The sequence below is a fragment of the Acinetobacter sp. RIT698 genome (assembly GCF_009668065.1).
Lineage (GTDB): Bacteria > Pseudomonadota > Gammaproteobacteria > Pseudomonadales > Moraxellaceae > Acinetobacter > Acinetobacter guillouiae.
The window spans coordinates 57,672-115,342 of the sequence record NZ_WJYH01000007.1 but is presented as its reverse complement, the minus strand read 5'-3'; the positions used below and the strand labels follow the sequence as shown (position 1 = coordinate 115,342).

Here is a 57,671-nt window from a genome sequence, read left to right as displayed (position 1 = left end):
GATCAGCAGGAATATCACCATATTCGAACTGCATACCTTGAGAAGCTTCATCCCAAATGATTGCTTTCATTTCGATCAGGTCAACAACACCTTGGAAATTTTCTTCAGCACCAATTGGAATCACTACAGGTACAGGATGAGCACCTAAACGAGTACGCATTTGTTCAACAACACGGAAGAAGTTTGCACCAGTACGGTCCATCTTGTTCACGAATGCTAAACGAGGCACTTTATATTTATTTGCTTGACGCCATACAGTTTCTGACTGAGGTTGAACACCACCTACAGCACAGTAAACCATGCACGCACCGTCAAGAACACGCATAGAACGTTCAACTTCGATTGTGAAGTCTACGTGTCCCGGTGTATCAATTACGTTGATACGGTGTTCAGGGAACTGCTTGCCCATACCAGACCAGAAACAAGTCGTAGCAGCTGAAGTGATTGTAATACCACGTTCTTGCTCTTGTTCCATCCAGTCCATTGTTGCTGCACCGTCATGTACTTCACCAATTTTGTGAGATACACCTGTGTAGAACAAAATACGTTCAGTAGTTGTAGTTTTACCGGCATCAATGTGCGCAGAAATACCAATGTTACGATAACGAGAAATTGGGGTTTGACGAGCCATGATTTCTTGCATTCCTAAATTTTGTTGTTTAAAACAGGACGCATCAATGAAGCATTGATGCGTACGGATACTCGATACGTAATGGGCAACTTAAATACCCGCAAATCCCCCACTTTGGTAGAGGGCGATGTTAAATCGTGCTGCAGTACGCATGAGTATTCTCCTGATTAGGGACTGTTTTAGCCGCTTAGAAGCGGTAGTGAGAGAAGGCTTTGTTAGCTTCAGCCATACGGTGCACATCTTCACGTTTTTTGATCGCTGCGCCTTTACCTTCAGCTGCATCAAGCAACTCACCAGCAAGACGTAACGCCATAGTTTTTTCAGAACGCTTAGCAGCAGCATCTACCAACCAACGCATAGCTAGGGCAGTACGACGGGATGGGCGTACTTCCATAGGTACCTGATAAGTAGCACCACCAACACGGCGTGCTTTTACTTCGACCATAGGACGAACTTTTTCAAGAGTAGTCTCGAAAAATTCAACTGGGTCTACTTTATTTTTTTCTTGAACGCGGTCTAAAGCACCGTAAACGATACTTTCAGCAATAGACTTTTTACCATCTTGCATTACGTGGTTCATGAATTTAGCGATTGTTTGGCTACTGAACTTAGGATCCGGAAGGATTTCACGAGCAGCGACTACGCGACGTCTTGGCATTTTAATCTACCTATAAATATGACACTTCAGGTTTATCCAGCATCAGCACAAAGTGTCGTGTGCTATTCGCTGGCCTTACTACACGTCGCTTGAATTTCACAAAATTAATGCAGAAATCAGACAAGCGAGACGATAAAGGATTGCGGCTCTATATTCTTAAGAAGCTAATCTTTAAAAGATTATTTCTTAGGACGTTTAGTACCGTATTTTGAACGAGACTGGTTACGATCTTTAACACCAGCACAGTCCAAAGAACCACGAACGGTATGGTAACGTACACCTGGTAAGTCTTTAACACGACCACCACGGATAAGAACAACACTGTGCTCTTGTAGGTTATGGCCTTCACCACCGATATAGCTAGAAACTTCAAAACCTGAAGTTAAGCGAACACGGCAAACTTTACGCATTGCTGAGTTAGGTTTTTTAGGTGTAGTTGTATAAACACGTGTACAAACACCACGACGTTGTGGACAAGCCTTCAACGCAGGAACTTTTGATTTTTCAATCAAAGTTGTGCGACCCTTACGGATCAACTGATTTGTTGTTGCCATATGGCAATTCTCCCGTTAATAAAAAGCCTCAAAAAATTACCACTTTTTGAGGGCATGCAATTGTAAGCCAAGAAGTAAAAATGGTCAACATTCAACATGGTGTCAAATATTGACCATTTCAAGCTTTGGCTAAATGAATGATTCAACTTACTCAGGCTTACTTTCTGATTTTGTTTCAGTAGCTTCTTGCGTTTTTTCAGACGCTTTTACCGTATTTTCTGTAGCCGCTTTGGCTTTTACCGGGGTACGCTTTTTTGTTACAGTTTTTGCAGTTGTCGATGTTTTCGCCACATCAGTTGCTTTCGCTGTAGTGGTCTCCACTGCTGCGACTTTCTTTTGCGCGGTACGTCGTGGTTTTACGGGTGTCGCTTTGTCTTGCTGTTGAGTCGCATGTTTATCTTCAATGTGAGTTTCAGCCAGTTTTTGAATCCCCTGCTCAACTTTTTGCTCAGCAGTGGATTCTTCAACAGCTTCACTGGTTTTTTCCTTCACTTCAACATGAGTAATTGCTTCATTTTCAACCTGAGGCTCGACTTTCTCTGCAAGCTTTTCTGCTTTGCTGTCTTCTAAAAGCAAGGGATGCGCGTTTGAGATCAATTGACTAAATTTTTCATAAGCATCTAATACATCAATTTTTTCATCAGAATGCTGTAGCAGATATTGCCTTGCGCCAGAAAATACGATTTGAGCTTTATCGGTTGCATCATCGACCAGTTTCCAGTTATATGCAGCACTGATACCCATCGTGGCTAAGGGGGTGAGTCGTGTCAACAGACTAAAATGTGGAAGATTATTCATCCATGGCAGCTTAAATGTACCATCCTCATTTGCCACCCATTTTTTTAACAGCTCTATATCATTGCTCGAACCTAAAAGCTGTTGCAATTGGCTCACATTGTGGGTTTGCAACACCCCTGCAAAAGTTCGTATTGCCGCCATTAATGCGTGTTTTTCAGCAACAGTGCCTAGATCAATTTGTTTAAAAATGTATTCAACAACAGCGTGATCTTTCGCATTCAACTCAAAACCATGCGCTCGCCCAGTGTGATAAACACTTCGAAGTGCCAAAGCCAGTGAACTAGGTACATCAAGAATTGCGCCTAAGCCGCCGAACGCGCCTGTAACCGTACCTTGAATTGCAGCAATAATTTTATTCTGATTCGCCAGCGCAGTACTGATCCGTTGTGAACGTTCAGGATCCTTGGCCAATTCTGCCAAGCTTTTTGCACCCACTTCTTTTAGAACAGCATCTACAGAAGTCAGCTCTGAAACAAATTCATTGAGTTTATCAAAAATAAAATCAGACAATTTATCGTTTAAATCTGGTGAAATAAACGAAGCGACATTATTGATTTTTTTATAATGTTTCCCCAAAAGCTGCCCGGTTACATTGGGTAAATGTTCCCGTAGCATTTGTTGAGGATTTTCATATTGTTTACCTTCAAAAGCACTTTTTTCTTGAGCAGTACCTTGTACAACGGATTCATCTTTAGGACTGTGGCTCAATTTACTCACCGTACCAGGAGCAACATGATTGATCACACTTAAGCCTGTTTCGCTTAGCTTTTTGGCCACGCCAAAAGCATTTGAAATAAATCCGCCTGATTGTTTTTTATTAGAATTTGCCATGTGCACCCTCGTAACTGTGGTTTTTCAAACACTAAAGCTTGTATTAAATAGTTTCTCAACGCTTACATTAATGTACTGATTCACGAATCAATACAATCACTATTTCACAAAATTTCAATACAGATCATCATACTATACAATTATAAACAATCTACCCCTAGTTCACTTGCAATTACAGCACTCAATTTACTTAAAAATACTTTTTATAACAAATAGATGTCACAATTTGTCGCAGACAACTTATGTACCAGTGGTCATCTCAGCCTTTGCCAGTTATGATAGATTCATTGGATAAAATATATATAGAATCATTATGAAGCAAAATTTTCAAAATCAAATTAAGCACAGTTCAGAACAAAAATATCAAGCGGAACTAGAACGCTTGAAAGAACAAGATCAACATAGAAAGCCAGCAGGTTGGCAACTTTCTGCCTACGCTGTTCGCTCATTTATCTTGGGTGATGCCAAGCTGGATATTCAAAAAAAGTTTTATGGTGATGATGCTTTAGTTGACCGCGCCTTGGTTACGTTGATGGGCAATCAGGGTTTGATGCTGGTGGGTGAACCAGGTACAGCAAAATCGATGCTTTCAGAGCTATTTAGTGCTGCCATTTCAGCCAATTCTCAGCTCACAATTCAAGGGACAGCAGGGACAACCGAAGACCATATTAAATATTCTTGGAACTACGCACTCCTTTTATCGGAAGGACCAACAGATAAATCACTGATTCCCTCCCCGCTCTTCTATGCCATGAAAAACGGACAAATTGCCCGCTTTGAAGAAATCACCCGTTGTCCACCTGAAATTCAGGATGTGTTGGTGTCTTTACTGTCTGAGAAGCAAATGATGATCCCTGAAATGGGACAAGATTTTAGTTTGCAAGCTACACAAGGATTTAACATCATCGCAACAGCAAACTTGCGTGATCGTGGCGTACATGAAATGTCAGCAGCATTAAAGCGCCGCTTTAACTTTGAAACAGTAAAACCAATTCGTGATCAAAAATTTGAAATCGAACTGGTGGGATTACAACTTAAGAACCAGCTTGCTGATTTATACAGTGAAATCCAAGTTCGCCCAGAAGTTATCGAACTCTTGGTGACCATTTTCAATGAGCTCAGAACAGGACAAAGTCTGCAAGGCGCAACACTTAAAACGCCTGATGCTGTTATGTCTACTGCTGAAGCGGTCAATATTGCCCATGCGGCAGGTCTACAAGCCATTTATCTCAGTGATGGAAAATTAAAAGCAGAACACCTCGCACAACAATTGATTGGAGTTGTGTTTAAAGATAATCCAGATGACGCTAAACGCCTACGTTACTATCTGGATACTGTGGTGAAAGAGCGTGCACGTAAAGATGCCGACTGGAAAAGTTTCTATGACGCCAGCCGAGAGTTTTAATCATGCAGCTGTTGGATCGAAATATAGAGAGAGGTGAAATGCCTGAACGCTTAAAACAGGCATTTCAACTGAAACAGCAAATGGCAGAGCAAAACGTTTTTTTTGCGCCAATCCGCCATCATAGCCCTGCTTGTGCATACGTGTTAAAACAATATATCGATGAACTGAAGCCCACACACATTTTAATCGAAGCACCAACAGGTTTTGAATTCTTAATTGAAAGCTTACAGAACCAAGCCACTCAACCTCCTGTGGCTATATTTGCACAAGCACAACGCTCTTCAAATAAAACCTCACCCAAAAAAGGCGCTGCAAATAAAGAGAGTGCTGGCGAAGAACATGAAAGTGATGACGAGGTTCAACCAGAAATCTTTTCTGCCTACTTCCCTTTTTGTGAATACTCACCTGAATGGGTCGCCATCCAACAGGCAAAACTCATTCAAGCAGACGTTAAATTTATTGACTTGGATTGGGCAAAACAAAGTGCCTTAAAAACACAACAGTCCGATTTGGACTGGCAACAAAAAAGTTTGCTGTCTGAACGTTATTTTGCGCATAGCCAATATATCCAAAAACTTGCTGAAACCATGCATTGCCGAAATCACGATGAACTTTGGGATCATTTATTCGAGCTGCAAAATGTTGAACAACTGCAACATGCTCAAACTTTTTTTGATGATGTTTTTGCTTGGTGTTCATTGGCACGTCTGGATTATGAGCGTGAGGTACTCTTACAAGATGCTTCATTACATCGTGAAGATGTGATGTGGAATTGCATCCAAGACAGTATTGATCCCAAGCATAAAATTTTGGTGATCACGGGTGGCTTTCATAGTCTTGCCTTAATTGAAAATCTAGCAGCCCCACAGCAAGCAGAACGTTTTATTGTCCAAGATCAAAAGCAAAACTGGCAAGAGCAAGCTTGGCTGATTCGCTATAGTTTCGATCGTTTAGATGCTTTAAATGGCTATGCTTCAGGTATGCCCTCACCTGCATATTATCAACAACATTGGCAAAATTTAAAATCTGCAAACAATCCAACGGTTGAACAAACGCAACTGCAATTTTTTCAATATTTAAATGAGTTATGCCATTTTTTAAACCAAGAAAATGCACTGGATGTAACGCCTTATATCGCGCTAAAAAATACCGCTGAACTTGCTTGGCAATTGGCTTGCCTTCGAGGGCATTATCAACCGAGCCGTTATGATTTACTCGATGCCTTACAATCAGCCTTAATCAAAGGGGAAATGGATGATGGACAACAGCATTTATTTACCCTGATTTTTCAGTTTTTAAGTGGGCAACAGCTTGGTAAGGTTGCTCAAAATCAGCACAGCCCTGCCTTATTACAAAATACCTATCAACAGATTAAAACCTATCGTTTTAATTTAAATGACACCATTTTACGCAATCGAAAACTCGATATTTATCGTAAACCTTTACATCAGAACATTAGTCAATATTTGCATTTATTGGAATTTGTCGGCTGTAATTTTGCTCAACGTATTTCGGGTCCAGATTTTGTTCAAGGTGCCAGTCTGGATTTGCTGTTTGAGGAATGGCGTTATGCATGGACACCCAGTGTTGAAGCACGTTTGATTGAACTGGCAGAAATGGGCAATCAACTCGAACAAATTGCACTGCTTAAAATTATTAAACTACAGCAAGAAAATGAAGCAAAAGGTGTGGGACAATCTGCCTTTGAAACTGCCAAATTGCTGGCTTTGGCGTGTCGCTTAGGATTAAAGCAACATTTAGAATTGCTCCGTCAACAACTCGATACTTTTTTAGAAAGCGATCAAAACCTTGCCTCGGTGATTGGTGCAGCACAGCAATTGTATTATTTGTGGCATGGTCACAAGCTGTTAAATTTACCCGAAAATATCGTGATACAAAGTTTAAGTTTTGCCGTCTATCAGGCCTGTTTTTTACTTGATCAAATTTACGATACCCACGAAGAAAAAGTTGAACAAAATCTTAGCAACTTAAAAACCTTGCATGAACTGATTTTAAATATCAAGCAACGAAATCTTTCACTACAGCATGCAGTCGTAAATGCACAAGATGTAGATTTACTGGAACTGATGTATAGCCAAATTGATCTGGCAAAAATTGATGAGTTTCATCTTAGTTCACTCAAAGGTGCGCTACATACTTTACAGTTTTTAGATCATGAAATTGAGCAAAATCAGCTTCAACAACAATTACAACTGGCTTTTGCAGTGGGAAGTGATCCTGAAGATGCTGTGCAATACCTACATGGCATGTTTTTTATTGCGCCTGAAATCTTTGTGCAATCCAAGGTTGCAATTGATGCACTTCACCAATTGGTCAGTCATTGGACTGAAGATACCTTTATTCGGATTTTACCTGATTTACGCTATATCTTTAGTCAGCTTACCCCAAAGCAAAGCACTAAAGTATCTAAAATTATCGCAAAAACCACAGGACTTGGCGAGGATGTCATTCTCGATCAGGTACTCAGTCATATTGGGGAACAGGATGTATTCCAAGGCATACAACTTAACCAGCAACTGCAAAAAATATTTGAATATGATCACTTAGATCGCTGGGCAAGCAATCGCTCAAAACAACTCAATCCAGAACAACAAGGAGTGAATGAATGAGTCAATTACCTCCTGAACCAAATCTTGATGAAAACTCAGATACCCCCGCTTCTCTTGATGCAATGGATCAAGCACGCCGTTGGCGCTTGATGCTCGGTCGCTATGCCGACCAGAATTTATCAGCAGCGGCATTGTCAGGCGATCAACTGAAACTTGAGCGCAATCTTGATTATCTCTACCAAAATGAATATAAGCGTCGTGGCATCCAACAAGGGAAAAATCGCCATGGCGGTTTGGAAGCCTCGCAGCTTAACGCGATTAACTGGCTCAACCAAAGTCGAAAACTGTTCCCAAAATCGACCTTTGAACGTATGCAAAAACAAGCCATAGAACGCTATGAGTTAACTGAGTTATTTAAAAACCCAGAGCATGTAAGACAACTTGAACCCAACCCTGCAGTGGCTAAAGCTTTGCTGAGTATGCGTGGTCGTTTAAGCAATGAAATGAAAGATGCGATTCGAGAATTAATTCAAAAAGTCGTGGAAGAACTCTTACAAAAAATCCGCACACAATTTTTAAAAGCACTACAAGGTCGTCGTAATCGTTTTAAGCGTTCACATCTTAAACAGGCACAAAACTTTGATTGGAAACGGACCATTCAAGCCAATCTCAAAAATTATCAGCCTGATTTACAAAAACTGATTATCCAAACCCCTTATTTTAATGCCCGTGTACAGAAACATTTGCCGTGGGAAATTGTACTGTGTGTCGACCAAAGTGGCTCAATGATGGATTCGATCATGTATGCAGCAGTATGTGCCAGTATTTTGGCAGCTCTCCCTGCGGTCAATATTAGTCTGGTCCTGTTTGACACCCAAATTGTTGATTTAAGCCATTTAGCGCATGACCCAGTTGAAGTCTTACTGACCATTCAACTCGGTGGCGGAACCAATATTGGTCAAGCTTTACAATACTGTCAAAAGAAGATTAAACAACCCAACCGCAGTATTTTAGTCTTGATCAGTGACTTCGAAGAAGGTGCATCCGTTCAACAAATGCTCAACACCACCAGTCAACTCAACCAACAAGGCTGCAAACTGCTTGGGCTTGCGGCGCTGGATCAAGCAGCCAATCCTGTTTATGACATCAATATGGCACAAAAACTCCAAGAACGCGGTATGCAAATCGCAGCAATGACCCCTGAACATTTGGCGACATGGTTTGCAGAGGTGATGCAATGAGTTGGCATATTTATACCCAATACGATGAAGACAGCCTAACCATGCACAGTAATGCTGGTCTTCTACGTCGTGCCCGTAAAGCTTTAGATGCTGTTGAACTACTACAACAAGAGCACGATCAACTGGTATTTAAAGTCGAAGAATGTGAGGTTAAACTGCCCTTTGAAGGCATCACCAAAGCACTGTGTAATTGTTCAGCACAAGGCTGTTGTAAACACATTCTTAGTAGTATTTTATGGGTTCAGGAACATGAAACACTACTGGCTACCGCAAATAGCCCAAGTGAAAATAGCCCTAACAATAATCGAGAAGATACAGTACTGCTAGCTCAACAGGAAGCATCTCAACATACTGAGACATCTGAGCAAGCCACAACATCAGCCCTTGAAACTGTTTTAGAATTTGATCCAAGTAAAATCCAAAAACAAGCAGGCAAAGCCAATATTCGTTTGGCCTATGAATTTATACAAAATTGGTTGCTGCAACCTGAATCCTGTCAAATTGATATTCAAGAACATAAAATCACTTTTCAAACCGATTTAAGTCCCAATCCAGTTGTTCTCTACCCCGCAACAGGGTTTGAAGGCATGTTGTCAGAAATTACAGACAAACAAAAAGTTGCTGGGCATTTGGCATGTATTGCTTATTTAGTTCTGAAAAATGCCCCTGAAAAATGGCAATGGTCAATTGATACAACAGCGCAACATCATCATCCTACACAGCAAGTTTCACCTGATGATCAGGTATTGATCCAAGAACTTAAAATCATTTGTCAAAACTTTATTCAGCAAGGTTTGTCACATCTGGCCAAAGAAATGGTCATGTCACTGCATATTTTAAATATGCAAGCACGCGCACAAAACTTACCACGTTTAGGGAGCTTATTGCGTGCCTTACATGGCTCAATGAAGCAGTTTTTGGAAGCAGATGTACAGGTTGATGAGCAGCAGATTTTTAATCAATTGGCACATTTGTATGCCTATTTGGCTGCACTGTCAGAAATCGAGCATTTAAATCCAGATGTTAAAGCCGAAGCATTGCGACAACTTCGTGGTGCTGTACAACGCGACTATCAACAAGAAAGCATAGCACATCTGATCCCTCTTGGTTGTGAATGGTGGAATACAGAGAGTGGTGCACATGGTCTAACAGTGTGCTTCTGGGATGCAAAAGAGCAACAACTCAAAGAAGTGACTCAGGCACGTGCCAATCATTTAGATCGTACCTTTGATATGCACAGTGCAGCCAATACTGGAATTTGGGGAAGTTCTCTCAGCTTTTTACTCCAGCATCAACTTGAACTAACCCATGCAAAATCCAGTTCAGAGACACAACTCAGTGCCAGCACAGATACTCGTTTTTTACCAAAAGGCTTGTTGAATGCACTCAGCCAATCTGACTTAGAACAGATGAATATTGGCATTTCAACATGGCAATCTTTACAGGAAATGCTTGTTCCGCATTCAAGCCTAGAACAGCTTAAATCACGTTATGTACTGCTTCGCCATAAAAGTATCACAGCGCCTGAACTCAACGAACTAGAGCAATATTTTGAATACCGTATTACTGACGATGAAAATAGAGCACTCAAGCTGGTCATTCCGATAGAACCAGAATACCGTGCACGAATTAAACATCTCACCCAACTGATTCATAATGAAAAAATTATCGCAACGTTGGTGCGTATCGAAGCAACACAGCAACAGATTCAATTCATTCCATGTAGTGTGTTTTTAACAACGCCAAAAGGTTTAAAAATATTCAGTCTGGATTATGATTATCCTGTACAGAAGAAAAGTAGCTTGGTTGAGCTGATTACTGGTCGAATTGAAAAATTGCTCGAACAAAAAAAACAATGGAAACATCAGCAACATTTATCTGCATTAGACCTTTTGATCTTGGAATCACAAGCCTTGTTTGAATTCTATGCAAATACAGGACGTTCAAAATTGGATATGGATGATCTGGTTAAACTGGATGATTTTGCTGAAAAGTTTGCAGATTTGGGTTTAAGCTTTATTCAAAACTCACTCAAATCAGATTCCACACAACACAATTTAGCCAGTCAGCTTTTAAAATGGCGACATGTTTTATTACAACTACAACGCCTAAATCATAGAATCGCTTTAGAAGGACAAGTTACGTCGTGATAAATTAAGCTTGCTATTTAAATTGATGATATTTTTCTATAATTTTAGTGAACTACCAAGCACAGTATTAAAGCCTAAAGTATTAGCGCCTATAGAAAAGCAACAGCGAGTTGCTCAAAAGGAATACAGATGTTAAATAAACTTTTTTCAAAAATTGAGTCGATGTTTTTAAAGCCTGAGGATAAGGCAGTGAAAACGCAACAAGCAGACTCAACCGCTGATCATGACCACATTCAAAAACATAATGAAGATCTAAAAAATAAAGTTGAAAAGCTCTACCATATTTTCCGGCCTTTGGCCGTCATTGAAGACCAACTTGATCAAAATGTGGTTTTGTTTATTTTGGATGGAGAAAATCCAGAAATATTACTTAAATTACAGCAATACCCGAATGAAAAAGCACTGCTTTTACTGGAAAAGCCAGGTACCTATAGCTGGTATTGGCCTCAAAACAATCAATCACTGGATAAAAAAGAAAATAAGCTTGCTGAAGCTGCACTAAAACTACGCCGTCGTTATTATGGTGAGATCTTTGAAGAATTAGAATTTGAACAAATTATTCGTTTTGCCAAAGTGCTTGAAGCGGCAACACAACAGAAAAATTTTACCAATATTTATGAAAAAGTGCCCGCTTGGTTTATTTATCTCACGGTAGATACATTTATTACTGCTTTTGATAGTCATCATTTTAGCGAAGCAGATCCGAATAAATTGTTAAAGCAAAATTGGACTCAACAGAAACTATTTGATTTGCTTGAAAGTGATCAACAGGGTTTAGGCGATGAACTACTGCCTTATTTATTTGAACGCCAAAATATCGACAGTTATCATTCTAGTAAATTAGATAAAATATTATTACTCAAGGACACCCAAGATTTCATTTCAGCCCGATTAGATCAACTCAGAAAACTTATTCCAACACTGAGCATCATTGGACAAGAAAACTTTTTAGACTATATCGCCAAACAAACGACATTGATCAAACAAATCCCTGACTTGATTGTAAAACTTTCTGTAGGGAAATCTAAAACCATTCGTACTAAAGCCACCAGTTTATTGACGAATTTAAATCCAGAAGATAGCCAAAAATATTTAAATCAAAATCTATTGGAAGGTTCAAGTCAGGAACGTGGCTTTTCTGCAGATCTATTGGCACGTTTAGGTGCTGACAATCTAACTGTACTAGAACAAGCTTTTGCACAAGAAAAACAAAAATCTGTACAACAAATCTTACAAATGGCAATTCAGCGCTTAAGATCTGTTGATACTGCTCAATTACAGCAAGATTTTGAAGCACCAACATTTCAACCGTTTGTTGAACAAAAAATTCCAGCAAGTTTTACCGAGGTTATTTTAGAAAATTATCAAGAAATTTTGGCTAAAGCTGAACAGAATGCTGCCGATGAAATTGAAGAGAATAAAACAGCAAGTTATAAAAGAACTTGGGCTCAAGATCATTTAAAGCAGCTTAAAAAAATCAATCATCAAACTTTAACGTCGATTGTTGACCAGCTGAACGGTGATGCATCTTTTAAAAATGTACACCAAGTTGAAAATATTATTACCCATAAAAATAAATATAAAAAATATCCTGAGTTTTCCATTAATCATGCCATGAGAATCATTGCGATACGCAATCGGAATTGGATTTATTGGCCTAATTTATTTGAAATGCTTAAACCTGAAGAATATGCCAATTATGAACTTCGCCATATCGTTCAGGCCCTAGATGCGGCTAAATTTAACAATCCCAAACGTAGAGTCGCTCAAGGGATTCTAGCGGGATCATCCTATTATCAAAGTTTACAAGATCATATTTATGAAAAAGATAAAATTTGGCCATTTTTTGCGGAAAATCAAGAATATTTAACTGAAGCGTTGGGGCTTTCTCCATCTTTAGAAAAAAATGAATATCAAAGCTTTAACCCATCCGATGCCATCTTTGTACTTAAATGTTTCCCATCCTTACCAGTACAATTTATTCCGCGCTTACTCGAATTTGCATTGGGTGAAAATAAGCGTTTGCGTTATGAAGCGCAAGAAACCTTACAACACCTTCCAGACATTCATCAACGTGCCATTGAAGCTCTAGATTCGGGTAAACAAGACATTCGAATCACTGCAATTGAATGGCTAGCACGTCTACAAAATCAGGATGCAGTAAAACCGCTGAATGCTTTACTTAAAAAAGAGAAGAAAGAAATCGTTCGAGCTGCTCTTCTAACGACATTGGAAAAGCTTGGACAGGATATTAGTGCTTATCTCAAACCAGAAGTGCTGCTGAAAGAAGCAGAAGACGGTTTAAAAGGCAAACTTTCAAGCAGTTTTACATGGTTTGATTTTGACACATTACCAAAAGTGAAATGGCAGAATGGTAAAGAGGTTGACCCTAGAATTATTAAATGGTGGGTGATATTGGCTGAAAAACTGAAAGAGCCTAGAGCCAATGCCTTATTACAACGCTACAGTGGCTTACTCGATCAAAAAGATCAGGTACAACTTGCCAATCATTTATTACACAGTTTTATTCATCAAGATACCTTACAAACACCATTGGATGAAGCAACGCAATATGCAACCACAGAAGCGCCTGGCCGTCTGAGTTCTTATCGGGATTCATACAAACGTTATGGTGAAAAATACCCTGAATATTATGCCAAATATGGCACCATCACCTTAGAAGAAGTGATTGAAGAGATTAAACGCGAACGTTTAGGACTTTATCTGGGTTCCGCGATCAAAAGTAAAGGTATGCTTTCACTGACCGCCAATGCACAAGGAAGTTTTGCCGTCAAACAATTGCAGAACTATATGAAGCAACACTACCCTCGTCGCTCACAAATTGAAGCCATGATTAGTGCATTATCGATCAGTAATGACCCATTAATCATCCAACTGTTGCTTTCACTTTCACGTCGCTACCGGACTGCTTCGGTACAAACACTTGCAAACACATTGGTTGCTGAGATTGCTGAACGTAATCAATGGACAAGTGATGAGCTGGCTGACCGCACCATTCCAACAGCAGGTTTAGATGAAAATGCTGTGTTACAGCTACAATATGGCTCACGTAACTTTAGCGCCATTGTTGATGATAAAGACAAATTCATTCTTAAAAATGAAGAAGGTAAAGAAGTTAAAGCGCTACCAGCGGCCCGCCAAAATGATGATGAAAGCCTGATCAAAGAAGCCAAAGCACTGTTTAGTACCAGTAAAAAAGAGTTTAAACAAGTCGTTGATATGCAAACCGGTCGTTTGTATGAGGCGATGTGTAGCGAACGTCAGTGGAATGTTGCTGAGTGGCAAGAGTATATCTTTGCCCATCCGATTATGAGACGCTTAATCCAAAAGCTGATTTGGCTTGAGATCAAAACCAATGGTGAAAAAATCAGTTTTAGACCAAGTGATGATGGTGCATTACTGAATTTAGATGATGATGAAATCGAACTCAGCGCAGACAGTAAAATTCAAATTTCTCATGCGGTTTTGGTTGGTGAAAAGGAAGCAAAAGATTGGATTGCACACTTTAAAGACTATAAAGTGAAATTCTTATTTGAACAGATGACTCGTCACCTACCAAAGCTTGAAGATGATAATGTCACTGAAATTAAGGATCATAATGGCTGGCTTACAGACACCTTTACCCTACGTGGTGTTGTAACCAAATTAGGCTATCAACGCGCCAGCATTGAAGATGGTGGTTCATTTGACCGCTATACTAAGCCCTATAAACAGTTGGGTATTGATGTAGAAATTACATTTAGCGGAAGTTATGTACCTGAAGAAAATATTCCTGCTGTCCTTTATGAACTGACTTTTAGTAAAAAAGCCAGCCGCTCTTGGAACAACAATGAACTTCCACTTAAACAGATTCCACCAATTTTATTGGCTGAGAGCTATGCAGATTATTTAAAAGTTGCTGCATCGACATCAGGTTTTGATCCTGAATGGGAAAAGAAAACGCCTTGGTAATTCATAAAGACAAAGAAATTTTGTTTAGGCTTGCTACAGGCTATAACAGTTGTATTGCAACCGATATGATTGGTCTTGATGGTCATCATATCGGTTATATGGGTAATTCAACTCAGCAGGTAAAGAGAAGCCTTGTTCTACAATAGGGATAAAACACCATGCTTATTCCAGCAATTTAAAATTTATTTCAAAAATTAGTGCTTCAAACCATCTCTGGTAAGCCCTACTTATGGATGGTTTTGCCTAATTGATGTAAATATCCATCATGAATTCATATTATTATAAAAATAATAAATATATTTATTTTCAGCTATTTAATTAACTTTTAAGCATACAATATATTGTTTTAAATGATGCACAAGAATCAATATCTTTCGCCATTGAACTAAAAAAGTAAACGCGTTTAAATGTAAACATTCATTCTGTATTCTAAAATAAAGGACTTTGCATGAACCGTCGTGTTGTCATCACTGGTATGGGCATTAACTCATGTATCGGTAATACATTGGAAGCTGTTAAGCACTCTTTGGAAAATGGTATTTCAGGGACACGTCATAATTCAACTTACGAAGAACTTAATTTTAAAAGTCATGTCAGTGCCGCAGCAGAACAAGATTTTGATGGTATTGACCGTAAACTCAAGCGCTTCATGGGCGTATGTGCAATGTATGCCTACAATTCTGCGCTTGCAGCCGTTGAACATGCAGGCTTAACGCCAGAACAATTGGGCGGTAATCCTCGTTACGGTATTGCAGGGGGTTCAGGTGGTAACTCAACTGCGTCTGTTACAGAGATGGTTAAACTTTTAGAAGAAAAAGGTGCGCGTAAAATTGGCCCGTTCTTCGTACCACGTAATATGTCAAACACCATTACTGCCAATGTCGGTGTTGCATTTAAATTACAAGGTGTTGCTCATTCAATCACCAGTGCTTGTGCAACTTCAGCTGATGCAATTGGCTATGCTTACAACTTGATTCAATTGGGTAAACAAGATTTAATGTTGGCCGGTGGCGGTGAAGAAGATCACTGGTCACAAAGCTTATTGTTTGATGCAATGGGCGCACTATGTTCTAAATATAATGATGCTCCAGAAACAGCATCACGCCCATACTCAGCAGACCGTGACGGTTTTGTGATTGCGGGTGGTGGTGGTTTCGTTGTACTTGAATCACTTGAACATGCTCAAGCACGTGGTGCAAATATTCTTGCAGAAGTTGTTGCTTATGCTGCAAATTCGGATGGTGCGGATATGGTTGCACCATCAGGTGAAGGTGCGACCCGTTGTATTTTGATGGCTTTAGAAGAAGCCAAACAACATGGCGTAGATAAGGTTGACTATGTCAATACCCATGGTACTTCAACACCTGCTGGTGATGTGACTGAACTTCTTGCGATGGGTCGTGCATTTGGTGAAGGCAATGTTCCACCATTAAGCTCAACCAAGTCTATGACAGGTCACAGTCTGGGTGCTGCTGGTGTTCAAGAAGCCATTTATTCTGTATTGATGATGCAAAATGACTTTATCGCACCAAACATCAATGTCACTGAACTTGATGAAGGCACAAAAGGTTATGACATCGTACTTGAAAAACGCGATACAAAATTGAATACTGTGATGAGTAACAGTTTCGGTTTTGGCGGTGTCAATGCTTGTCTCATTTTTAAAAAATGGGAAGGCTAAACAAAGAATTGTTGATCATTCAAATTTAAAATAAGTTTGGATGATCAACATCTCGCACACTGCCCTTAAAAGGGTAAATTGATGGATGCTCCTTCAGAAGCTTTCCTTTGGGTAAAAGCTTTACATATCATTGCAGTCGTGTGTTGGTTTGCAGCACTGTTTTATCTCCCGCGTTTGTTTGTCTACCATGCCATGAGCGATGACAATCTAAGTCATCAGCGTTTCGAAATCATGGAGCGTAAGTTATATCGCGGCATTATGTGGCCTTCGATGATCGCAACATTGATCACCGCACATTTTCTCGTAGACTGGGGTGATGCAACACGTCATTACCATGAAGCTTTATGGTTTTATCTAAAAGTCGGTTTAGTTGGTCTTTTGGTGATTTACCACTTTGTTTGTGGCTATTACCGTAAAAAACTGATTGGCAATGCACATTATAAATCGCATAAGTTTTGGCGGTTTTTCAATGAGATGCCAACCCTGATTTTATTTGCAGTGGTGATTTTAGTGGTCGTTAAACCAACATTGTAAATTGTAGATAGAAACCTCCTAAATGGAGGTTTTTTTATACATCTCGATTGGGTAAAGGCGGATCATAAGCATCACCTAAATATTGAAAATCATCTTGTAACCAATACCAGTATTGCCCTTTATTCAAATATAACTGATGTAAAAGCGCAGTAAAGTTCTGGGCAATAATAGGTGAATCACCAATCGTTGCATGGGTTTCAAAAAAGCTATCATAACATTGACCTCGTCTAGCTTGCGCCATATCAATACTGATGTATTGACTCATTTCATCTACCTTTGCGATTAAAAACCAGTCATGACTGATATCATCATTTTCCAATTCCAAATCGATTGATTCGTCTGAGAATAAATAAGTATTAATCGGTATAAATTGATGACTCGCGACGATTTCAATTGAATAAGCTTCTTGTGGAAAAATTTTTATTCCATTGGTTTCACGATAAAAGATCTTCACATCATCAGGAATATTTTGTGGCAAATTTTGTGCTAACTGTGCAGGATACACCTCACAGCTTGGATCTTGTTTTATGGTTTCTATTAACTGCAATATTTCCATTTTTATCACCCATTTTTAAGTAAAACTTGGCGTATTTTTCTGTTCATCGGTGTTGAATAATACTTTTCAATGGCCCAACTCAATACAAAAACAGCAATAAAATAAATTGGCAGTAGCATTAATTTTTCACTTGCTAAGGTTTCTTTAGGAAAATAAAAAACTTTAAATAAACCCAAGATAATCAAATGAAACAAGTACATTTCATAACTACGTTGCCCAATCCACGCTATACCTTTTGACAATATAGAGCGAGATTCAGTATGTGGGTTCTGAGCAAAACAGAAGATCAACATTGCTGACAATAGAGCAAAAAGGCTGATTCCCCACGTACTAACCTCTTTGATTGGTGCATATAAATAAACAGTAACCATCAATACCACAATGATTGGAACCACGATTCTTGAAACCTGTATTTTTTGACTCATCCGCTGAGTCATTAAAGCAGTTAAGCAACCCATCGCAATTCCATCAAAACTTGAGAAGTAATGATAAAGATAAGCCCCGCTTTCCTCGGCAAAATGTAATGAACGGAAATAAGGTGCATAAACGATGATTGCCAATAAAAATATAATAAAGCCTTTACCACGGCCTAATACAACACACAAAATCGGAAATACTAAATAAAAGACTTCCTCAACAGATAAAGACCACAACACGCCAAGTGCATAATTCACCCAGCCATTTTCAATGATCAGGATATTCATCCAAAAGGTAAAAGCAGAAAATACAGTTAAGCCGTAAGAAACTTCAATATCGTTTGGCGCTTGATTGATAAAGGGTTTTAACCCCATTGCACCCAGTGCCGTCACCAGCACCACCAGTAGTACCAAACAAGGCATAATTCGGGCAATACGGCGGATATAGAAATCTTTGAGCTTAATCTGCGCGAGTGTGCCGCTTCTTTGTATAGTATGTTGGGTGATTAAAAAACCTGAAATCACAAAAAATAAGGTCACGCCATAATTACCATTGCGGGCAATTAAAGTACTTAAGCTTTCGCCAAAGATTTGTACACCTAGAAATGTGTCATGCAGTTTATAAGGAATATTAAAATGGTGGAGAAGTACCAATAAAATTGAAATTCCACGTAAGAGATCGATCTTGTTATTGCGCATATATGCTGTTGTTTAGCGTAAATGATGCTATTAAACGTGTTTTTTATTTTTATTTCAGTATTTTATTTTGAATAATTTGTTAAATTTTACATTGAATCTATGCAATCAATCACGGGGAAAACCAAAAAGTTAAGTATCTTATATTTAATCTAAGCGTTTAATTTTTAAATTTAATTTATATCAAAATCTTTCATATCATAGTTATTCAGGAGATGATCTAACACCATCTCCTGATCAATTGAATATTCAACATTAAAGCTGTTGATTACGCTTTTTCATACGCGGTTTATACATCATTTGATAGGTCACCGCTAAAATAATCACCCACAATGGGCTGATGATTAAAGCTTTTAAAGTATCAGGCTCTAGACTTAAAATCACCAAAGTAAAAGCAAGGAAGATCAAAACAAGATAAGACATCCATACACCACCCGGCATTTTAAAGTTTGATTTCTCATGCAATTCTGGGCGTAATTTACGGTAGCGTATATAACACACCATAATAATACTCCAGATACTAATGAATAAAATCACACATAAAGAACTGGCTAAGGTAAATGCTTCAACGGTATTTGGAACAAAATATTGTAGTGCTGCACCTGCCATAATAAAGCCACAAGAGAACAATAAACCTTTTGCAGGAACGGCGCGTTTAGACAGTTCAGCCAACTTAGTCGGTGCTTGCCCTTCTTTGGCCAATCCAAACAACATACGACTGGTCGAAAATACACCGCTGTTCATCGATGACATTACCGAGGATAAAACCACCAAGTTCATAATCACAGCCGCTGCACCAATACCAGCATGTAGAAACAATGTGACAAATGGACTTTGATCCGCAGGAATTTCATTCCAAGGGGTTACCGACATCACGATAAAGAGTGCCAATACATAAAACAAAATAATACGGGTCGGAATCGCATTGACCGCTTTTGGTAAGTTCTTTTCAGGATCTTTGGTTTCTGCCGCCATAGTACCGATCAGCTCGACACCGACAAAAGCAAACAAGGCAATTTGGAAACCTGCTAAAAAGCCACTTGCGCCTTTCGGGAACATGCCACCATGCGACCAGACATTGCTAAAGCTTGCAACTGAACCTGTTGGTGCTTTGAAATGGCTCAACACCATATAGCCACCAATAAGAATCAATCCGACAATGGCTAAAATTTTGATCAAAGCAAACCAAAACTCAATTTCACCAAACAACTTTACCGTGAGGAGATTAATCCCCAATACCAAGAGTACGCATCCGGCACTAATTAAGGCTTGTCCCATGGGGGTAAAAGCGGTTCCGTCTGGAAGCCAAAAATTGAGATAATTGATAATTGCAGCTAAATCCGCAATACCCACTAAGATCCAACCGAGCCAGTATGACCAGCCAATATAATAGCCAGCACCCGGACCAATTAAGTCATGTGCCATATCAATAAAGGATTTGTAGTGCAAATTTGAAAGTAAAATTTCACCCAATGCGCGCATCAGGAAAAAGAACATTGCACCAATGATCATATAAATGATCAGAATTGAAGGGCCTGCAAGGGAAATGGTTTTCCCAGAACCCATAAATAAGCCTGTACCAATTGCACCACCAATCGCAATTAATTGTAGGTGACGATTGGATAATTTCCGTTGTAGCTCATTTGGCGACGATGGTACGTCATCTGAATGGCTTGAAGTTGTCATAAAAATATCCTTTTTGACAATTTTTTGGAGGTAAAACCCGCTTGTGGCATAAGAACATTCCCGTTCTATTGTTCTACCTAACGCGAACTGGGCCACATGGTTTACATGTGTCCAGCTTTAATTCGGGGCAAATACTGCTTTAATTATTGACAATAATCAATTCTACTTTATGACAAGAGACTAATTTATGCCTGCGCCGCAATAACTGCGATCTCAATCAACCAATCTGGATTAACCAAATCCGCTTGAATTGTTGCGCGAGATGGTGCAACACAGCCTTCTAACCAATCAATCCAAATGGTGTTAAAAGTTGCAAAATCATCTAAATTTTTGATGTAGACATGAGCAGACAATAAACGTGATTTATCAGTATTTGCCTCAAGCAATAACTGATCAATCGTTGCCAAGATTTCTTGAGTTTGACCAATAATATCCTGTTGGGTGTTTTTAGGAACTTGGCCTGACAAATAAACCACTTTATTGAAAATGGTGACTGCACTCATCACTTGATTGCTGTTGAGTTTTTGAATGTCTGCGTGTTGAACGTTGTTTGACATGTTGATGTCCTTATTTTGAAATTTTAAAATTGACCCGTGCAGTTACACCACACATGAGCTCATAACCTACGGTTCCAGAACTTGCTGCAACTTCATCAATCGGCAGTACAGTTCCATTTGAAGACTGTCCCCAAAGTACCACTTCACTTCCAACACGAGCATCTGGGATATGGGTTAAATCAACCGCTAACATGTCCATGCTGACACGACCAATAGTTTGGGTTCGTACAGAATTAACCAATACGGGTGCATCCATAGAAATACGTTGGTAACCATCTGCATAACCACATGCCACAATACCGATTTTCATGGCTTGGGTTGCCGTGAATTTAGATCCATAACCCACTGTTTCACTCGGCTGTAAATCTTGAATTGCAATGATTTCACTGCGTAAACTCATGCTTGGTTTAAGATTCCAATCTTGAATTGAATGTGTTGGATAGTCTGGAGAACTGCCGTACAGCATAATCCCGCTACGAATATAATCTGAACGTAAATCTTGTGAATGTCGGAGAATGGCCGCACTATTTGAAACTGAGCGCTCACCGTCTAAATCTTGAATGGTTTGTTCAAAAATAGCCTGCTGGTATGCAATCCCAGATTGCCCCAAACGCTCACCATCAGCATCTGAAAAATGCATCATATGCGTGATAGATTTCACCACATCGAATTGCTTTAATCTCTGCCACATTGCCCGATACGCATCAGGTTTAAAACCTAGACGATTCATTCCTGTATTCATTTTTAAAAATACATCGAATTGCGTCTGTGCTGGATTGTCTTTGAGAGATTGGCTTTGAAATTGTTCTAGCCAATTCACTTGATCTTCATTATGCAAGCTAAAACTTAATTGATACTTTTCACAATCCAATAAATCATCTGCTGAAAAAATGCCTTCTAAGAGCAGAATTGGACCTGTCCATCCCGATGTTCTTAGGCGTTTTGCTTCATCGATATCCAACAAAGCAAAACCATCTGCAGATTTGAATGCATCATAGACACGTTCAATACCGTGTCCATAAGCATTGGCCTTGACCACGGTAAAAACTTTACTTTGTGGCATAAATTGACGGGCGACATTCAGGTTATGCAACAAAGCATCCTGATGAATGACGGCAGTAATTGGTCTAGGCATTTTATTCATCCCTGAATATGGATTGGCGTTGTAAATTATTTATCGCTAAACAATTTATTTATCACTGTTTTAACAAAGTGGCACTTAAGCAGCGTGTGGATAACGCTGAATAGATAAACCTTCGGTACTGATATCGGTTTGATGATTAAGCACCAAATCACTAATCAATTTTCCTGAACCACATGCCATCGTCCAGCCTAAAGTGCCATGTCCAGTATTGAGGAATAAGTTTTTAAAACGTGTTGCGCCAATAATTGGTGTGCTGTCTGGGGTCATTGGGCGAAGACCGGTCCAAAATGACGCTTGTGCCAAATCACCACCCGGGAATAAATCTTGGGTCACCATTTCCAATGTGCCACGGCGATCCGCATTTAAACCATGATTAAAACCGCTTAATTCTGCCATTCCACCAACACGAATACGTTGATCAAAACGAGTAATCGCGATTTTATAAGTTTCATCCAAAACTGTAGATTGTGGTGCAAATGTTGGATCAATAATTGGAATGGTTAAAGAATAACCCTTCACTGGGTAAACTGGTAAATTCAATTCCAGCGGCTTTAAGAAATCACGTGAATAGCTACCAAAAGCCAATACATAGCGATCAGCAGTTAACACCTCACCATTGACCACAACACCTTTGATTTCATCACCTTCAACCACCAATCTTTCAACATTTTGGTTGAATTTAAACTCGACACCTAAACCTTTGGCTAAATTGGCTAAAGCATTGGTAAATAAATAGCAGTCGCCCGTTTCATCATTTGGAAGATGTAAACCACCGACCAATTTATCTTTGGCATGTTCTAATGCTGGTTCTACTTTAGCAAGATCATCTTTAAGCAATAACTCATGTGGAACACCACATTCTTTAAGTACAGCAATATCACGCTGAACCATTTCTAATTGAGCTTCATTACGGAAAACTTGCAACGTGCCTTTTGAACGGTTTTCGTATTCAATGCCCGTATCTTTACGCAGTTCTCTTAAACAGTCACGGCTATATTCTGCAACACGGGTCATACGTTCTTTGTTGATCGCATAACTTTCTGAATTACAGTTTTTAAGCATTTGCGCCATCCATTGTAACTGCCACATACTGCCATCGATATTAATCGCAAGTGGTGCATGATGTTGAAACATCCACTTAACCGCTTTAAATGGAATACCAGGTGCAGCCCACGGTGTCGAATAACCTGGAGAAATTTGACCTGCATTACCAAAGCTGGTTTCTTCAGCTGGACCTGCTTGACGGTCTAAAACTGTAACTTGTGCTCCTTGCTGCGCGAGGTAATATGCACTTGCTACGCCAATCACACCACTACCTAATACTATTACACGCATTTCTTATCCTTTATGCATTTACTAGTTTATTTCACTAGTATATTTTTGGTTCAATAGTTTATTTCACTATTTTTAATGCTAAAATTTAGGTGTTTTAATTTATTGTCGTGAAAAATGATTAAAAAAAAGGGAATAATTGATGCGTAAATTAGACCGTATAGATCGAATGATTTTAGATATTCTTCAAAATGAGGGTCGAATTGCCATCAGCGAATTGGCTTCACGGGTCAGTTTATCGACCACACCTTGTTCTGAACGCGTCAAACGCTTGGAGCGAGATGGTATCATTATGGGCTATCATGCTCGTCTAAATCCGAAACATCTTGATCGCAACTTATTGGTTTTTCTAGAAATTAGCTTATCAGCAAAGTCTGGTGATGTGTTTGAACAAGTGGCTAAGGACTTAATGGAAATACCAGAAGTACAAGAGTGCCATCTTATTTCGGGAGATTTTGATTATTTAGTCAAAGCCCGACTAAAAGAAATGAGCGCTTATCGACGCTTACTTGGTGATTTACTTAAAAAACTTCCATCTTCAGCCTCTTCACATAGCTATATAGTGATGGAGGAAATTAAGGAATCATTGTATTTGGATGTGCGCTAATTCCATCATTTTACCTTTAGACGGAGTGACATGGGATGCATTGCAGATTTGAATATCTCTCCACATTAGATCCAAGTTTTACTGCAAGTGAATCGTAAATTGAGCGGTGATGGGTTTAAGCGTTTAACGATTCCACATCATGCAGTATCTCTACCCAATTGAGCGAATAACATTAAAAGACTACTGGGGATTTAGTCCCTGTTTAAATGTGTGATTGCTACGAACTAACTATGTGATTACGAGTAAAATCCCCAACACATCGATAAAATATTCTCGGTTGGGGATGATTAAGGTGAATTGGAATTATCTCAAAAGTCTGAACTAAAAGCAGATTTAGAGCAGGTTTAACAATTCAGAGAACTTCGCAATTCTTGCTTTCGGCGCTGCTTCGTCCAACTCTTGTTTTGAGCCATATCCATATTCGACCGCAATGGTTTCAATCGCATTTTTACGTGCACCAAAAATATCATGTTCCCGATCTCCCACCATCAAACACTCTTCAGGATTTAACTTTTCTTTTTCAAGGATATAAGTAATCAACTCGCCTTTATTGGTGCGCTCGCCATTTAACTCACTGCCATAGGGATAATTAAAATATTTTAATAAATCAAAATGATCTAAAATTTGACGTGCATAAACTTCAGGTTTTGCAGTGGCTAAAAACAGTCGATAACCCTTACTTTTTAAGGCTTCCAAGGTTTGTGCAACATCATCAAAAACATGGTTTTCAAATAGGCCAGTTACAGCAAAGCGTTCACGATAACCCAATAAAGCTTGTTCAGCTAAAATATCATTTGCTTCAACATTGAGTAGCTTTGCCAATGATGCCTTTAACGGTGGACCAATAATCCAGTCGATATTTTCACTGTCAGGAATCGGATGCCCAACCTTTGCAAGTCCATAACGTGCAGATGTCGTAATGCCTACTTTTGGGTCGGTTAATGTGCCGTCGAGATCAATTAAAATATTCTTTATCACCATCCAATCCTTTAAATCTGTGTTTGAAACAATTATCAAATTACTATCGAGTGTTCTCGTAAACTTGCCTATACTAACGTAAATTTGTGAATTAAGGACATCATCGTGCGCCCTACTGTACTTTGTTTTTCAGGTCTAGACCCTTCTGGTGGTGCTGGTATACAGGCTGATATTGAAGCGATTGGTCAAAGTGGCGCACATGCGGCAATTGCTTGTACAGCATTAACCATTCAAAACTCTCAACAAGTTTTTGGTTTTGAAGCCAGCTCCAAAGAACTACTGCTTGCTCAGGCCAATGCAGTTGTTGGTGATTTACCTATTAAAGCCATCAAATCGGGGATGTTAGGAACCACAGACAATATTGCTGCACTGGCTGAGTTTTTACGTGAACATCCAGATTATCTATATGTACTTGATCCTGTTTTAGTGGCAAATAGTGGTGGTTCACTGGGTAATCAAGAGACTTTGGTTAAAGCCTTTATCGAACTGATTCCTCTGGCAACAATCATTACCCCAAATACTGTGGAATTACGCGCCTTAACAGCAGAACAAGACATAGAAAAAGCCACAGCCAAACTGTTTGAAATGGGCGCACAAGCTGTTCTGGTAAAAGGTGGTCATGAAGATACCCCAGACTATATTCGCAACGCCTTGTATGTGAATGGTGAAATGATCGCTGAATCTAAATGTCCCCGTTTAGAAGGTGAATACCATGGTTCAGGTTGTTCATTGGCAAGCTTTATTGCAGGACGTTTAGCACTAGGAGATCCGCTTAAAATCGCGGTACAACATGCTGAAACATGGTTATTTGGTGTATTAAAAAATGCTGAAACACCGATTGAAGGTGGGCAAAAAATTCCAAAGCGCTTTTAAATGTTGAATATTACTCTGCACTTTTGAAAATAGCATCCAAGTTTCAATAAACAGCTGAAACTTGGAAATCCCCTAAAACAATGGGAATGACAATGAGAATAATAATGTACAAAACACTCACGACAACAATGCTATCAAGTTTACTTTTAACCCCATTCGCATTTGCCCAACCTCAACAACAAACTGTAAATCGCAATATTAACGATGTAGTGAATGGGCAAAAAACCCATTTTATTTTTAAAGATGGCGATGACGAATCAGGTCAACTCATCATTCAAACAGCGGCTAAACAGCAAGCATTTGATCTTGCAGAATTACCATTTGAACGAAAACGACAGATTCATTTTCAAGACTATAATTTTGATGGATATACCGATATTGCTGTGTCTACACCTGACATGGGAATGGGGGTTTATTCTATTTTTGATATTTTTCTCTATCGACCTAAAAGTAAAGATTATCAAGTGTTGGACCAAGAAAAAATTGATTTTAGCCATGCACAATGTTCTGGATTGACGGATCTCAAACTGATTACCCAGAAGAAACAAATGACCAGCTCATGTCGAGGTGGCGCAAGATGGTGGATCGACACTTACCAATTTAAAAATGGGCAATGGAAATGGTTAAAGTCTAAAGCTGCGGATGAGTGATTTTTCCCCTCATCCTCTGCTGATCTTAATGCCACAGTTACAGGATACGGATCCAATCATACAAAAAATATAATTTAATCAGTACGATGTTGATTATGAGTAATATGTTCATTTCTCAGTATATTTATCTTTAAGGCTTTGTATATGTTGGCGATTGGTTTTCCACGACTTTTCTAAAATTTCTTTCTCTAGACGATACTGAATACGTTTTAATTTCATTGGAGAAATGTTGATTTGCTTAAATTGTTTGACATAATCTGTCCAACCTGCACCACGAAAGACATTGTTTCGCATTTGGGTTTTAAATTCGCAATCAGGCATAAAAACTACGATTGAATGGATCTGAGTAGAATCAACAATATCTGTGAGCACACTTTCTAAAACTTTTTGGTGCTTATAATTTTGATGTAATGGATTTTGGAACTTATAGCTCTTTTTATAAATCTTTTGTGTCCAAATCTTTTGACGCTCGCCACCAAATATCCAACCTTTATAATTCTTTGTTTCAATGACAAAAATACCATAAGGACTTAATAAAATATGATCTATTTGGGTGGTCTGATTTTGCTCATCAGGCAGAGTACAATCATTTAATAAAATATAATTTTCTTTGTCTAAATAGAGTTTGACATGGGTGCTGACAGCAAATTCACCTATTTTCCCTTTTAAAAAGGGCTTAAAGAATTTAACCAACGTAATCGCAACGAAAAGTAAAACGATCCAACCTAGATTTGATAATAATGGTGCAAAAATTTGAGCAATCATTTTAAATTGTAATGTAATAATGAATAGCGTTGAGTCTATGGCACTTGTTCAATTTTTAAAAGAATATCCTTATTATCCAACCCACCCGCAAAACCAACCAATTTACCATCAGCCCCGACCACACGATGACATGGCGCAATAATAGAGATGGGATTTTTACCATTCGCTGCGCCTACCGCCCGAACCGCTTTGACATTTCCGATCTGTTCTGCGATCTCTTTATAGCTACGCGTTTCACCAAATGGAATCGTCAATAAAGCTTGCCAAACTTTCTGCTGAAACTCAGTCCCCGCAAAATCTAACGGTAAATCGAACTGGGTTCTTTTCCCTTGAAAATATTCAGTCAATTGTTTCGCCGTCTCCAACAAAACAGGATGTGTATTATTTTTAATTAATTCAGCCAAACGGACCCGTTTAGGATTTTCATTTTCCCAAAGCACTGCAACCAAGGCATGATCATGGGCGACTAATTTTAATATCCCGACTGGGGAACTCATTTCCATAAATGAAAGTTGCATATCCTTATTCCCTTTCCAACTCACCAACAGCTTAACTTAGCTTGAAGATAATTTCATCAAAATAAGACCTGAAATAATCAATACAGCAGCCAACATCCGCATCGCTGAAGCTGCTTCACCTAAAAAGAAAATTCCGACGGCAAAAGAACCAATCGCACCAATCCCCGTCCACACGGTATAAGCGGTACCAAGTGGTAATGTTTTCATTGCATAAGAAAGTAATGCAAAACTTGCAATCATAAAGATGATGGTCAAGATACTCGGTGTCAGCTTGGTAAACCCGTCAGACACCTTCATAAAATATGCCCAAACCACCTCAAACACGCCCGCAACTGCCAATAAAACCCATGCCATTACACATTCACCATTTTCTATTGGGTGTTTCCACTATTGATTACACCATGAACTACACGTAAAAAAAGTGCTATCTCCTACAGAAATAGCACTTAAACATTTCAATAAATTAAGTCGAAGAAAGTTTCATTAAAACTAAGCCAGAAACAATCAGTACAGCAGCGAACATACGCATTGCTGTTGCAGGTTCGCCCAAGATAAAAATACCAACCAAGAACGAGCCTATCGCTCCAATCCCTGTCCAAATGGTATAAGCAGTTCCCAATGGCAAAGTACGCATCGCATATGCCAATAGACCAAAGCTTAAAATCATGAAAAATAAGGTGACAATACTTGGTGTAAGCTTTGTAAAACCTTCGGACAATTTCATACTATATGCCCAAACGATTTCAAAGATACCTGCGAAAATAAGAAAAACCCAAGCCATGACCAGCTCCAAATTTAAATTAGAATCAGGCCGTCCTGACGATTTTTCTCAAATTGAGGGAGGTCGTTCCTCCTGAAGAAGCCTAATTATATCAACTCATGTTGAGGAATTTATTAAAATTTACAAAATTTGACCTTTTTTACATTTCGAATAATTTTTTTTCATGAGGCTTACTTTATGATCAAGCATGCTAAATATAAAAATCAGGGATCAAAACCATGAAACATGATTATTGGGGTGATATCCACCCGAGCTGGGCTGGGTTTAGTTCAGAAACATTTTTTTCACATTGTTTTTTTAATCAAAATGCTGATCGGGAGATTTTCTTAGGGGAAGAGTTTGATGAAGATGGCGATGAAATCGAAGAAGCGCCCAATCTTGATCAACTCAACGCTTTTGCAAAAACCTACCAATTATTTATCAACAGTATTGAACAACATGTTCAGACCATCCAGCAACATGCTTTTGAACGCTATCAAAAGCTTTATGCACATTATTATGAAAATCCAGAAAAATCAGGTGAGGCTGCATTGAATATTCAGGATGTGGAAGCTCACAATCCTTATATTCAGACCATGTTAAATTTGCGTGTGAGTGCACCCGATACCTTAACCCTCTCTATTCACTATGATTTAGACACAGAGCATGGAATGGAATTTAAATTTGTAAATAACCAGCTTGAACGTGTTGCTGGCATTGCAGAAACGTAAATGGTCACTCCCAAAGAAGTGACCTTTTACGTTATACGAAAAACAAAATGTTAGAATCTAAAACGTAGACCTGCACCATATAACCAACCCGATTCGGAGTCGGTTGCAGTTTGCCATGCTGTCTCTTTATTACCCTTAGAATATGCATAGGCCACACTCACATAAGGCATCACCTTTTTTGTGATTTCATAACGGGTTTCTAAACCTGTTTTAATGCTGTTTAGACCTGTTTTTTGGGCATAGCGTGAATCATCGCTAAATACCACATTTAAATCTAAATAAGGCTTTAAAATCAGCTTTTGAGTTAATAGTAAATCACGTTCAGTTTCTAGGCTAAATGCAACCCGACTGTCCTGTCCGAAATACAGATAAGCATCTGTTTCAAAAAAGTACTGCGCCAAGCCGTGTAAACCCAAAGCCGCATCTACACGTTCCTGATCAGTGCTTCGTTCAGGATTATCACTGTAACGCACACCCGCCTGTACATCCCAAAAATCAGCAATGTTACGGCTATAGAGGGCACTTAGATCATATTCTATTTTGTCTGATTCAGCCTTACTGGAGCCCCCTTTAATGAATAACTTATTTTCATCAGTACCTATGCGTAACTCTAAAGATGAATCTAAAGTACCTTTTCCATCTTCATCCAGCATCCAAGCATTATCAATAGTCACTCGCTGATAAACCTGCGCACCATGTTCTTTACGATGATCATGGGTACCATGCGAAGCTATGCTTTCCTCACCCGTAGTGGTTGTAGGCGCTTGATGATGTGTATGATCTACAGGATTGCTTTGCTCATCCAACTGATTCATTTTTGAATGATCCATGCTTGAATGATCAGTCACTACAGTTGATTCAGTCGCAATACTCGCATCACTTTGCATCTGATGCCCTTCATGGGCCAAAGCCAAACCACTCAGCATAAGTAATGAACTTGCCAGAACTGATTTAGAAAAAAGATTAATGATTTGCATGTTGGTCTCCTTTCACTTCAGCCTTTTGAGTGGTATTTGTTGTTTGAACTGGCTGGGTGGACACTTTGCCATCACTCACATTGGCAACAATCAATTTATTCATCATCCCTGCACTCATGTGGTAGAGCAAATGACAATGGATTGCCCATTCACCCAATTCATCAGCGGTTAATAATGCTGTGACTGTTTTTGCAGGTGGTATAACAATGGTGTGTTTATTGGGCATATCCACAGCAGGCTGACCATTTTCCAGTTGCATAAACATGCCATGTAAATGCATTGGATGCGCCATCATACTGTCATTGATAAATTTAATTCGAATACGTTCGCCGTATTTCACTTTGAGTGGTTCAGCATCACTGAATTTTTTACCATTAATCGTCCAAACATAACGTTCCATGGTTCCGCCTAAGCGAATCACGAGTTCACTGGTAGCATCACGAGTATCAGGTTGTGGGGTTAGTGATTTTAAATCACTGTATTGCAGTGCTTTATCTCCTTGCGGGGTCGAAGCATTTGCCCACCCATAAACCGCTTGGTCATTTTTTTGAACTGCAGATGAGCTGTTATGCTGTGAATGATCCATAGCTTGGGTATCATTCGTATTCATTTTGGAATGGTCCATAGCTTGCATATCATTGGCATTCATTTTTGAATGGTCCATACCCTGCATAGCATCAACATTCATTTTTGAATGGTCCATGCCCTGCATAGCATCAGCATTCATTTTGGAATGGTCCATACCCTGCATATCATTCGTATTCATTTTGGAATGGTCCATGCCTTGCATATCTTTCACATTCATTTTTGAATGATCCATGCCTGACATATCACCCATACTCATCTTGGAGTGATCCATTCCTCCGCCACCATGACCTCCCATATCTTCCATAGTTAGCACAGCACGTGGACGAGCAGCAGGCATATGAATAGCAGCACTTTTTGCTGTTAATTCATTGTGGAGTGTTCCAATCGCAAATCCTGAACGGTCAATAGACTCTGCCTCAATCTGATAATGATTGGTTTTAGGTTCAACAATCACATCATAGGTTTCAGCAGTACCTATACGAAATTCATCCACATCCACTGGCTTTACAGGTTGTCCGTCTGCACTGACTACTGTCATTTTTAGCTGAGGAATACGTACATCAAAAAACGACATTGCCGATGCATTCACAAAGCGTAGTCGAACTTTTTCATTTGGCTTAAACAGACCCGTCCAATTTTGTTCAGGGGTTTTTCCGTTTACAAGAAAGGTATAACCCGTCACATCAGACATATCCGTTTTTAACATACGCATCTGATTCCACATTTTGCGATCAGACCACGTTGCTTTTAGACCATCACGTTGTAACTGTTTCCAAACATCCCCTAAGGTTTCACGTCGATTTTGATAATATTCTGCGGAAATTTTTAGGTTTTTTTGGATCTGGTCACTGGTTTGCTCATGAAAATCCGACAACATCACCACATAATCACGATCTGTGCGTTCATGCACTGCCAGCGGTTTTTTATTCTTTGGATAAATCACTAAAGAACCATATAAGCCATCCTGTTCTTGGCCTTTCGAATGGGCATGATACCAATAGGTTCCACTCTGACGAACTTTGAACTTATAGACAAATTCTTCGTTGGGTTTGATCCCGTTATATCCATTAAAGCCAGGTACACCATCCATAATGCCTGGCAATAAGAGACCATGCCAATGGATCGATGAATCTTGGTTCTTTAAATTATTTTTAACTCGAATCACCGCTTCATCACCTTCTTCAAATTCTAAAAGTGGTGCGGGAAACTGGCCATTTACAGTAATTCGTTTTACCGGTTTACCTGTTACATTGACGATTCCTTCATCAATGCTGAGTTGATATTCTTTGATTGCGGCAATTCCCCAAGTTGAGGAGACCAAGCACAATGTCGCAATCAAGCTTTGAGCTAATCGCTTTTGAGATAACTGAATAAACATAACTTAACCTAAATTTTAACAAGCAATTTTGAATAAAAAAGTGTCTAAAATCAGATTAAGCTTTTGGAGGGCGTAGGATTTCTTGCCAATGCCCTGCGAGGTGCTGAGCTTGGTAATTGATTTGATAGGCTTGAGTATTGTGCAGGTGATCAGGTGCAATCAATTTTGGAATATCAGGATTGAACCAAACCACTGAAGATTGGCATGAGAATGCAGCACAATCTAGACATTTAGTCAGTTGCCTATCTTGAGATTGAACCTGTTGATTATGGCAATCTTTTAGATTTTGCGCCTGTTGCTCATGATTGAGATGCGAGTTTTGATCATTTTGTTTTTGTTGTATATCTGCACAGTGCTGTTTCATTTCTTGTACAACACTGTTTTTCATCATCGATTGATGTTCATCTAAAAGCGATGAATTCATCATTTGCTCATGTTGCATCACATTTACAGATGCAATAGACACACTGCTCCAGCCTATGGCAAAAACCATAAGACAAACAAACCAAAGCCGTTTGTGCAGTTGTCTAAACAAAACTAAAACCTATGTTTTAATCTAAGATGAAGCTAAAGCATAGCCAATAATGACGAGTTTGGCAAATATCACGCGGAAAGATTGCCAATATCACTGAATAATTTTCCATCAACTGCACTTTGAATAAAAAATGAATAATTAAATTGATGAGTAGCGGACTATTCTTATTAAAAAAGAGCTCGTTTGAGCTCTTTTTAAACAAAAATTGCATGTGTGATAAACGATTGATCACCCTTTGATTAATCTATACCCAGCTTATCCATATGCTTATCAACATGGTTATCCATATAGTTATCATCAAAGTTATCCACAATTCACACAATACATTTGTGGAAAAGTTTAAGCCGAAACTTGTCCAACTTTTGCTAATTCAGCGCGCATTTCGTTAATCACAGCTTGATAATCAGGTTTACTAAAAATCGCCGAACCAGCAACAAACATGTCTGCTCCCGCTTCAGCAATTTCACGGATATTTGCTGGCCCAACACCGCCATCAATTTCTAAACGAATGTCACAACCTGAAGCATCAATAATTTTACGTGCCTCACGTAATTTATCCAAAGTGGTAGGAATAAATTTTTGACCGCCAAAGCCAGGGTTTACACTCATCAAAAGCACTTGATCCACTTTATCTAAAACATAGTCGAGATAGTGCAAAGGTGTTGCTGGATTAAACACTAAACCTGCTTTAGCACCACCATCTTTAATCAATTGTAATGAACGGTCGATATGATGCGTTGCTTCAGGATGAAAAGTAATAATATCTGCGCCTGCTTCTAAGAAATCACCAATCATACGATCAACAGGGGAAACCATAAGATGCACATCAATTGGGGCTTTGATCCCATATTTCTTTAATGCCTTACATATACCCGCACCAAAAGTTAGGTTTGGAACATAGTGGTTATCCATGACATCAAAGTGGACAACATCTGCACCAGCTGCCAATACATGTTCCACATCTTCACCCAGACGGGCAAAATCAGCAGATAAAATTGAAGGTGCAATCAGATATGGCTTGGACATGAAACAACCTGGCAAAGATAAAAATTTTTCCTATTATAACAAACTTACCCTACTGGGTTGTTTTAAAAAGCAACAGTTTTACTCATCTTGGTTAATTTATCAGATCATAGCAATCAACCTAGTTTAATCAACGACTGCCTATTACTTGATGATATGGGTTTTAACGAGTGCTCTGGTCTTTGAGAAAAATACAAAAAAATAAAGGGCTTAATTAAGCCCTAGATCAAGTCACCGCCACCTTGCATAATCTATAGATAAGCATCGCTTATCTTTATTGTTTAAGGTTTAGCCTGTTGTTTTTTCTCAAAATCACGAACCATTTTAACGCGTTCTTCAGTTGCAGGATGTGAAGACAATGCATCAAAAATCTCTAAAGAGCTCTCTTTTTCACTAGACTCATTTTGAGGTTGTTTTTTATTTGGGTCCGCTTTTTTATCAGCTTCAGCCGTTTTGCCTGCCTGCTTTGGTTTTTCTTCCAGTGCAGTTTCATCACTTAAGCGTTGTAAGAAATTCGCAAAATGAGACACTTCAATGCCTTTACGATCCATCAATTTCAGCGCATACATATCCGCCTCAGCTTCAAATTTGCGTGAATAATTTGCACCGATCATCGCGGCAGGTAACGAGGTCAATAAGTCTGAACTGTCTCCCGTCATGGCAATATACAGTACACTCAACCCCAAACTGGTCAAGCCTTGCTGTAAGCTATGCCGTTCCACCAAATGCCCTTGCTCATGAGCCAAGACACCTAAAATCTCTTGATCACTATGCGCCATTTCAATCAGCTCATCGGTAACAATGATCGTATTGTTGGGTAAAGCCACTGCGTTGGCACCCAATCGCCCACCTTCACGAAAAACCAATTTTGCTGGCTTTCCTTCAGCGATGGTATTTAGATATTGCTTGGAAATTTGATCTTTTTGACCTTGTGCCAAATGACTGGGGTTAGTCCAATTATTCAACACATATTTTTCCGCTTCATCGCCTAATTTATTCAAACTATTTTCAGGCAGCTGAAAAGCAACATAATGTGATGCTGCTGGAACACCCCATTTCACTAAAGCAAAAACAAAAGCCACCACAAAGATGATACTGAATACAATTAAACTTGGAGAACGTTCTAATTTCCAGATCGAATGCTGAACATTTTTAGTCCCAAAATTAAACCATTCTGGTAAAGCCCCCTGAAACTCAATCCTAGCGTCATCTTTAAGCTCAATCGCAGGATTTAATTGCCCCAGTGCGCCAATTAATTCCATATCGCGATATGCATAACGGCGTTGATGTTCTAAACGTTCACCATACTGAATCAGTACCTCGGACTCAGATTGAGCGGAAAGTTGGGCATGGTGTGGTTTAGACACCACACCATCATAGAAAATGACTTCTATTGGTCGTGACATAAATTATTCAACTCATATCATTATAAAGAAACATCAATGTCGAAGATGTCACTAATTTCTTCAGCTAAAGCACTTTGCTCTTGCTGTGCAAGATTCATCATTTGATCTGGATCATCATGCAAAATTAAACTCATCGAATCAACTTGATATTTGTGAATACGAATTGCCGCCCAGGCAGACATTAAACCAATGCTTAGAATTTTAACCAGCCAATTTGATGCCACAATCCATGCATAACGCCATTGATTACAATCTGTTTTAAATTGGCTGCTTCCAACCGTTGTATTGTTCCATGTGGTAATAAAAATACGTGCCGCGATTAATGGATAAATAAACAAACCTGCCACAGCGTACATCGCAAAGACACCAAAGATAAAAAAGTTTGGCGTATACCCTGCAATAAAACCGATAATACCGAAATAGATAATGCCAAATGCCAGCATGATTCCAAAAGACATAAAAATTGGAATGTAAACTGCCGCCATATAAGCTGACCAATCAGCATTCAATTTAAAATCCAACTGCCCTGCATATAAATGATCGATGTAGTATTTTTTATACAACCAGATCGCAACAGGAGCAAATATCCCTAAACTAAAAATATAAATTAGAATACTGAGAAAAAAGACTTTATAGGATTCTTTTATGGTTCCCGCAAAATAAAACCGACTGTTGCCGAATTTACTGTTTCTTGCGGTAAAGCGCATTGTTGCCCGAATCAGCCATGGTACTGCTGCATACAGCACCACTAAACCAACCACCGTCGCAATCATGGAATATTGTGAGGAGATTGAAAAGGCAGCATAAATACCCAATGCAATCAAACGTCCAACTAAAATTTTCGTGGGGATACCAGTAAAGTCAAAACGTCTTTTAAAGAATTCAGTATTACCATAAAAATAACGTAAACGACGTACTTTCGCCCAAGGCGCGTACAAACTTAAGGTAATGATGGTCAATAAGATATTTACAATCCATATACCAAAATATTCCATTGCATCACCGTGAAATTTAAAACGGTGAATTCTAGGATATTGCTGATCTACGGGCTGCTGTATTTCTGGTGGTGTAGCGCCTTTTTCCAAATTCAAATGACTCGGAAATGGAGGCGGTATTTGTTCTTGCATATTCTTCTCTTTATTCAAATTATTTGATGACAATCTAAAATGATATGAAATAAAAAACCTCAAAAAGCAGTTTATATTTTTTCTGCGCTGAAAGAAATAGAGTAAAAGCAAACAACGATTTACTTTTACTCAAAATTCAGTTTTTGTTAGACGATTCAATTATTTTTGTAGTTGCAAAGCATGAAATTGTAAATGGTCATCAATAAAACTTTGAATGAAATAATAACCGTGATCATAACCTTCATGAAATCTTAAGGTGAGTTTTTGCCCAACTTTATGACAAGCTTGTTGATATTTCTCGGGATTCAATTGACTATAAAACTGATCTTTTATACCTTGATCGATAAGCACTTCGTCAAATAACTGACCTTTAGAAAGTAGTAATTGAGTCGCATCATGCTTTGTCCACTCAGACTGATCAGCGCCTAAATAATGAGAAAAAGCCTTTTCACCCCAAGGACATTCTATCGGAGCACAAATCGGTGCAAATGCAGATACTGATTTAAAATAATTTGGATATTTCCAAGCCAGTGTTAATGCGCCATGCCCGCCCATACTATGACCAAAGATTCCCACAGCTTCAGATTGAATCGGTAAACTTTTTATTAGCAATGGATAAAGTTCATCTACAATATAACTTTCCATCTGAAAATGCTCAGCCCAAGGTGCTTGAGTTGCATTGAGATAGAATCCTGCACCCTGCCCCAAATCCCATGAATCGCCTTGTGCAACCTGTTCACCACGAGGTGATGTATCAGGTGTAATCAAGATTAAACCAAGCTGAGATGCCAAGCGCTGTGCATGCGCCTTTATGATAAAGGTTTCTTCTGTACAGGTCAGCCCTGCTAAATAGAATAATGCAGGACATTTCTGCCCTTTTAATGCTTGAGGCGGAAGATATGTCGCAAACTTCGTTGCCCCTTTTAAATAATTTGACTGAGTTTGGTAAATTCTTTGTTCACCATCAAAACAGATATTTTTACTTAAAAGTTCCATCAGCACATCGCTCCACATTTTGATCTTTAAATTGTTTAGGGCTACCGTCTTATAGCATCAATAGATTTAACTCAATATAAATTAAAGCGCATTTGCTTTCGCATTTAAAGCGCCGTTATTTATCATGGCTTTTGTTGCGTATCCAATTTTACATTTTGGGTTTGTGCAGAAGTGATAACACCCTGTTGTGGAAATAAATGTTGTTCCAACTGCGGTAACATCATTTCCATATTTTTCCCAATCACCCATTGCGGCTCAGATGGATCAAAACCTTGTGCATTTTCCCATTTTGCAACTGTTTCAGTCGCTTCTTTAAATGCGGCTTTGAGAGAACCTTGCTCACGCATTGCCTGATCAAAGAAAGCACGACCAAAATAAGTATAATCGGCTTCATTTGAACATCCAAATGAGGCACGATCTGCTGCTGAAGCAGTAATAATCAAGGTATCTGGTGATTGGAGTGCTGAAACAAAGCTACCGGAATAACAGGCTGAAATCACGATCACTTTCCAGCGAATACCCGATTTATCGAGGGTTTCTCTTAACCATTTTGGATCGACATCATCCAAATTAATCGGTTCATTTTCTAGTTCAAAACGATTAGGTAAGCCATGAGAAGTCATATAAAGAAATAATACATCACTTTCGCGATTCATCTGTTGGCCAATACGGCGTAAAGCAAGGTCGATACTGGTTTTAGATGCAATAGGAGTGTCTTTAATACTTTGTGGGTTATTGACCAATTCAACAGAACGCCCAAAGGTTCCAAAGCGGGTATCAAATTGTTCTTTAATTCGATCTATTTCAAATTTGAACACGTCTTGATAACTTGCACCAGCAACACCTAAAAAGTACCAATGCGTTTGAGCAAACTCACCAAACTGAACCTGTTCCAATGCCTTATTGAGTAAATGGCTTTGTGCATAAAAAGCATTTTCACTGATCGTTGGAGGAACATCTTCTACTTTCCAAATCGGCTGTTCCTTAATCGAAACTTGCCAAGTAAACAGAGTTGCAACGGTAGCAAACATGATTAAGGCACGTTCCCACCATGGCCATTGTAATTCTCTTGAAAATACCCACACCACAGCAAGACTTTGCCAAATAAACAAAGCAAAAAACAGCAGTGGGATCACATCATAAGTGAAATAAGGCAGCAGATCTTGATTGCCTAAATATTGCAGCAAGCATTGAAACAACATGATGTGCGTATCAAGTACCAGCCATAACAATGCTGGAACCAACATCAAACGCGGATTATTGGTCCGTTGTGATAGGAAAATCCCCACAATCAAGGCAATAAAAGGCCACAATGCGTAGCTGACTAGACCCTGCCGATTAAAAACACCACCATCACCAGCAACTAACCAGCTAAACAGTGTATTGGCACCTGCACCCAACAGTCCCCAAAAAATCAATTGAAGAATCGATGGACGAACAATTTGTAAAGACTTTCGCGAACCTAAGAATAACCAAATCCCTGCACGTTGGTTACTTTTCAAATCATGCCAAAAGTTAATCGAGGGTTTAAGATCTATCATAAAGATTCTGTTAAGGCAGTGGCTTCAATCAGCCTATCTAGTTTAGGCTTGGCTAAAAAATTATCAATGTTTGATTTAACTATATATCAATAATTCGACTATTATTGAAACAGTTACCAAATTACTCAATAAGATTGCTGTTAAAATAGGCATCAAAACGACAAGCATCACCTTGCCATTGATGATCGGTTGCCTGATCATTTAAAAATACAGCCAGTCTAGGACGTTTTACCACAACTCGCTTAGCAATTTGACGTGCTAAGACTAAAAGATGATCGCCTAAATCCATTTCACCATCTTCAGGTAAAAGCATGTGTAATAGCTGCATTTGCTTTTTCACTTGTGCCTGCTTTTTTATGGCTTGCTGATTTTGATCCCGTTGCGGAAACATCGGATCTAAATAAACAACATCGACAGTTTGATGGGTGATGATCAATTGTTGTAAATATTCAGCTGAATCAGAAAAAATCAAATCAATACGCTCAACAACTTTGGCTAAAAACGGGTCGTTTTCCAGCTGTTTTTTTGAATCTTCCAGTAAAGTAAATAAAATTGGATGACGTTCGATCAGGGTTACTTTCGCCCCTAAGTGTGCCATCAACAATGCGTCATGCCCTAGACCAGCAGTTGCATCAATTAAGTTTGGTTTTTCTGAAATATTACATGCCCGTGCAATCATTTCAGATTTTAAACTCGCACGTTTTAAACGTGGGATCTCAGCTTTCCAGTCAGGTTGCATTTTCATGCCATTGGCGCACAGGCTTAACCCTTGCTCATCAACACACAAGGCAAGTTCAGGGTTCAATCTTAAAAACCGTGCATTGAGTTTTTCAATCGTTGCAATGTTTACCACGACACCACGTAAAGAAAGCACAGTTTGGTAGGACTGTGCTTTCTCAAAAAATGTGGATTCAGTAAATAAGCGAATTTCGCTTACCATAATTTCCAACCTGTTAATGCAAACAATAAAATCAACAAACCTGAAGCAATACGATACCAAGCAAAGACCATGAAATCACGCTTAGAAACATAAGCCACCAAAACACGGATCAAAATTAAAGCAGAAACAAAAGAAACAATTAGCCCTACAAAGAATACGGTCCAATCTTGTGTTGTTTCATAAATATGGTAATTTTTAAAAAGATCTAATAAGCCTGCACCAACAATGACAGGTATACCGAGGAAGAACGAAAATTCAGTTGCAGCCTTACGCGATACACCCAACATCATGCCCCCAATAATGGTTGCACCGGAACGTGAAGTCCCTGGAATAAGCGCCAATACCTGAATTAAACCAATATAAATCGCTTCTTTAATCGAGATATTTTCCACTTCTACCGCATTGACTTTTGGCGGATTTTTTTCAACCCACCAAATAATTAAACCACCGACAATCAAACCAATCGCCACAGAAATATCATTAAACAACAACTCTTTTACAATATCGCCAAAGGTTAAACCAACCAGCATAATTGGAATAGAAGCCGCAATAATACTGACTCCAAGATGACGCCCTTTCGGCTCACCTGAAAATAGACCGATTGCTGCGCCCCAAAGCTTGCCCCAATACTCATAAATCACCGCAGCGATTGCGCCCATTTGAATAGCAACGACAAATAAGTCACTCTTTTCTTTGGTCCAGAAATTCATGAGCTCAGATGCAAGAATTAAATGCCCTGTACTTGAGATAGGTAAGAATTCGGTAATACCTTCAACAATACCCATAATGGCTGCTTTGAGTAGCAGTAAAAGATCCATTGTGAAATCCTAAAAATTAAAGCGAAAAACGATTATGGTTTACCTTGTTCTGGAATTTTCTTCCATGCATTATCACGTAAATATACAGGTAAAGCTTGTTCTGCACTCAACCATTGCTTTTGCAGTGCATTTTGACGCGCAATTGTGGCGATATCGTTAGCGGAAGCAGTAATCTGCTGAAATGCAATTGCCTCTACATTCACCAAAGCTGAACCTGAACCGATCAAGGTATATTTTTGATATTCTGCAGCGTGTTGATAGTCTAATAATTTTTCTTCGTCTACAAGTTGCATAATGTTATTTTGGTCAAGCTTAAAACTTGCCATATAAACTTCTTGCATACGTGCATCTAAAACTGCGGTGACTTCAGTCAATTGGGCTTGCTGATAAGCAGCTTGCGCCAACGCTTGCAAGGTTGAAACTGGAATCACAGGAATATCATTTGCCCAGGCTAAAGCTTGAGTCACTGCTGCATTGATACGTACACCACTAAATGAACCTGGCCCACGGCTAAATGCAATTGCAGTCAAGTCTTTACTGGAAATTTGATTTTGCTCAAAACCTTGCTCAATCATCGGCAAAATGGTTTGAGTTTGTGCTTTTGCTCGCGTATCAAGTTGAAAATAGAGTGTTTGAGTTTCATCAACAATCGAAACGGAACACTGCTCATTGGCAGTTTCCAATGCCAGCAATTTCATGCACAACCTTACTGTGTTAAAAATGCTGCCTATGATACTCCACTCATTTCAATAGCGCGAGGGCTTAGAGTTAAAGCCAGTCAGATAAAATCTATTAGATCAAAATCATCTGCAAAAAATGCCAAGACATTGTGCTTGGCATTTAAGTGATAATTTTAAAACCACGACTTTAATCAAATTTAAATTCTTCTAAATCAATAAAATTCTTGTAATGGGATGCGTAATGCAAGGCACTCATTTTTAATAAATTCTCCGCATTCTCATCCAAAGTTCGCACGACTTTACCCGGGGAACCCACCACCAAGGAATTATCTGGAATAACTTTACCTTCTGGTATCAAACTATTTGCACCAATGATACAATTTTTACCAATCACAGCATGATTTAAAACCACAGCGTTAATACCAATTAGACTGTTATCGCCTATCGTACAACCATGCAACATGGCTTGGTGCCCAATGGTTACATAATCACCAACGGTTAATTCAATCCCTGTATCTGTATGTAAAACGGCATTTTCTTGAACATTACTAAAATTCCCAATATGAATTTTGGCATTGTCGGCACGAATGACTGCACCAAACCAGACACTAACTTGTTGCCCCAGTTCGACCTGACCAATCACCGTCGCATTATCCGCAATCCAACCATCAAAAGGTGCATCCAACGCTTTTGGCACAAAACCTTTAAATTTATACATCATGGTATTACATTCCTTTGAGATATTTTAAGAGCATTGGTTTTGATCATAGCTTTTCAGCATTATTTTTTATTGAATATCTGTGATTTAAAAGATGGCGAGTTCAATAAAAACGGCCAGTTTTTTTGATAATCCAAACCATATTTAAATAACGAAATCAGAATTCTGGCGGTTAAACCCCAAATGATTTCGTTTTCAATTCTTAGACTGGGAAAATACACCGATTGATGTGCCAAACGCACCTCATAAGGAATAGGCTGTGATTCCATCATTTTTTTAATCGGTGCATAAAATATACGATCAATTTCACTCGGCTGAGCAATCAACTGAATATCTGGAGGAATTAATCCAACTACAGGTTTTACTGTCAATCCACTTTTCGCCCGTTCCATGGGTAAATCACCAATCAGCTTGACATCAAAGGGATTGAGTGCGGTTTCTTCCCATGCCTCTCGCAAAGCCACAACGATATTACTGGTATCATTTGGGTCACGCTTTCCACCTGGAAAAGAAACCTCTCCTGCATGATTTGATAAATAAGCAGAACGTCTGGTCAGTAAAATTTTAGGATCAGCTTCTTGAGTAATTGCAATGAGCACTGCGGCATTGGCGGCATAAGTTCTTTTGCCAAAACGTAATCGATTTTGCAATACTTGGGTTAGCTCATCATCCTTCATTGATCTCACTCTATCTTTTTTGTTCTCGTTCTATCATATAGGAAATTTTATCGATAAGGCTATAAATGATGCGAAAGTAGAATTTTTCAGTTATGCTGAGTTATCTCACATTTTTAATGAAGCTTATGAGTTTTTGCAGTGCTTGTGGTCATCCAACCATAGAAAAAATTCCTTTAGGTGATCAAAAAATCCGTAAAGTTTGTACACACTGCGGCACCATTCATTATGTTAACCCTAAAGTGATTTGTGGTGCTTTGGCGATCTGGGAAAATAAAGTTTTACTTTGTCGTCGTGCAATAGAACCACGCTATGGACTATGGACCTTACCTGCTGGTTATATGGAACTTTTTGAAACCATGGAACAAGGTGCAGCACGCGAAACACGTGAAGAATCAGAAGCTGAGGTTGAGATTGAACAGCTTTACTGCATGTATAATATTCCACGTATTGGACAAGTTTATGTTTTATTTAAAACACAAATAAAAGATGGTGTATTTGGTGCAGGTGAAGAAACCATTGAAAGTCGTTTATTTGAAGAGCATGAGATTCCTTGGAACGATTTAGCTTTTCCAAGTGTAGAACGCACGTTAAGACATTATTTTGAAGACCGAAAAACCAATACATTTCCAATGCATCTTGAAACATTGGGTACCCGATTAGATCAGACAGGATAATCGCAAATAGATATTGCTTCGAGCAATGGTTGAGCATTAAAAATATGAGTACAAAAAACCTCAATTCAAGCGATTTGAATTGAGGTTTTTTAAATCAACATAAATTACTTGGTTTTAATGGTATAACACTGCGGTAAGCTTACAGTTAAAGTCCCTGATAAACGCTTCGCTAACTCTTTCTGTTCAGGTGTAATCTTATCCTTGTTGGCCTCTATATTGTTATAAATTGACTGATAAACTGCATGTAAATTCACCCATGTTGCAGTAATCGTTTTATCCCCATCCCAACTGGTAATATTGACACCACTGGTGGTATTTTGCTCATTGATTAATCTCTGAAGGTTTAAACGTATACCGCCAGAAGAAACCGAAGCATTAGCTAATTCATCATTAGATGAACCACTGGTTGGCGTAATGATTAATGTTTCATTTAAACCGGCTAATGCACCATCAAGATTACTAAATACAGGATTGGCTAAAATCATACGGAGTGTAATTGACTTTTCAACATTGCCATTAATATAGGCTGTACCTGTGGTACCAATACGATATTGTTGTACACCCGTTTCTTTGTCAATATAAGTGCTTGGATCTACATCAGCACATGTATCTGAACTTAAAGAACTATTTTTACCTAAATTGGTACGAATATCTCCATTTTCATCAATCACAATACCAAGTGTTTGCGTATTTGGATTAACTTCTTTGTTGTCAAAGGTAAATGTAATATTCGCATAAAGTGGGAAGTAATATTTTTCACCAGTTTTCACTGTATTTTTGGTCAGAAAAACTTTTCGATCTAAATAATTGGCGGGATTGGTTTTATAGATATCAATTCCACCAGAAAGCTGATCCCCATTTAAAGTTTGACGCCATTTCCCATATACCGTTGGATCTGTCGGTGCTGCTGTTGCGCCTGTTGTTCGCTTATACATATATTCAGTACCAGCAACATTGGTATTGTTCAGCAAAGCACCCTGAAAAATCTCAAGTTTATCCATTGAGCTTTGATCTTTTTTAAATACAAGCGGAGAGGTAATTTTACGGGTTAATGGGTTGATCCAACCTTGTTGACCATTTACATTGAGTTTTTGTGGAACAACCTGATTAAGCAATAAAAACTTTAACAGAGAGTCAGCAATTGTACTGCCTTCTACTTTTTGAGGTACACCTACCCATTGCATTGCATAGCCTGAGGTATAACCTTGACGATCAGTGACTAAATACATATTGGCAATAGATTCATTCTTGGTACTTAATTCACTTTTACCAGTAAAGCCCTGAATATCAACATTTGCACCACTGAAAATAAGGAAGTTTGTCGAATAAATATTAACCAACGACTGTTGAACCAAGCGTTGCGCCGTCGCGACTGCCGAAGCTTGATCGACCGCTTCAATATTGACCCACGGTTTTAATTTCTCAACATAACTGCCATTAATAAAATCAGCCACCCCAATATCCGCATTGACTGTTTTTAAATTATTTTTAATATTATCTGTTAACTCAATCGGTTGAATATCTCCAACCTGATTAGCATCTTGCTCCAACCCAATCGCTTGGAAAACGCGAACCAACCCAACCATCACCTTGAATGTATCATCACTCATGGTCATACTGGTTGGTTCTTTACCCGTCATGGCACTTGCAATATCAATCAAACCGATTGCAGCAGGTTGACCTCGAATTTTCAAAGGACGAATTTTTGCCAAGTCAACGTCGCCTAAAACAATTTTTCTTTCCGATTGAGAGCCTTTTATATAAAATTTTGCTTTATCACCAATTAAACAGCCACCAAGTGCTAAACCACCTTCTAGTTTAGTCACATAATGATTTCTGGTATCTGTACTACAATCAAAATTTAAACCATCTACAGGATAGTCAACATAAAAACCTAAACATTTTTCTGTGGAATCTGCATCACAACCATTTGAATAGGTCGGAATACCTTTATATGGGTCTTCATTGACTGTCGCACTTTCACCACCACATCCTGCAAGCGCTAAGCCTAAACTCGTTAAAACCAAAGGGGCGAATAATCTTTTTTTCATATCTTCATCCTTACTGAATTACACTCAGCTTAATTTGTCCATGATTTGTTAATTGTTTATTTTCAACATCTAATGCTGAGGATAGTGGTGTTAAAAATAGATATACAGCCTGATCAGGTTTTCTTAAAACGCCTTCCATAGCCGCATATTGTAAATTATTGTCGTGGGATTCTTCATTTTTAAAACCGCTCACACCTTCGAGGACACAGCCTTGTCCATCTAAAAATACCACTAAAGGCCAATAATAACTTTGAAGCTTTGAAGAGGATGCATACGATGTTAATAAAATATTTTGCACTTGAGAATCTAGTTTCACCACTTCATAAGCAAAGGTCTCTTTGATTGGAGCAACTGGCCATAAACCAACTTCTTGATTTTTTATGGATAAATCTTTTGCTTTGATTATTTTTTTACCAGAAAAGCACGCTTGTTCTAAATTATGAACAACTTCATCTTTAGGTAAACGAAAGTAGGTTGAAGATAAAACAACTGGCTTTTTTTCTTTCGATTCTGAATTTCCGCGAATACTATTTAAAAGGCTCGCACTTAAGCCTTTTTGCCGCTCAATGGTTTCATAACGGCCATGCACAGCACCGATCTCTGGTGTCATATAAAATCTTTTTTTACCTTCTAAATTGAATTCTCGATCTTCTAAATACTCGTTATTTACATATTTTTCACCATCAATAACCGTAAAATACTGATCCTCTATCGTTTGAGCACTTTTCTGTACAATTTCTTTATTGGTCTTGACTGTATTCTGGTCTGCTGGCGTTATTTTCTCTAGTTTCTCAACCTTATTGGTTTGTTGAGTAATATCCGCGGGCTGCTGTGGCGGTTTTTCTACAACAAGCTGAGGTACTATCATCTGTGACTCTAATGGTAAAGGCTGATCTTGTATCTGAACAGGGCTTTGAGCTTTAGCTTTATGCTCCATTAAAGCAGATTGACGTGCAGGCTGAGCAGTAATAACCGCTGATGGCCTATTTTTAGGCACACTCTCTTTTTGACTTTGTTTAACTATGGCTGGAGCTTCTATTACTGGTACATTAGGCTTGGCGGCTTGAGTCTCTTGTCTTTGTTGAGTTTGTTGTATTGACTTAACTTCTTGTACTGATTTATTTTTTTGCTTTACATCTACTTTTGGAGCTGCTTCAGGTTTCTGAACAATCATTGGATGTCCATCAGGGCCAATAATTGTATAAAAATTGGCAGCATAAGAAATTGATGTGGCTAGACTAAAAGCTAATCCTAGCCACAATGAAGTTACGACTGTTTTTTTATCAACGTTCAAAAGCATTACCATCTCGTTCTGTAGTTAAGCCCTAGAATTGTAACTTTTGTATTGGTTTTTACATTTAAACCAGCATATGGGTTTAATAGAACGTTATCTACCCCTGTTTTATTCGCCATATCACTGGTGTTTGCAGGGATGTTATCTCGGCTACGCAAGAAACCGATTGATAAATCAATATCAGTATCTTCATCAAAACGATAACCTAAACCTAAACCAAATAATTGTGCATTGTTGATCGGCACCATGGTATTACGTTTATTATCTGGAATCGCACTGGCACGAGGCTCATAACCTGCACGAAGCTTTAAACGATCGTTTGCTGAATACTCAACACCAACTCCCCAGCTCCACGGTGATTGAAAGCCTAACGGTAAAGCCAATGAAGTATTTGTGACTTGATTGGATAATAATTTGGCTATTCTTAATGCTGAAATTTGTCGGTCAAACTCAAACTGAAATTTTTCCCATGCTTTAAAGTCGGTCCAACCCACATCAAAGTTTATCTGTAAATCAGGTAAAACCTTATATTTTATACCGGTTTGGAAATGGGCGGGATATTCCAAATCCATTGAAATTAAACCTGATTCAGTTGGCGGGATAGAGCCTGGAAAATCTAAAATTGCCGCAAGAATTTGTCCTGTTGCTGAAGAGTTCAAGCCTTTTATAAGCTCTCGCGGCGCATTGGCATTATCGATAAAATATTTACCTTTCATACGCATTTTAGCTGAGCTTTGATACACCATACCAAAACCGAAATTTTCCGTAGGTTCCCACATTAAACCTAAGTTATAACTTGGACTTAAACTCTGCTCAAGGCCAACTTGCATTTTGCCAAATTGACCAAACGGATTCATGCCTTCATCTGCATTACAAATACCAAATAATATGAGATCCGTAATCACATTCGAGTTATTTCGGAAAGGCCCACAAACCGACTCATCGATTAATCGTAGAACACCAATCATTTCATTTGGAAATCTTAGATCGGTTTTTAATGCCATTGCGTTGTATGACATCCCGATCGAAGCACCAATGGACAATTCATCATTGACTTGGTATGCAATAGATGGAGACAAATAGGTTATACGTTCAATGGCAACTTGTTGTCCCATATAGTTACCAGGGTTACCATCTTCTGAGCCAAAACCTGCCACCATGGGTGCATATACTGCAGTTGCATAGGTCAATTTTGAGCCTGGTGGATTATAGGAAATCCCCCCCGTTGGCGCTAAAACTGGCCAGCCAGGTCCCAAATCCACGATCTTTTTTAGAATAGGTACATATAAACTTGCGTACTCTACATCGCCACGCACTGAGTCTTTATAATCTGTACAAAGACCCGAAGGATTATCTGGTGCATCATTACAAATCAGTGGATCATCAGAATAACCAAATACGTTATAGCCAGGTGGAGCAGAAAACTCACGTTGTATATCAAAGTTTGCAACAATCCCTTGTACGTCAGTTTGTAAGCCTTTGAGTTTAGTTAATGCTGCTGGATTAAAATGAATCGCACTAATCCCAGGCGGATCTGCAGTCACTGCATTCCCCATGGTTAGTGAACGTATATCTACCGATAGGTTGAGTCCTAACGCCGCAAATACTTGAGTTGAGCACCCTGTTAATAAAATCGCTGTAACTAATGGGCGCAAACGTATGTTTTTCATACTTTACACTTCCTTAGTTCGCTTTCTTCTTACCAAAGCCTAAAATATCCAATGGGAAAGATAAGCCGAGTGAAATATCTGGTGAGTCTTCAGTTAAGCCGATCCCCAAGGTACCATTGACGATGGTATCTGGATTGACACGTACCCCTAAAGCAATTGAAAACATCCCGCTGGATTGATCAGCTGCTTTATATTTCTCTGGATTTTGATTCGTTGCCCCAGGATATGGCTTATATGTAAATGAAGTATTCATATTGAATGATTGTTGATATGACATGGTCATCGAAACATCATAGTTAAATGAATAAGCAAAACCAAAAGAGAAACCACCGGTCATACCTGGATCGAATTCTTCTAAAACTCGCTGACCAAGTTGTTGTCCACCTTGACCATTGGCATTCCCCCCACCACGGACTTGATTCAAGCCTGTTTCTTTGAATCCATAATTGGCAGAAACCGATGCAAACAGTACAACAGGGTCGATATATTTACGGGTACTTGCGCCAACACCTACAGAATAATAGCCTTTACCTGTTGAAAGGTCTTTTTCTGGGTTTATCTCATATGGACTATCACCTGTCTTGGTCGATAAGCTACCAAATAAAATAAGTGGTAAACGCCCTGCTTTCAGCGGGAAAGGTTCCCAACGTGCACCAAAGTTAATATCCCCTAGGCCCGCAGCCGTGGCATCTTTTAAGCTATCTGATTTGGCAATAAATGGAATAGATGCGGTAAAGGTTAAATTATCACGTATCCCGTACTGTGCAGTAAAAGTATTACTGATGGTATGGCTGGCATCCTCATCAACACGGAGTTGATAAGCTGTGCCTTCATTAATTCCTAAATTTAACTGCGAATCACGATAGTAGGAATAATCTAAATCATAAAAAGTGGAGAACTCACCCTTTTTGATTAAAGAGTATTGACGTTCATTGGATGTAAAAACTTCTTGTAAGTTGGTCTCTTGAGAAGCATCGCCTTCTTTCTTCTGTAATGCTTCTGCAGCTTGCGTGCCTGGTTTAGGTGCTAAAGATTTTGTTTCATCTTTATTAATTGTTACATCTTCTGTAACTTGCGCCACATTTGCAACTGGAGCTGTTTGATTGATGTTTGCAGAACTGGCATTGTCTGTACTCGTAGCCTGATCTGCTACTACATCCGCACTTGCCTCTGTTTCAGCTGCATATAAACTTCCAATCGCAAACTGAATACTCACTGCAAGTAAAGTCCGTTTCATCCACTGATTATTCATATTCTTCCTATTCCCAAGAATCCAATTCAATTATGTAATTTTTTAATCCATCTTCTACTTACGTTTATAATAGAGTCGCATATAAGATGTAATTGGCTGATTGTATGTCGCAGACTTGATATCTTGGTCAATCACCTTACGCATTGTTGAGCCCCTATCTGCTAATTTATTGGTATAATCGGTTGAATATTGCGCTTCAACTAAGGCATAACGGTTGATTGTCGCATCATCTACATGACGCATATCCGCATCTTGTAGAGCCAACAGGTTACGTTGTTGATCTTTTGGTGCATTGATCACAAATAAGGTGTTATTTTCCCAAATTTGCTTAAATCGTTCTTGATCAAAACTAATATTCCCCAAGGCTGGATCTGCCACATAAACACGCCCATCTTTATAAGCTTTAAATACAACAAAATGTTTAAAACCTGCATAAGAAATTGGCACAATCACTGGTTGATTTTGATTGATTAGATCTGTGAACTCGCCTCTATAGCCACCACTTTCATATCCAATTGCAGCAACAAAACGCTTCATATCCAGCAATGAAAAACTTCGTCGCTCAATAATGCGGTTATATTCTCCAAACCGTAATAAGCCTTCCATGGTTTGCTGTTCGGTTAAATTTGTCCCAACATAGCCATTTAACAATGTTGTTAACGCAGCGGAACCACAGCTATAGTCATAGCCTTGACGTACAATGCCACGGAATTGATTTTCCAAGGCTGGTTTAACATGCACCATTTCACGATGATTACGTCCGAATGATTTTTCTCTAGAATCCGCAAGCTCAGTATAGTAAATCGCATCCTTTGGCTTGGGCTTCACATCTAAGGCGTGGTTGGCAAAATAATACATTAATGCCGAACCTAAAGTAATTTCTATCATAATTTTAACTATCAAGTGTCGGCAGTATTTTGCCTAAAGTGCTGATTTTATTTTTAGAGTGAACACTCTACGTCCCTGTGTTTATGAAGATAACGTTTTTTGAAAAAAAAAACAGTCTTTTTTTCAACTTTTGTCGCTTTTTACTCAGTTTTTTGTAAAAAAAAACGCATGCTTTGCATGCGTTTTTTCTGAAATTCAATTCTAGACTTAATGACCAGAAATCGTCAGTTTTACACCATTCGGCGTTGCTGAACCACCGTTATAGAATTTCATACCTGTAATCGCAACATCACCAATTGAAGCAGAACCTGTTCCAGTACCAGCAGTTCCAGGCGTACCTGGAACAAAGCCAGTACCACCACCCAATACAACTTTAGTTAGGTAAATATCTGTACCTGTTGTGCTTTTCATTGCAGTTACAGCCAAACCTTTCGTTGTAACAGCAACATCAGCATCTAAAGCCAAATTTTCAGAACCACTGTCAGTCACTTTAATACCACCCAATACGATATAACCACCACCCGCAGCAGAAGCATCTTTCAAGGCCAAGTTACTGATTGATAAACCACCAATCATCGAACCATTCAATTTAATCATTGCACCTTGAGGCGTATTACCCAATTGAATATTTGCAGTAGTCGCACCTACATTCACAGTCAAGCCACTTAAAATCTCAGCTGATCCAGCATCAGGTTTATATGCACCTGCTGAACCCGTGACATTGTTTACTTCAATTTTACCTAATTCGATTTTCAATGCACTAATTGCAGCTGCAACGTTTAAGAATGGTGTACCAGTATTACCGGCGGTAGCACCACCATCAGTATCAATGACCAAGTCTGCTAAGTTACCTGTACCTGTTTTAGTTACAACTACATTATTTAAAGTAATCGCACCTGCTTTACCTGTACCACCAGTCGTTGGATTTACTGCTAAACCATCACCATCAAAAACATGTAATTTTGCAATTTCAACTTTAGATGCATCGATACCAATACTGATACCATCCTGACCAGTGGTTGCACTTAGCGCTGCATCATCCATTGCTTGCATCGCCATTGCATTTGAACTCATAACCACTGCAGAAACTAAAGCAAGTTTAGTAAATAATTTCATAATCTGTACTCTCCCAAGAGCATTTTTTTTCATTTTTAACCACTCTCCATAGTTCCCTGTTGTTTTTAGTTGTTTTACAACTTAGAACACCAATCCATGAGTAGTCCGTTTTGCCCTTTTAAATTAACGGTATGTTACTTTTTGTTCAACTGCTGTTTATCAAAAACCCAATTAAACCGATAAACGGTAAACACTTTTATAAGTACTATTTTCAGGTAGAATAGTGCTTTATAAACCTTTTTCGCACTTGAGTTAATCCTCCCTATGTTTCGGAAGTTATTAGATTTTTCATCAAATAGCACTACAGATTTATTACACCGTATTGACTCATTATTCGGTTGTATCTATTTAAAAAACGCGGGTGACGATATTATTGCTTTTTCACCTGAACAATACTGTATCTCAATCCAACAAAAACTTTATCGTTATACAAGAAATCATTTTACCCATTATCAAAAAGATAAAAGCGATCTTCATTTAAATCACTTCTTTAACTTCACAGCCCAATCAGCCACGAAACAGCATAGTTTTCAGGGTGGATATATGGGTTTTATTGACTATAACTATGCCAGTCAGCAATATGTTGATGCTCAAACCAAATCTCAGCCTAATTTTTACATGGGTGTTTATAAAACATTTATCAAACGAGAAAATGAGCAATTCTTTTTTTATAGTTTAGAAGCCTGTGCAGAAGAGTTTTTTAACTTTATACAAAATCTATTAACCATACCTGCCACACCTCATCAAAGCTTTAAACTTTTATCAAACTGTACTGCGACGTGGACAAAGCCACAATATGATCAAGCATTTACACAAGTCCAAGAATATATAAAAGCGGGTGATTGCTATCAAATTAATTTAACTCAGGAATTCACTGCAAAAGCCCAAGGTTCAATTTTAGATACCGCTGAAAAGTTTTGGACACTCACAGATGCTCCCTATTCGGGTTATTTAAAAATCAATGATTTTGAATTACTGAGCTGCTCACCTGAGTTATTTATTGATTTCGAAGCTGATCGTAAAATTATCACCAAACCCATAAAAGGGACAATGCCTCGTTATGATGATCCAACTTTAGATGCGCAATCAAAAAATGCTTTGATTCAATCTAAAAAAGATCAAGCAGAGAATGTCATGATTGTGGACTTATTACGCAATGATCTAAGTGTCTATGCTGAAACTGGCTCAGTAAAAACCCCAAAACTGTTTAATATTGAATCTTTTAACCAAGTACATCATATGGTGAGTGAGGTGACTGCCATCCTAAAACCAGATGTCAATCCATTTGAGGTCTTATTTACAGCATTGCCAGGCGGTTCAATTACTGGTGCACCCAAAATTCGTGCGATGCAAATTATTGAAGAACTCGAAAGTGTACCAAGAGGCGCTTATTGCGGATCACTGGGCTATTTTAATTTTGATGGAACCGGTTCTTGGAACATTTTGATTCGTTCAATTCAAAAATATCAAGATGAAGTGTCATTATGGGCAGGCGGTGGAATCACCATCGCTTCAGATTGTGATGCAGAATATCAGGAATGTTTTGATAAAGTTGATGCCATGCTTGATTTACTCAATACATGGCATCAACCTCAACATGAATCCTAGACTAAAATCTCATGCTTTAATGTATCAACAAGGCGTTGGTTTTGTTCATCTGTACCAATAGTGATACGTAAAAATTGATCAATCCGTGGCTTATTAAAATATCGAACAATAATGCCACGTTCACGCAATGCTTTTGCCAGTTCACCAGCATCTTTTGAGGGTAAACACGCAAAAATAAAGTTGGCTGAAGATGGTAATACGTTAAACCCAAGCGCCGCTAAATCTGCCACCAGTTTGTCACGGCTCACAATGACTTTTTGACATTGTGCTACAAAGTATTCTTGATCTTCAAATGATGCGACAGCTGCAGCTATTGCAAAACGATCAATTGGATAGGAGTTAAAACTATTTTTAACAGCTTCCAATGCTGCAATCAAATGTGGCTGTGCAATTGCAAAACCAACGCGTAAACCTGCCAAAGACCGCGATTTTGAAGTCGTTTGGCAAACCACTAAGTTTTCGTATTTTTCAACCAGACGTACAGCTGACTCAGCACCAAAATCCACATATGCTTCATCAATCACAACCACCGAATCAGGATTGGCTTGCAAGACCTGTTCAATTGCCGACAGCCCCAATGCAATACTGGTTGGTGCGTTGGGGTTGGTAATGATAATCCCACCATTCGGCTGTTTATAATCAGCCACATCAATTTCAAAATTCTCATTTAAAGGCAATATTTTAGTTTGGGTTGAAATTCCAAAAAACTGACTATAAACAGGATAAAAGCTATAGGTAATATCCGGATATAGAATCGGCTTATCTTGAACAAAAAATGCTTTAAAAATATGAGCTAAAACTTCATCTGACCCATTACCAACAAAAACATTTGCGACATCTACATGTTGTTGTTTCGCAATCGCTTGTTTGAGTGCCGATGCATCTGGATCTGGATAAAGTCGCAATACATCTGCTGAATCTATAAGTACAGACTGAACCGCTGCAACCACTTTTGGCGATGGTGGATATGGGTTTTCATTGGTATTCAGTTTTAATAAGTTTTGGATTTTAGGCTGCTCACCTGGGACATACGGTTCTAACTCACGTACTTCAGGGCTCCAAAAACGCATTTGCTCAGGGCTAATATTTGGCATTTTTATCTCGTATTTTTTCTCACTTGACTTACTTTATATAAGCGCTCTCACTCTAGGAGAGGGTTTGGGTATTTCAATAGAATCCCCAAACTAAGTCAGTTAAATTTTTATCCCCTCATCCTCACCTTCTCCCTCAGGGAGAAGGATTTTTTACGGATACTGGGCCATTGGTGAATTATTGATAACGATATCTTGCTGATCTGGCATGCGCATCTAAATTTTCTTGTTGAGCAAGAATATCTGCGGCCTTGGCAAGCGATTTAACTCCTTGCTCAGAACACATGATCAAACTTGAACGTTTTTGAAAATCATAAACACCTAAAGGTGATGAAAAGCGTGCTGTACCAGAAGTAGGTAGGACATGGTTAGGTCCCGCACAATAATCACCAATCGCTTCTGGTGTATAGCGCCCCATAAAGATTGCACCTGCATGGCGAATACTTTGTGACATCTGCTCAGCGTCATCTAAGCACAATTCCAAATGCTCAGGCGCAACTTGATTAATCAAATCAATGGCTTCTTGGCGATCTTTAACCAAAACCAAAGCACCACGATTTGCAATCGAAGTTCGTGCAATTTCAGCTTTGGGTAATGCAGCCAAATGTTCTTCGATGGCTTGCTCAACATCATTTAACAATTGTTCATCTGGTGTAATAAAAATCGCTTGCGCCACCGTGTCATGTTCAGCTTGTGACAAAACATCCATCGCCAACCATTTAGGATCATTGTGACCTTCTGCATAAACCAAAATTTCAGAAGGTCCTGCAATCATGTCAATACCGACTTGACCAAAAACAGCACGTTTTGCGGCAGCAACGAAACGGTTACCCGGTCCTGTAATTTTATCTACCGCTGGAATCGTTTCTGTTCCATAAGCCAGCGCGGCAACTGCTTGCGCACCGCCAATCGTAAACACACGACTTACACCCGCTAAATAAGCAGCTGCCAATACCAAAGGATTTAAATCACCATTTGGCGCAGGTACCACCATAATAATTTCTGCTACCCCAGCCACGTGCGCGGGTAAAGCATTCATCAACACAGAGGATGGATAAGAAGCCAAACCACCTGGAACGTAAATACCAACACGGTCTAAAGGGGTAACTTTTTGACCCAGGGTATTTCCTAATTCATCCACATAGGACCAACCGTCTTGTTTTTGAGCCTGATGGAATGAGCGAACCCGATTGGCCGCCATTTCCAAAGCTTCACGCACTTCTGAAGTTAAACCCTCAAATGCAACTTTAAGTTGCTCTTGTGTCAGTTCTAAATCTGAAAATTGATGCGCTGGATGTCGATCGAACTGTTGAGTGAGTTTAAGTACATGTGCATCGCCATGTTGACGCACATCTGCAATAATTTGGTCTACTGTTTTTAAAAGCTCAGGATCACTCACTGTTTCAAAAGCTAACAAGTCAGCAAAGACTTGTTTAAAGTTCTGCTCTTGAGTCGATAAACGTCGCATCAATTTACCCACAAGGTTGTTTAAGAAAGATTTAGTTTACCTTGTTTTGAGTATCTTGTGGGCAACATCACCGCAACATTTCAACTTACTTTAATAGGAAAGTTTGATTGCAAAAAACTTTTGACACAGCAAATTTTTATTTAGGTACTCACATCAGGATGATCCCAGTCACTATCAGCCTGAATCAGCCAGTTCAATGCACCATGCCTTTCCACAACAATAGATGAATTTAAATTTTCAGGTGCATCCTGTTGCTTTAAGCGCGCATTTACACATGCCCAATCATAACGATAGATTAAATCAGCCTGATCTAAAATTTCTTCGCTATCCCGCAACTGTACTTTTGCCATAAATTCAGCAAAGGTATCGCACGACGATACAGCTTGAATGGCAAAATCACAATCAACGATATCTGCTGGATAACTTAATTCATCCACAATCCCCAAAGCCCATAACAATACCCAATAGGCCTCATATTTCCACACCATATTGATGATATCTTGCGCTGAAGCCTCACGATTTAAAATTGCCTGTTCTTTCTCTGTTAAAGCATCTAGCACCTGCATTTTCTTCAAAATATCAAATACAAATTCCTGTGTTTCATCATCATATTGATCATTATTCAGATCACAAGCGACTTGAATCACCCATAAACAAGCAATCGCACGTTTTGCAATCTGTTCTGCACTGCGCGCTTGCACGTCTTCAGCAGCTTCGATCACAGGTAACCAGTCAATATAAGGAATTGAATACTTTTTAAGTTTTAAAATAGATTGTTCTTTGCGCTGTTCAGGTGTTTTCATAAACTCTTTTTTTTAAATCATGGATGGTTATTTTTTAACATAAATTGCATAAAAAAACCGCCTAAAATTAGACGGTATCTTTATCGATCAAACCTAAATGAATTAATTGTTCTTTTGACGTTCTTCTACTGCTTTTTCAAGCTGAGTAAGAATTGGATTTAATAAAGTTTGCTTACGCTTAAAGCTGGCTTTATTGACAATTAAACGCGAAGATACTTTACAGATTTCTTCCAAAGGCTCTAGACCATTGGCACGCAAAGTATTTCCGGTATCCACCACGTCGACAATATAATCACCCAAACCAACCAATGGTGCTAATTCCATTGAGCCGTAAAGTTTAATCACATCAACTTGCTCACCTAAGCTCGCATAATATTGGCGAGTTAAATTTACATACTTGGTGGCAATTTTTAAACGTCCTTTAGGGCGAACCATACCGACTTTACCAGCGGTCATTAATTTACAGTTAGCAATCTTTAAATCCAATGGTTCATAGACATTTTGAGCGCCATGTTCCATCAACACATCTTTACCCGCCACACCAATATCCGCGGCGCCATTCTCAACATACGTTGGCACATCAGAAGCACGCAAGATTAAAATACGAACGGATTTGTGTGTGGTTGGAAAAATTAACTTACGAGATTTATCAGGATCTTCCAATAAGTTAATTCCAGCAGTTTCAAGTAAAGGCAACGTTTCTTTTAAAATACGCCCTTTACTCAATGCCAAAGTTAAACCATGATCAAAATTGCCCATTACGTCAAAGTTAGGATCATCGTTTCTCATATCGCTCATTAACTTACTCGCTCACTCGCTTAATTTGGGCACCTAGACCTTGTAACTTTGCTTCGATATCTTCATAACCACGATCAATATGATAAATACGATCGATGATAGTTTCCCCTTCAGCAGCTAAAGCAGCCAAAACTAAAGAAAACGAAGCACGTAGGTCAGTTGCCATAACAGGTGCAGCAGATAATTTTTCCACCCCTGTCACAACAGCATCATTACCTTCAACCTGAATATTTGCGCCCATACGAGCTAACTCAGGTACA

At 38.9% G+C, this 57,671-nt stretch carries 53 protein-coding genes (2 of these 53 cut by a window edge); 14 read left to right on the top strand and 39 right to left on the bottom strand.

Annotated elements, in window-relative coordinates; translation table 11 throughout:
* From fusA to GJV03_RS05125, 4 genes are all read right to left on the bottom strand, one after another.
* Nucleotides 1-631, bottom strand: the 5' portion of a protein-coding gene (gene fusA / locus GJV03_RS05140) for an elongation factor G (RefSeq protein WP_004723654.1). It extends 1,508 nt beyond the left edge of the window; the window shows 631 of its 2,139 coding nt (coding positions 1-631); it begins with the start codon at nt 629-631; the stop codon falls past the left edge of the window.
* A 187-nt stretch (nt 632-818) separates the two neighbouring features.
* Nucleotides 819-1,289, bottom strand: coding sequence for a 30S ribosomal protein S7 (rpsG, locus tag GJV03_RS05135; protein WP_004655203.1), 471 nt, complete (start codon nt 1,287-1,289; stop codon nt 819-821).
* 179 nt (nt 1,290-1,468) lie between these two features.
* On the bottom strand, nt 1,469-1,843 hold the full coding sequence (gene rpsL, locus GJV03_RS05130) for a 30S ribosomal protein S12 (protein WP_004648013.1): 375 nt from the start codon (nt 1,841-1,843) through the stop codon (nt 1,469-1,471).
* Between the two features lie 147 nt (nt 1,844-1,990).
* Nucleotides 1,991-3,472: an EcsC family protein gene (locus GJV03_RS05125; protein WP_004723655.1), complete on the bottom strand. Its 1,482-nt coding sequence runs from the start codon at nt 3,470-3,472 to the stop codon at nt 1,991-1,993.
* 313 nt (nt 3,473-3,785) lie between these two features.
* Between GJV03_RS05125 and GJV03_RS05120 the strand changes: the two genes are divergently transcribed.
* The 8 genes from GJV03_RS05120 to hemJ all read left to right on the top strand — a co-directional run bounded on the left by GJV03_RS05120 (nt 3,786) and on the right by hemJ (nt 17,025).
* Nucleotides 3,786-4,877: an AAA family ATPase gene (locus tag GJV03_RS05120; RefSeq protein WP_004817563.1), complete on the top strand. Its 1,092-nt coding sequence runs from the start codon at nt 3,786-3,788 to the stop codon at nt 4,875-4,877.
* A gap of 2 nt (nt 4,878-4,879) precedes the next feature.
* The gene (locus tag GJV03_RS05115; RefSeq protein WP_154129618.1) at nt 4,880-7,507 is read left to right on the top strand and encodes a DUF5682 family protein; all 2,628 of its coding nucleotides are present in this window, start codon (nt 4,880-4,882) and stop codon (nt 7,505-7,507) included.
* Nucleotides 7,504-8,688 carry a VWA domain-containing protein gene (locus GJV03_RS05110; protein ID WP_105714309.1) on the top strand — a complete coding sequence of 395 codons (1,185 nt, stop codon included), beginning with the start codon at nt 7,504-7,506 and terminating at the stop codon, nt 8,686-8,688. The genes GJV03_RS05115 and GJV03_RS05110 overlap by 4 nt, the downstream gene beginning before the upstream one ends.
* On the top strand, nt 8,685-10,838 hold the full coding sequence (locus GJV03_RS05105) for a hypothetical protein (protein ID WP_154129617.1): 2,154 nt from the start codon (nt 8,685-8,687) through the stop codon (nt 10,836-10,838). Before GJV03_RS05110 ends, GJV03_RS05105 begins: the two co-directional genes overlap by 4 nt.
* A gap of 129 nt (nt 10,839-10,967) precedes the next feature.
* The gene (locus tag GJV03_RS05100) at nt 10,968-14,810 is read left to right on the top strand and encodes a DUF4132 domain-containing protein (protein ID WP_154129616.1); all 3,843 of its coding nucleotides are present in this window, start codon (nt 10,968-10,970) and stop codon (nt 14,808-14,810) included.
* Nucleotides 14,786-14,956, top strand: a complete 171-nt coding sequence (locus GJV03_RS21420; RefSeq protein WP_004723662.1) for a hypothetical protein — start codon at nt 14,786-14,788, stop codon at nt 14,954-14,956. Before GJV03_RS05100 ends, GJV03_RS21420 begins: the two co-directional genes overlap by 25 nt.
* 302 nt (nt 14,957-15,258) lie before the next feature.
* Complete coding sequence (locus GJV03_RS05095) at nt 15,259-16,491, top strand: beta-ketoacyl synthase N-terminal-like domain-containing protein (protein WP_004723663.1); 1,233 nt, start codon at nt 15,259-15,261, stop codon at nt 16,489-16,491.
* A gap of 81 nt (nt 16,492-16,572) precedes the next feature.
* Complete coding sequence (gene hemJ / locus GJV03_RS05090) at nt 16,573-17,025, top strand: protoporphyrinogen oxidase HemJ (RefSeq protein ID WP_154129615.1); 453 nt, start codon at nt 16,573-16,575, stop codon at nt 17,023-17,025.
* 34 nt (nt 17,026-17,059) lie between these two features.
* Here hemJ and GJV03_RS05085 read toward each other — a convergent pair whose 3' ends face one another.
* The 6 genes from GJV03_RS05085 to GJV03_RS05060 all read right to left on the bottom strand — a co-directional run bounded on the left by GJV03_RS05085 (nt 17,060) and on the right by GJV03_RS05060 (nt 23,415).
* Nucleotides 17,060-17,581 (bottom strand): SMI1/KNR4 family protein, encoded by a 522-nt coding sequence (locus GJV03_RS05085; protein WP_154129614.1) that lies wholly within the window; start codon nt 17,579-17,581, stop codon nt 17,060-17,062.
* A 5-nt stretch (nt 17,582-17,586) separates the two neighbouring features.
* Nucleotides 17,587-18,696, bottom strand: a complete 1,110-nt coding sequence (locus GJV03_RS05080) for an acyltransferase (protein ID WP_154129613.1) — start codon at nt 18,694-18,696, stop codon at nt 17,587-17,589.
* A gap of 252 nt (nt 18,697-18,948) precedes the next feature.
* Nucleotides 18,949-20,379 (bottom strand): amino acid permease, encoded by a 1,431-nt coding sequence (locus GJV03_RS05075; protein ID WP_154129612.1) that lies wholly within the window; start codon nt 20,377-20,379, stop codon nt 18,949-18,951.
* 185 nt (nt 20,380-20,564) lie between these two features.
* Complete coding sequence (locus GJV03_RS05070) at nt 20,565-20,936, bottom strand: RidA family protein (RefSeq protein WP_004723667.1); 372 nt, start codon at nt 20,934-20,936, stop codon at nt 20,565-20,567.
* A 10-nt stretch (nt 20,937-20,946) separates the two neighbouring features.
* On the bottom strand, nt 20,947-22,071 hold the full coding sequence (gene alr, locus GJV03_RS05065; RefSeq protein ID WP_151956467.1) for an alanine racemase: 1,125 nt from the start codon (nt 22,069-22,071) through the stop codon (nt 20,947-20,949).
* A gap of 84 nt (nt 22,072-22,155) precedes the next feature.
* Nucleotides 22,156-23,415, bottom strand: a complete 1,260-nt coding sequence (locus GJV03_RS05060) for a D-amino acid dehydrogenase (RefSeq protein WP_154129611.1) — start codon at nt 23,413-23,415, stop codon at nt 22,156-22,158.
* 139 nt (nt 23,416-23,554) lie between these two features.
* On the opposite strand from GJV03_RS05060, the gene GJV03_RS05055 reads away from it, so the two are divergent.
* The gene (locus tag GJV03_RS05055) at nt 23,555-24,019 is read left to right on the top strand and encodes an Lrp/AsnC ligand binding domain-containing protein (protein WP_004723670.1); all 465 of its coding nucleotides are present in this window, start codon (nt 23,555-23,557) and stop codon (nt 24,017-24,019) included.
* A 333-nt stretch (nt 24,020-24,352) separates the two neighbouring features.
* Here GJV03_RS05055 and GJV03_RS05050 read toward each other — a convergent pair whose 3' ends face one another.
* Nucleotides 24,353-24,997, bottom strand: a complete 645-nt coding sequence (locus GJV03_RS05050) for an HAD-IA family hydrolase (RefSeq protein ID WP_354666833.1) — start codon at nt 24,995-24,997, stop codon at nt 24,353-24,355.
* Nucleotides 24,998-25,102: 105 nt separating this feature from the next.
* Here GJV03_RS05050 and GJV03_RS05045 point away from each other — a divergent pair, with 105 nt between their 5' ends.
* Together GJV03_RS05045 and GJV03_RS05040 are read left to right on the top strand one after the other, a co-directional pair.
* A complete protein-coding gene (locus tag GJV03_RS05045) occupies nt 25,103-25,870 on the top strand; it encodes a hydroxymethylpyrimidine/phosphomethylpyrimidine kinase (protein ID WP_004723672.1) in 768 nt (255 codons plus the stop codon).
* Between the two features lie 104 nt (nt 25,871-25,974).
* Nucleotides 25,975-26,520: a hypothetical protein gene (locus tag GJV03_RS05040; RefSeq protein WP_154129609.1), complete on the top strand. Its 546-nt coding sequence runs from the start codon at nt 25,975-25,977 to the stop codon at nt 26,518-26,520.
* A 108-nt stretch (nt 26,521-26,628) separates the two neighbouring features.
* On the opposite strand, the gene GJV03_RS05035 is transcribed toward GJV03_RS05040, so the two are convergent.
* From GJV03_RS05035 to GJV03_RS05020, 4 genes are all read right to left on the bottom strand, one after another.
* Nucleotides 26,629-27,285 (bottom strand): nuclease-related domain-containing protein, encoded by a 657-nt coding sequence (locus tag GJV03_RS05035; protein WP_154129608.1) that lies wholly within the window; start codon nt 27,283-27,285, stop codon nt 26,629-26,631.
* A gap of 35 nt (nt 27,286-27,320) precedes the next feature.
* Nucleotides 27,321-27,803 carry a methylated-DNA--[protein]-cysteine S-methyltransferase gene (locus tag GJV03_RS05030; protein ID WP_154129607.1) on the bottom strand — a complete coding sequence of 161 codons (483 nt, stop codon included), beginning with the start codon at nt 27,801-27,803 and terminating at the stop codon, nt 27,321-27,323.
* Between the two features lie 36 nt (nt 27,804-27,839).
* Nucleotides 27,840-28,157 carry a quaternary ammonium compound efflux SMR transporter SugE gene (gene sugE / locus GJV03_RS05025; protein WP_004723676.1) on the bottom strand — a complete coding sequence of 106 codons (318 nt, stop codon included), beginning with the start codon at nt 28,155-28,157 and terminating at the stop codon, nt 27,840-27,842.
* A gap of 109 nt (nt 28,158-28,266) precedes the next feature.
* Complete coding sequence (locus tag GJV03_RS05020) at nt 28,267-28,584, bottom strand: multidrug efflux SMR transporter (protein WP_056515587.1); 318 nt, start codon at nt 28,582-28,584, stop codon at nt 28,267-28,269.
* 218 nt (nt 28,585-28,802) lie between these two features.
* On the opposite strand from GJV03_RS05020, the gene GJV03_RS05015 reads away from it, so the two are divergent.
* Entirely contained in the window at nt 28,803-29,294 is a 492-nt protein-coding gene (locus tag GJV03_RS05015) for a hypothetical protein (protein ID WP_154129606.1), read from the top strand.
* A 50-nt stretch (nt 29,295-29,344) separates the two neighbouring features.
* Here GJV03_RS05015 and GJV03_RS05010 read toward each other — a convergent pair whose 3' ends face one another.
* The 13 genes from GJV03_RS05010 to GJV03_RS04950 all read right to left on the bottom strand — a co-directional run bounded on the left by GJV03_RS05010 (nt 29,345) and on the right by GJV03_RS04950 (nt 42,698).
* Nucleotides 29,345-30,271 carry a copper resistance protein B gene (locus GJV03_RS05010; RefSeq protein WP_154129605.1) on the bottom strand — a complete coding sequence of 309 codons (927 nt, stop codon included), beginning with the start codon at nt 30,269-30,271 and terminating at the stop codon, nt 29,345-29,347.
* On the bottom strand, nt 30,258-32,237 hold the full coding sequence (locus GJV03_RS05005; protein ID WP_154129604.1) for a multicopper oxidase domain-containing protein: 1,980 nt from the start codon (nt 32,235-32,237) through the stop codon (nt 30,258-30,260). The genes GJV03_RS05010 and GJV03_RS05005 overlap by 14 nt, the downstream gene beginning before the upstream one ends.
* Nucleotides 32,238-32,292: 55 nt before the next feature.
* Nucleotides 32,293-32,703: a hypothetical protein gene (locus GJV03_RS05000; RefSeq protein WP_228722730.1), complete on the bottom strand. Its 411-nt coding sequence runs from the start codon at nt 32,701-32,703 to the stop codon at nt 32,293-32,295.
* Between the two features lie 408 nt (nt 32,704-33,111).
* Entirely contained in the window at nt 33,112-33,798 is a 687-nt protein-coding gene (rpe, locus tag GJV03_RS04995; RefSeq protein ID WP_105714321.1) for a ribulose-phosphate 3-epimerase, read from the bottom strand.
* A gap of 278 nt (nt 33,799-34,076) precedes the next feature.
* Complete coding sequence (locus GJV03_RS04990) at nt 34,077-35,201, bottom strand: M48 family metallopeptidase (protein WP_154129603.1); 1,125 nt, start codon at nt 35,199-35,201, stop codon at nt 34,077-34,079.
* Nucleotides 35,202-35,221: 20 nt separating this feature from the next.
* Nucleotides 35,222-36,328, bottom strand: a complete 1,107-nt coding sequence (locus tag GJV03_RS04985) for a YjgN family protein (protein WP_154129602.1) — start codon at nt 36,326-36,328, stop codon at nt 35,222-35,224.
* A gap of 159 nt (nt 36,329-36,487) precedes the next feature.
* Nucleotides 36,488-37,324: an S-formylglutathione hydrolase gene (fghA, locus tag GJV03_RS04980; protein WP_154129601.1), complete on the bottom strand. Its 837-nt coding sequence runs from the start codon at nt 37,322-37,324 to the stop codon at nt 36,488-36,490.
* 122 nt (nt 37,325-37,446) lie between these two features.
* The gene (locus GJV03_RS04975; RefSeq protein ID WP_154129600.1) at nt 37,447-38,865 is read right to left on the bottom strand and encodes a C13 family peptidase; all 1,419 of its coding nucleotides are present in this window, start codon (nt 38,863-38,865) and stop codon (nt 37,447-37,449) included.
* Between the two features lie 121 nt (nt 38,866-38,986).
* Complete coding sequence (locus GJV03_RS04970; protein ID WP_259191996.1) at nt 38,987-39,793, bottom strand: class I SAM-dependent methyltransferase; 807 nt, start codon at nt 39,791-39,793, stop codon at nt 38,987-38,989.
* A 5-nt stretch (nt 39,794-39,798) separates the two neighbouring features.
* Entirely contained in the window at nt 39,799-40,623 is an 825-nt protein-coding gene (locus GJV03_RS04965) for an undecaprenyl-diphosphate phosphatase (protein WP_004817618.1), read from the bottom strand.
* A 32-nt stretch (nt 40,624-40,655) separates the two neighbouring features.
* Nucleotides 40,656-41,321 carry a tRNA (adenosine(37)-N6)-threonylcarbamoyltransferase complex dimerization subunit type 1 TsaB gene (gene tsaB / locus GJV03_RS04960; RefSeq protein WP_105714327.1) on the bottom strand — a complete coding sequence of 222 codons (666 nt, stop codon included), beginning with the start codon at nt 41,319-41,321 and terminating at the stop codon, nt 40,656-40,658.
* A gap of 169 nt (nt 41,322-41,490) precedes the next feature.
* Nucleotides 41,491-42,024, bottom strand: a complete 534-nt coding sequence (locus GJV03_RS04955) for a gamma carbonic anhydrase family protein (RefSeq protein ID WP_154129598.1) — start codon at nt 42,022-42,024, stop codon at nt 41,491-41,493.
* Nucleotides 42,025-42,083: 59 nt separating this feature from the next.
* Complete coding sequence (locus GJV03_RS04950; RefSeq protein WP_105714329.1) at nt 42,084-42,698, bottom strand: CoA pyrophosphatase; 615 nt, start codon at nt 42,696-42,698, stop codon at nt 42,084-42,086.
* A 125-nt stretch (nt 42,699-42,823) separates the two neighbouring features.
* Between GJV03_RS04950 and GJV03_RS04945 the strand changes: the two genes are divergently transcribed.
* Entirely contained in the window at nt 42,824-43,372 is a 549-nt protein-coding gene (locus tag GJV03_RS04945; protein ID WP_034613876.1) for an NUDIX hydrolase, read from the top strand.
* Between the two features lie 104 nt (nt 43,373-43,476).
* Here GJV03_RS04945 and GJV03_RS04940 read toward each other — a convergent pair whose 3' ends face one another.
* The 6 genes from GJV03_RS04940 to GJV03_RS04915 form a co-directional block, all read right to left on the bottom strand.
* A complete protein-coding gene (locus GJV03_RS04940) occupies nt 43,477-45,423 on the bottom strand; it encodes a hypothetical protein (protein ID WP_105714330.1) in 1,947 nt (648 codons plus the stop codon).
* Between the two features lie 10 nt (nt 45,424-45,433).
* Nucleotides 45,434-46,723, bottom strand: coding sequence for a putative pilus assembly protein FilE (filE, locus tag GJV03_RS04935; RefSeq protein WP_154129597.1), 1,290 nt, complete (start codon nt 46,721-46,723; stop codon nt 45,434-45,436).
* Nucleotides 46,723-48,387 carry an outer membrane protein transport protein gene (locus GJV03_RS04930; RefSeq protein ID WP_105714332.1) on the bottom strand — a complete coding sequence of 555 codons (1,665 nt, stop codon included), beginning with the start codon at nt 48,385-48,387 and terminating at the stop codon, nt 46,723-46,725. The genes filE and GJV03_RS04930 overlap by 1 nt, the downstream gene beginning before the upstream one ends.
* A gap of 13 nt (nt 48,388-48,400) precedes the next feature.
* Nucleotides 48,401-49,639: a hypothetical protein gene (locus GJV03_RS04925; protein WP_154129596.1), complete on the bottom strand. Its 1,239-nt coding sequence runs from the start codon at nt 49,637-49,639 to the stop codon at nt 48,401-48,403.
* Nucleotides 49,640-49,693: 54 nt separating this feature from the next.
* Nucleotides 49,694-50,527, bottom strand: a complete 834-nt coding sequence (locus GJV03_RS04920; RefSeq protein WP_056515639.1) for a C39 family peptidase — start codon at nt 50,525-50,527, stop codon at nt 49,694-49,696.
* A gap of 207 nt (nt 50,528-50,734) precedes the next feature.
* Nucleotides 50,735-51,643, bottom strand: a complete 909-nt coding sequence (locus GJV03_RS04915; protein WP_151956449.1) for a DUF6160 family protein — start codon at nt 51,641-51,643, stop codon at nt 50,735-50,737.
* 264 nt (nt 51,644-51,907) lie between these two features.
* Between GJV03_RS04915 and GJV03_RS04910 the strand changes: the two genes are divergently transcribed.
* Entirely contained in the window at nt 51,908-53,251 is a 1,344-nt protein-coding gene (locus GJV03_RS04910) for an anthranilate synthase component I family protein (RefSeq protein ID WP_154129595.1), read from the top strand.
* Here GJV03_RS04910 and hisC read toward each other — a convergent pair.
* The 5 genes from hisC to murA all read right to left on the bottom strand — a co-directional run.
* Nucleotides 53,248-54,345: a histidinol-phosphate transaminase gene (gene hisC / locus GJV03_RS04905; RefSeq protein ID WP_154129594.1), complete on the bottom strand. Its 1,098-nt coding sequence runs from the start codon at nt 54,343-54,345 to the stop codon at nt 53,248-53,250. The two genes, GJV03_RS04910 and hisC, sit on opposite strands and share 4 nt — an antisense overlap.
* A 175-nt stretch (nt 54,346-54,520) precedes the next feature.
* Nucleotides 54,521-55,822: a histidinol dehydrogenase gene (hisD, locus tag GJV03_RS04900; protein ID WP_234623053.1), complete on the bottom strand. Its 1,302-nt coding sequence runs from the start codon at nt 55,820-55,822 to the stop codon at nt 54,521-54,523.
* Nucleotides 55,823-55,950: 128 nt separating this feature from the next.
* Nucleotides 55,951-56,613 (bottom strand): DUF4272 domain-containing protein, encoded by a 663-nt coding sequence (locus GJV03_RS04895; RefSeq protein ID WP_154129592.1) that lies wholly within the window; start codon nt 56,611-56,613, stop codon nt 55,951-55,953.
* Between the two features lie 102 nt (nt 56,614-56,715).
* Nucleotides 56,716-57,411, bottom strand: coding sequence for an ATP phosphoribosyltransferase (gene hisG / locus GJV03_RS04890; protein WP_056515646.1), 696 nt, complete (start codon nt 57,409-57,411; stop codon nt 56,716-56,718).
* Between the two features lie 4 nt (nt 57,412-57,415).
* Nucleotides 57,416-57,671, bottom strand: the 3' end of a protein-coding gene (gene murA, locus GJV03_RS04885) for a UDP-N-acetylglucosamine 1-carboxyvinyltransferase (RefSeq protein WP_004817645.1). Its footprint extends 1,004 nt past the window's final position; 256 of the gene's 1,260 nt are visible here — the last part of the coding sequence; its start codon lies off the right edge, out of view — the gene reads right to left on this strand; its stop codon occupies nt 57,416-57,418.

Bases quoted from the DNA above. Each gene is read 5' to 3' on its own strand.
- GJV03_RS04975 (WP_154129600.1), bottom strand. From the start codon at position 38,865: ATGATAGATCTTAAACCCTCGATTAACTTTTGGCATGATTTGAAAAGT.
- GJV03_RS04915 (WP_151956449.1), bottom strand. From the start codon at position 51,643: ATGAAATTATTTACTAAACTTGCTTTAGTTTCTGCAGTGGTTATGAGT.
- GJV03_RS05040 (WP_154129609.1), top strand. From the start codon at position 25,975: ATGTACAAAACACTCACGACAACAATGCTATCAAGTTTACTTTTAACC.
- GJV03_RS05115 (WP_154129618.1), top strand. From the start codon at position 4,880: ATGCAGCTGTTGGATCGAAATATAGAGAGAGGTGAAATGCCTGAACGC.
- GJV03_RS05085 (WP_154129614.1), bottom strand. From the start codon at position 17,581: ATGGAAATATTGCAGTTAATAGAAACCATAAAACAAGATCCAAGCTGT.
- GJV03_RS04910 (WP_154129595.1), top strand. From the start codon at position 51,908: ATGTTTCGGAAGTTATTAGATTTTTCATCAAATAGCACTACAGATTTA.
- hemJ (WP_154129615.1), top strand. From the start codon at position 16,573: ATGGATGCTCCTTCAGAAGCTTTCCTTTGGGTAAAAGCTTTACATATC.
- GJV03_RS05005 (WP_154129604.1), bottom strand. From the start codon at position 32,237: ATGTTTATTCAGTTATCTCAAAAGCGATTAGCTCAAAGCTTGATTGCG.
- GJV03_RS04990 (WP_154129603.1), bottom strand. From the start codon at position 35,201: ATGTCACGACCAATAGAAGTCATTTTCTATGATGGTGTGGTGTCTAAA.
- GJV03_RS04985 (WP_154129602.1), bottom strand. From the start codon at position 36,328: ATGCAAGAACAAATACCGCCTCCATTTCCGAGTCATTTGAATTTGGAA.
- GJV03_RS05075 (WP_154129612.1), bottom strand. From the start codon at position 20,379: ATGACAACTTCAAGCCATTCAGATGACGTACCATCGTCGCCAAATGAG.
- GJV03_RS21420 (WP_004723662.1), top strand. From the start codon at position 14,786: ATGGGAAAAGAAAACGCCTTGGTAATTCATAAAGACAAAGAAATTTTG.
- GJV03_RS05015 (WP_154129606.1), top strand. From the start codon at position 28,803: ATGAAACATGATTATTGGGGTGATATCCACCCGAGCTGGGCTGGGTTT.
- hisG (WP_056515646.1), bottom strand. From the start codon at position 57,411: ATGAGCGATATGAGAAACGATGATCCTAACTTTGACGTAATGGGCAAT.
- GJV03_RS05100 (WP_154129616.1), top strand. From the start codon at position 10,968: ATGTTAAATAAACTTTTTTCAAAAATTGAGTCGATGTTTTTAAAGCCT.
- GJV03_RS04895 (WP_154129592.1), bottom strand. From the start codon at position 56,613: ATGAAAACACCTGAACAGCGCAAAGAACAATCTATTTTAAAACTTAAA.
- GJV03_RS04955 (WP_154129598.1), bottom strand. From the start codon at position 42,024: ATGATGTATAAATTTAAAGGTTTTGTGCCAAAAGCGTTGGATGCACCT.
- sugE (WP_004723676.1), bottom strand. From the start codon at position 28,157: ATGGCATGGGTTTTATTGGCAGTTGCGGGCGTGTTTGAGGTGGTTTGG.
- GJV03_RS04930 (WP_105714332.1), bottom strand. From the start codon at position 48,387: ATGAAAAACATACGTTTGCGCCCATTAGTTACAGCGATTTTATTAACA.
- GJV03_RS05105 (WP_154129617.1), top strand. From the start codon at position 8,685: ATGAGTTGGCATATTTATACCCAATACGATGAAGACAGCCTAACCATG.
- GJV03_RS04920 (WP_056515639.1), bottom strand. From the start codon at position 50,527: ATGATAGAAATTACTTTAGGTTCGGCATTAATGTATTATTTTGCCAAC.
- rpsG (WP_004655203.1), bottom strand. From the start codon at position 1,289: ATGCCAAGACGTCGCGTAGTCGCTGCTCGTGAAATCCTTCCGGATCCT.
- rpe (WP_105714321.1), bottom strand. From the start codon at position 33,798: ATGTCCAAGCCATATCTGATTGCACCTTCAATTTTATCTGCTGATTTT.
- GJV03_RS04945 (WP_034613876.1), top strand. From the start codon at position 42,824: ATGAGTTTTTGCAGTGCTTGTGGTCATCCAACCATAGAAAAAATTCCT.
- GJV03_RS05020 (WP_056515587.1), bottom strand. From the start codon at position 28,584: ATGGCTTGGGTTTTTCTTATTTTCGCAGGTATCTTTGAAATCGTTTGG.
- GJV03_RS05110 (WP_105714309.1), top strand. From the start codon at position 7,504: ATGAGTCAATTACCTCCTGAACCAAATCTTGATGAAAACTCAGATACC.
- fghA (WP_154129601.1), bottom strand. From the start codon at position 37,324: ATGGAACTTTTAAGTAAAAATATCTGTTTTGATGGTGAACAAAGAATT.
- hisC (WP_154129594.1), bottom strand. From the start codon at position 54,345: ATGCCAAATATTAGCCCTGAGCAAATGCGTTTTTGGAGCCCTGAAGTA.
- GJV03_RS04925 (WP_154129596.1), bottom strand. From the start codon at position 49,639: ATGAATAATCAGTGGATGAAACGGACTTTACTTGCAGTGAGTATTCAG.
- GJV03_RS05070 (WP_004723667.1), bottom strand. From the start codon at position 20,936: ATGTCAAACAACGTTCAACACGCAGACATTCAAAAACTCAACAGCAAT.
- GJV03_RS04950 (WP_105714329.1), bottom strand. From the start codon at position 42,698: ATGAAGGATGATGAGCTAACCCAAGTATTGCAAAATCGATTACGTTTT.
- GJV03_RS05035 (WP_154129608.1), bottom strand. From the start codon at position 27,285: ATGATTGCTCAAATTTTTGCACCATTATTATCAAATCTAGGTTGGATC.
- tsaB (WP_105714327.1), bottom strand. From the start codon at position 41,321: ATGAAATTGCTGGCATTGGAAACTGCCAATGAGCAGTGTTCCGTTTCG.
- GJV03_RS05125 (WP_004723655.1), bottom strand. From the start codon at position 3,472: ATGGCAAATTCTAATAAAAAACAATCAGGCGGATTTATTTCAAATGCT.
- GJV03_RS05095 (WP_004723663.1), top strand. From the start codon at position 15,259: ATGAACCGTCGTGTTGTCATCACTGGTATGGGCATTAACTCATGTATC.
- GJV03_RS05080 (WP_154129613.1), bottom strand. From the start codon at position 18,696: ATGCGCAATAACAAGATCGATCTCTTACGTGGAATTTCAATTTTATTG.
- rpsL (WP_004648013.1), bottom strand. From the start codon at position 1,843: ATGGCAACAACAAATCAGTTGATCCGTAAGGGTCGCACAACTTTGATT.
- GJV03_RS05030 (WP_154129607.1), bottom strand. From the start codon at position 27,803: ATGCAACTTTCATTTATGGAAATGAGTTCCCCAGTCGGGATATTAAAA.
- GJV03_RS04965 (WP_004817618.1), bottom strand. From the start codon at position 40,623: ATGGATCTTTTACTGCTACTCAAAGCAGCCATTATGGGTATTGTTGAA.
- filE (WP_154129597.1), bottom strand. From the start codon at position 46,723: ATGCTTTTGAACGTTGATAAAAAAACAGTCGTAACTTCATTGTGGCTA.
- GJV03_RS05060 (WP_154129611.1), bottom strand. From the start codon at position 23,415: ATGCGTGTAATAGTATTAGGTAGTGGTGTGATTGGCGTAGCAAGTGCA.
- GJV03_RS05120 (WP_004817563.1), top strand. From the start codon at position 3,786: ATGAAGCAAAATTTTCAAAATCAAATTAAGCACAGTTCAGAACAAAAA.
- GJV03_RS04940 (WP_105714330.1), bottom strand. From the start codon at position 45,423: ATGAAAAAAAGATTATTCGCCCCTTTGGTTTTAACGAGTTTAGGCTTA.
- GJV03_RS05055 (WP_004723670.1), top strand. From the start codon at position 23,555: ATGCGTAAATTAGACCGTATAGATCGAATGATTTTAGATATTCTTCAA.
- alr (WP_151956467.1), bottom strand. From the start codon at position 22,071: ATGCCTAGACCAATTACTGCCGTCATTCATCAGGATGCTTTGTTGCAT.
- GJV03_RS05010 (WP_154129605.1), bottom strand. From the start codon at position 30,271: ATGCAAATCATTAATCTTTTTTCTAAATCAGTTCTGGCAAGTTCATTA.